We start from the raw sequence: 57,671 nt of genomic DNA, 5'->3' as shown, positions 1-57,671 counted from the left end.
CGCTGGTGGGTCATGGCGAAGGTCCAAGTCGGGTTGACCGCCCGGGCGGATTCTGACGCCAACCCGCCTTCCGCCTGAATCCCGGCAGCCCGCAGGGCTGCAGCACCACCCGCCGCTTCCGGGTTGGGGTCGGCTTGCGCAAACATCACCCGAGCCACGCCAGCATCGATGAGCGCCTGACTACAGGGTCCAGTCCGACCGGTGTGGTTGCAGGGTTCCAGCGTTACCACCGCCGTAGCCCCATGGGCAGCAGCCCCAGCAGCCCGCAAGGCCACGATCTCCGCATGCGGCGCTCCGGGGCCGTCGTGCCAGCCTTCCCCCAACGGTTCGCCAGCAGCCGACAGGATTACGCAACCAACCCGCGGGTTGGGTCGCGGATCGGGCGACTGCCGGGCCAGATCGAGGGCCCGCTGCATGGCTTCAGAAATCTCCACACCGTCATTGTCGCGTCAGGTAGCCCCGAGACACCAATTCCGGCATTAGTTGCGCTCGGGCGGTCTTACCTGCGGCGGCGCGTTGTCGGCGCTGCACAAGTCAATCTGAGTAGGCTTCCGTAGCCATGGCGCGCAGCTTTCGAACAGTTTCATCGGGATCGTCCGTGTCGAACACGGCAGAACCAGCCACGAACACGTCTGCACCAGCTTCGGCACAGATGCCGATCGTGTCTGCGGAGACGCCACCGTCTACTTGCAGCCACACATCCACGTCGCTGCCGGCGATGAGATCCCGCGCCTTGCGGATTTTTGGCACCACCACGTCGAGGAACTTTTGCCCACCAAATCCTGGTTCCACCGTCATGATCAACAACATGTCAATCTCCGGTAACAAGTCAGCGAACGGTTCTACCGGGGTCGCCGGCTTGAGTCCCATCCCGGCTCGAGCGCCTTGGGCGCGCAACTCTCGAGCGAGGCGAATAGGTGCACGCGCCGCCTCGGCATGGAAAGTGACCGACTTGGCGCCAGCCTCGGCATAGGCGGGCGCCCACCGATCGGGGTCTTCGATCATGAGGTGGCAGTCAATCGGTTGGATGACATGTTGCAGCAGTGAATCCACCACCGGCAATCCCAGTGTCAGATTGGGCACGAAGTGGTTGTCCATCACGTCTACGTGCAGCCAGTCCGCCGAGGAGACCCGGCGGCACTCGTCAGCTAGTACGGCGAAGTCACTGGCCAAGATGCTTGGCGATATCTGCATGCCCACGAGGGCAGGCTATAGCGATGAGTTGCAGATCGCAGGTCTTGTCAGTCGTTGGCGCGGTTCTTGTCGCCGCACTTCGCCACTGAGCCACCCAATCCCTTGGCCACTTGGCCGCTGGGAGCCGTGGGCGCATGATCGCCAGAAACTCGGGGTCAACCGCGGCGCTGCAGGACAGCCAGATACATCCCGTCGGTGTCATGCCGATGTGGCCACAACCGCACCGCATACCCAGCTGTTGCATCCGGTACCTCAGGGAGTAACTCGGCTGCCGGGAGTTGCCGCAATTCATCATGCTGGGTCAACGCTGCGGCAATGATGTCATCAGTTTCAGCGAGGTGGGGTGAGCAGGTGATGTAGCCGATTACGCCACCCGGCCGGAGCAGCGCGACCGCGTGATTCAGTAACTCCGTTTGCAATTGCCGCAGCCCAGGCAGGTCCGCCGCAGTTCGCCGCCAACGCAGTTCCGGGCGGCGGCGCACCGCGCCGATCCCGGTGCAAGGGGCATCGAGCAGAATCCGACTGAAACCAGCACCGGCGGTCAGCTCGCGACTATCGGCAACCAGTACTTCCGCTTCGGAGTCTGGTGGCAGCGCCTGCCGAACCAACTCCGCCCGATGCGAATGCTGCTCCACCGCCACTAGCTCTGCCTGCTTTTGGGCCGCCAATCCGGCCAGGATTGCGGTTTTGCCGCCCGGGCCGGCGCACATGTCTAGCCAACGGTCATCTGTGCCGGTCACTTCGGCTCGGGACCACGCCAGCGTCACCAACTGACTGCCTTCATCTTGTACCCCCACGCGACCGTCCCGCACCGTGGCGATCCGACCCGGATCTCCAGAGTTGCGCACCGCCCATGGTGACCATTGCCCTGGCTCCCCCTCAGCCATGGCTAATAAGTCGGCGGTATCCATGCGACCCGGTCGAGCCACCAACGTCACCGGTGCCGCTCGGTTGTTGGCCGCCAACAACTCGGGCAGTTCCGCTCGGGCCTGTTGCGTGGCCAGTGAATCAGCCAAGGCGGTTCCGATCCAGCGCGGGTGAGACTCGGCGGCAAAGGTATGGCCGTCGGGGTCTTGCTGCGGGTCAGGCGGAATCTGCTGCAGCCACTCGGTCAAATCGGTACCTGCGATGCGGCGTAGCACTGCATTGACAAAGCCGGCCGCACCGGAGCGACCCACTCGACGAATCATCGCGGCACTGGAGTTGACAGCAGCGTAGTCCGGAACTCGCATGGCCAGCAGTTGGTGAGCCCCTAATCGCAGCACATCCAGAACTCGCTCATCGATCTGCGCCAGTGGCCGACTGGAGCACAACGCAATGATCGCGTCATAGCGACCTTGCAGTCGTAGCGTGCCGAAGGCCAACTCGGTAGCGAAAGCCGCATCGGTGCCACCAAGCGAACGCTCTTTGAGTAGCTTCGGCATGGCCAGATTTGCGTAGGCCTGCTGGTCAGCAACCTGTCGCAGCAGCGAGTAGGCGACCAGTCGGGGTTGGTCTACTTCAGCAGACGGGGAGCCCCGCCGACGCGACCGGGATGGACGGCGACTCATTGCATCGCATCCCCGGTCGCATCCGCAATGCCACGTAGCCAATCGGCAGCCGCCATCCGTTTCTTGCCAGCAGCTTGCACCTCGCCCAGTTGCAGCGGGTGGGTACCGGTCCCGATCTGCCAGGTGTTGCGGCCGGCTGGCTGTAGTTCACCGGGGGGCAGCGAATCGGCTTCCCGCAGCAACTCCGCGGTAAAGATCTTCACCCGGTCGTCACGAAAAGTGGTCCAGGCAACGGGAGCGGGATCAAGTGCTCGTAACTGTCGCTCGATGGCCATCGCCGGCAAGGTCCAGTCAATGCGCGCATCAGCGACCGTGATCTTGGGCGCCAGACTGACGCCCTCTGCTGGTTGCGACTGCGCGACCAACTGTCCAGTCTCGATGCCGTCTAAGGTGGCGAGCAGTAGATCAGCACCCGATTCCGCCAACCGCTCCAGGACCTCCCCGGCAGTATCACTCGGCTGTAACGGCTCCACCAGCGTGCCGAAGATGGGACCGGTGTCCAGACCTTCTTCCAAGCGGAAGGTGCAGGCTCCGGTGACATCGTCCCCGTGCCAGATTGCGTACTGCACCGGGGCCGCTCCCCGCCAGGCAGGCAACAACGAGAAGTGGAGATTAATCCAGCCGTGGGTCGGGGTTGCCAGCGCCGCCGGTGGAATTAACCCGCCATAGGCAACCACCGGAGCCGCGTCCGGTTGCAGCTCAGCCAACTCTGCGAGGAAGTCTTCGTCGCGGACCGTGGACGGCTGCAGTACCGGGATGTTGGCGTCATCAGCAAGCAGCGCGATCGGCGACCTGGACAACTTTTTCCCACGTCCAGTGCGGGCATCCGGGCGGGTCAATACTGCGGCTACCTCGTGACTGGAGTCAATGATGCGCTGTAGCGACGGAACCGCTGTCTGCGGGGTGCCAGCGAAGACGAGTCTCATTGGGCTACAGCCATTTACCGGAGATGCGATGCGGGCTTTGCTTGATGACCGGTTTGTCTTGACCGAACCAGTCAGCTTCCCGAATCAACTTCATGGCTTCCCGTCGCTGCTCAGGATCGAGTCGATCGATGAACAGAATGCCGTCGAGGTGATCGGTCTCATGCTGGATGGCGCGGGCCAGTAACTCGGTGCCTTCGATGGCGACCGGCTCACCATGCATGTTGAAGCCCTTGGCCACCACGCCGAACGAGCGGCGGGTGTCAGCGTAGATGCCCGGAATCGACAGGCATCCTTCCTCGCCCTCTTGCAGGTCTTCGGACAGGTCCAGCGAGGGATTCACCAAGTGACCCACCTCGTTGTCCACGAACCAGGTGAACACTCGCAGCCCCACCCCCAACTGCGGAGCGGCTAAACCGGCCCCGGAGGCTTCCTGCATGGTGTCGGTGAGATCCTTGACCAGTCGGCGCAACTCTTTGTCGAAGGTCTCCACCGGAACCGCCGGGGTGCGTAGCACCGGATCGCCAAACAACCGGATTTCTTGTACGGGCACGGGACCTCCTTGCGGTGTTCTCCAGCCTACTGGCTACCTGGAGCGTGACTCAGTCCAGTTCCATGGGATCGACCTGAACCCGCACTGGCGGGCCAGACCGAGAGCTGGTTGCGCGGGCTACCACCGCCTGCCGCACCGCCGTAACCAACTGATTGCCCTTGGGTGCGGTCAGCAGCGTCCTGACCCCGGAAGCCATCTCCCGCGGACCCAACACTCGCACCTCGGCAGCAGCGGCTACCACGGCGGCCACGAGATCGGCTACGGCGTCAGCAGCGCCATCCAACTGCACGAGTCGCCGGACCGGTGGCAGCTCCGCCGCTTGCCGTTGCGCCAACTCCTCGCGAGCAAACTCCTGCGGATTCCAGCGAATCAGCGCCTGCACTGCCGAGTCGGTCGGATCCGCATTGATCATCACCGGGGCCCCCGGCCGCACCAGCGCGGCGGCGTTGATCCAACGGCGCACAGCATTCTCGCCAGCCCGAGCATCGGGAAACCACAGATCCTGCTGTGCGTCGGGGAAGTAGGCGGCAGCGAAACCGCCGGGAACAGGTGGCTCCATACCCGGGGTGGCCACCACGATCGCAGCTGACGAATCGCCTTCGCTGCTCCCAGCCATGCGCAGTGCCACCGATTCTTTCGGGAATAGCCGGGCCACCTCCTCGGCGGTACGCCCCGCACCCACCCGCACGGCCCGCAGTTGCTGGCCACCACAGTCGGGGCAACGGTAGTCACCCGCCCAGTTGCAGCGACGGCAACGGGCACCACCGCGGTCCAACTCCACGGCAGCGTCACATTCCGGGCAGGAAGCGGGTAGCCGACAGTTTTGGCAGGCTGTCACCGGCACATATCCAGCTCTCGCCACCTGGATCAGCACCGGACCCACCGCGAGGCCCCGCCGGAGAACGTCCACGGCCGCTTGCGGGAATCTGCGAACGAGATCCAGTGGCGAGTAGACCCGATCCTCGGTAGCTGACACTTGCGGTCGGTCGCGCAGCGATGGCGGGCTGGTCGATAGTTCCGTCGCCCAACCACGCTCGATCAGCCGCTGCGCATCGCAGCTGCGCGAGTGGGAGGCAATCAGCAGACCACAACCGGACAAGTGACTGCGCAGCACCAATACCTCCCGGGCGTGCGGGTAAGGCGCGTGTGGTTCCGCATGACTCGGATCACTGTCATCCCAGATGATCGCCAAGCCGAGATCGGCTACCGGGGCAAAGGCAGCCGTTCGGGTTCCGATAACGATTCGGGCGGTGCCCGCGAGCGCGGCCAGGAAGTTTTGATAGCGGACGGAGGGGCCATCGTCAGCGCGCAGCACCGCTATCGGATGAGTGGTCGTCGCGCGCAGTCGCTGTTCGACTTGGGCGATGTCCGTGGCGTCGGGGAGCACAAGCAACGCTCCCCGACCACTATCAGCAGTTGCCGTCGCTGCCTGGGTGATTGCTTCCACCCAATCGATGCGAGGGGGACAACTCCACACACCCCGACCGCCGCTGGGCAATCCGATCAATGGCGCATGCTGGTGGTGAGTTGGCTGCTGGACGGTATCCGCAGCGGCCGCCAGCGATTGCTGCCACTGGACCTCAACTGCGGCGGCTCGGGGCGGCACCGCCAGCCGCACCACGTCGCTGACACTGCCGGCGTAGTGCTGAGCTACTGCCTGACACAGTTGCAGCACCGCATCGGTGAGCACCGGCACCGGGGAGACCACCGCATCGAGGGGTCGAACCGGACCGTCGTAGTTGGGATCGCCGCCCTGAGCCACGATGAAGCCGGTCAGTTTCTGTCCCGCAACGGTGACTTTGACCCGGGCACCCACTACGGCTCGATCGACGGCGTTGGAAGGTACGGCGAAGTCCAGCAACCGATCCAATTGCGGTAGCGGTGAATCCAGCAATACCTGTACCCGACCAGCAACTGCAGCAGCAGTGGACTTACGACTGGGGCGGGGCAGCAAGCCGCCCCGCGGGCCGATCAGCGGGATCTGATCGGTCACTGCCGCATCAGCCGCGGACGGCGCGGGCCAACGCGTCGGCCCGGTCGGTCCGCTCCCAGGTGAAGTCGGGCTTTTCGCGACCGAAATGCCCGTAGGCAGCCGTCTGCTGGTAGATCGGACGCAGGAGATCCAGATCAGCGATGATCGCTGCTGGCCGAAGATCGAAGGTGTCCTTGACCGCGGTCACGATCTGATCGGTCGGCACCGATTCGGTACCGAAGGTCTCCACGAACAGCCCCACCGGGTGAGCTTTGCCAATGGCGTAGGCAACCTGCATCTCGCAGCGGTCGGCGAGACCTGCGGCGACTACGTTCTTGGCCACCCAACGCATGGCGTAGGCGGCGGATCGGTCCACCTTGGACGGGTCCTTTCCGGAGAAGGCGCCACCGCCGTGGCGGGCCATGCCGCCGTAGGTGTCCACGATGATCTTCCGTCCGGTCAAACCCGCGTCTCCCATGGGACCGCCGATCTCAAACTTGCCGGTCGGGTTGACCAACAGGCGAAAGCCGTCACTGGCCAAGCCGTACTCGGCCAAGACGGTCTCGACAACGTGTTTGCGCAGATCGGGGGTAAGCATTCCCTCCAAGGAGACATCGCGGGCATGCTGCGTGCTGATCACGATGGTGTCCACCCGGGCAGGCTTGTCGCCGTCGTACTCGATGGTGACCTGGGTTTTGCCATCGGGCCTCAGGTACGGCAGCAGGCCATCGTGGCGCACTCGGGACAGTGCGTAGGACATCGAGTGGGCCAATGAGATGGGCAACGGCATCAGTTGGTCAGTATCCCGGCAGGCATAGCCAAACATCAGACCTTGATCGCCCGCGCCCTGGGCGTCCAGCGGATCAGCGCTGTGCTCGACCCGTTCTTCCATAGCGTCGTCGACGCCTTGGGCAATGTCCGGCGACTGCTTGCCAATAGACACCGACACCCCGCAAGAGTCCCCGTCAAATCCTTTGACCGAGGAGTCGTACCCGATGTCCAACACAACCTGGCGCACAATCTCAATGACGTCGGCAAAACCCTGAGTGCGGACCTCGCCAGCCACGTGCACCTGACCAGTGGTCAGCAGTGACTCGACCGCGACCCGGCTACCGGGATCCTGTCGCAGCAGGTCGTCCAAGATGGCATCGCTGATTTGGTCCGCCATCTTGTCGGGGTGCCCCTCGGTGACTGATTCCGAGGTGAACAGTCGCTTGGTCATTGGTGTGCCCCTTTTCCCAGGTCAATCTGATCATCACCCGCCAGTATCAGTTCCCCTGCGACTGGTTGGTGCTGTTCCTGTCGTGATGTTGTTCGGCATTTAGTTGTCTTGCGATGATCACCGACTGGTGCCGGCCGGATTGCGATCGCTAACCGCAGCCCCACTCTGATGAGTCAGTGATCTCACACAGTGTTCTTACGCTACTCGCACATCCCGACTAATCGTTCAGGGGGGCGATGAAGGTCTGACGAGTCGGACAGCGGCACTTGCTACGGCGCCGACCTCCGAAAAGCGATCACGGCATCCCAGACTTGATCGGCTATTCGCGACTTGTCAGCGCGCGGCAGCGACTGCTGTCCGCCAACTCGGTCCAGGATGATCACTTGGTTCTCGGCCCGTTCGAATACTGCGCCCCCGGACACGTCATTAACCACCAGCAGATCGCAGCCCTTGGCTGCTAGTTTCTTCCGACCGTATTCAATAACCGCGGCAGCCTCGTCACCGGTTTCAGCGGCAAAACCGACAATCGTCTGCCCCTCGCTCTTGTTGGCCACCAATGCGCGCAGGATGTCGGGGTTTCGCTCCAGGGCGATCGCGGTGGGTTCGACTGCAGAGTCTTTCTTGAGTTTGACGTCACTGACATCAGCCGGCCGGAAATCAGCAACGGCCGCTGCCATGGTGACAATGTCCGCGCTGGCGGCGTGCTGTTGTACCGCACCTGCCAACTCCGCAGCAGTTTCTACCGAAACTACCGTCACCGCGGTAGGTGCTGGCAGGGCCACGTTGGCACTGACCAAAACCACATTCGCACCCCGGCGAGCCGCTCCCGCGGCTAGCGCGTATCCCTGTCGGCCGGAGGATCGGTTGCCGAGGAATCGCACCGGGTCGAGTGGTTCGCGAGTGCCACCCGCACTCACAACGACCCGCACACCAGCCAGGTCTTGCGGCCCCAGCAGTTTGATAGCGCTGCGGTAGATCTCTTCCGGCTCCGGCAGCCGGCCTGGCCCAGAGTCGCTGCCAGTGAGCCGACCGATAGCAGGTGCCATGACCGTCACCCCCCGCTCGCGCAGGGTTGCAACGTTGGCAGCGGTTGCTGGGTGCTGCCACATTTCGGTGTGCATCGCGGGGGCAAACAGCACTGGGCAGGTGGCTGTCAGCAATGTCGCGCTCAGTAGATCGTCGGCCCGGCCGACGGCAGCACGAGCGATCAGATCAGCGGTGGCCGGGGCTATCACGACTAGGTCTGCTCGCTGCCCTACTGCGACGTGATTAACTTCGTGAACTCGATCCCACACTTCGGTGCTGACCGGATTGCCAGACAGCGCGGCCCAGGTGGCCTCGCCAACAAAGTTCAACGCCGCGGCCGTGGGAACTACCGTGACATCGTGACCAGTTTCAGTGAACTGGCGGACCAGCGATGGCACCTTGTAGGCGGCAATACCTCCGCCTACTCCTACGACGACGGTGGCCATAACCGTCGTTAGTCGTTCTGCTCGATCTCAGCGGTGTCGACCGCCACGAGTTCGGGCTCAGTGCTCTCCTCGACGACCTCAGCCTCAGCGGCCGGTTCGTCACCACCCTCATCAACACTGGCGACGAGGAGTCCGGCGTGGATTTCCCGCATGGCAATGCTCATGGGCTTCTCTTGGGGCTGCGTCTCAACCAGTGGTCCCACGTACTCCAGCAGGTAATCACCCATCTGTGAGTAGTAGCCAGTGATTTGCCGCGCCCGCCGGGCAGCGTAGATGACGAGGGAGTATTTGGACTCGGTGGTCTGCAGCAGTTCGTCGATGGAGGGATGGGTCACTCCCTGCGGACGGTTGGTATTCGTAGTCACAATCGCCTTCCGATGCTTTCGTACCGATCATTGCGGCATTTGCCACAATGGTGCCCGACCGTTGCTGACCTGGCGAGGCACCATACCGACGTCCACGCTGGCGGCGAGAGGATCGATCGTGGTGATGCGAGGGCACCTGAGTGTCGCGCTACCGACGTCAGACGCCGGCCTGTTCGCACCATGCTAGCAACTCATTGACGGTGGCTGTTACCTCCGAGTTGACGAAGACCTGATCAAACTCGCCAATTGCTGCCATTTCCTCACTCGCGCGAGCAAGTCGGCCACGCGCTACCTCGACAGATTCAGTCCCCCGACCGAGCAGTCGCCGCTCCAGTTCCGCCTCATCTGGTGGCGCGATGAAGACCAGCAGCGCCTCCGGAAAGTTGCGCCGCACCTGTCGGGCCCCTTCAAGGTCAATCTCCAGCAGGACCGACGTTTCCTCCGAAATCCGGGCATCTACCGGCTTGCGCTGCGTCCCGTACAGGTTGTCGGCGTACTGCGCCCATTCCAGAAAACCCTGGGAATCCGCCATCCGCCGGAACTCCTCAGCACTGACGAAGAAGTACTCCCGGCCGTCTTGCTCACCGGGCCGGGGTTGCCGAGTAGTAGTCGATATCGATAACCAGATATCTGCCCGCCTGCGCAGCAGCTCAGCGATCACCGTGCCCTTGCCAACCCCTGACGGCCCGCTCACGACCACTAGTCGACCACTCATACCGCCGCCACCAGTCGCTCTCGCTGCCGCTCCCCCAATTGTCCGATGCGCCGTTGTCCGCTGATGTCCTGGCGCACCAGTAACTCCTCAGCGTGGGTTCGCCCGATTCCCGGTAAAGCCAGCAGCACTTCCCCCACACGCAGTCGCATGGCTGCCTGCCCTCGCTCGTCGTCCTCGGCCACGATGCGGAACAAATCGGTCAGATCGATCCGACCGGTACTCAACTGCCTCTTGAGTTCGGCACGAACGCGTCGAGCGGCGGTCGCTTTCTCTCGACCAGCGGCACGCTGGTGCTCGGTCATCGCCGGCGGAGAGTTCCGGGAACTCACTGCGCATCCTGAGCAGCTGCGATCTCGGCAGCAATCTCCGCGGCTGCTGCCGCCGGATCTGCCGCAGTCGTAATCGGACGACCCACCACCAAGACATCAGCACCGTCGGCGATGGCCGCGGCAGGGGTTGCCACCCGCGCCTGATCGTTCGCGGCCGAACCGGCCGGTCGAATGCCGGGGGTGATGAGGATGGGTTGCGGACCCAGCACCGCACGTAAAGACGCCGCCTCTTGCGCCGAAGCCACAACGGCCCGCGCTCCCGCCGCGACCGCAGTACTGGCCCAGCGAGGCACCAAGTCAGCGGCCGCGGGCAGACCCAACTGGTCCAACTCCGCGGCGTCCAACGACGTCAGTACCGTGACCGCAGCAATGGCCGTATCCGGTAGTTCCGCTGCGGCAGCCGTAACCATGGCCGTGCCGCCGGCGGCATGTACGGTCAACACGTCCGGCTGGAGATCGCCAATCGCACGAGCGCCGCCGGCAACTGTCGCGGGAATGTCGTGCAGCTTCAAATCCAAGAACAAACCACAGTCGGGCGCAGTTTGCCGCACTTGCGCCACCCCCGCCGCACCATTCCGTAGGTAGAACTCCAAGCCGAGTTTCACCAACGTCGCGTGCGGACCGACCTGCTGCGCCCACGTCTGGGCTTGATCGACTGAGGTGGTGTCTAGCGCCACTGCCAGACCGCTGATCCGCGTCATACCCGTTCCTCCTGGTGAGCGCATCCTAGGAGAGCCGGGAGACCGCCCTCCCGTCGGGCCGCAATATCGGTCAACTCATCTCGCACGCGGGTCCCGGCGGCGGGATCGTTCAGCAACGCGGTACCCACCGATACTGCCTTCGCGCCCGCCATAATCATTTCTACGGCATCGGCACCAGTGCGAACGCCACCGCTGGCGATGATCGGCACGTCTGGCATGGCGGCGTACACCTCCCACACTGCCCGCAACGCGATCGGTTTGATAGCCGGACCCGACAACCCGCCGATGGTGGCGCCCAGACTCGGCTGTTCGGCAGTTGCGTCGATACCCATAGCTCGCACTGCGTTGATCAGGGATAAACCGTCGGCGCCCGCACCAGCACAAGCCCGAGCCACGCCGACGATATCGGTGGTGTCGCCTGCCAGTTTCGCGAATACCGGCACGCCCACCGCAGTGTTGCGCCGTACGGCATGCACCACGCCACCGGCTGCACCGGCCTCCATGGCAAACGGGAACCGGCCGGGTTCCACTACCGGGTTAGACAGATTGACCTCGATTGCCAAGATTCCGGCTGCCTGCCTTAGTCGCTGGGCCAACCGGGCATAGTCAGCGGCACTATCGGCCGCGATCGACGCGATGACCGGAACACCTCGGTCAACGAGCCACGGCAATTCATCGGTGAGGAACTGTTCAACACCGGGGCCGGGCAATCCCAGTGCGTTGACCAGTCCAGCGGGTGTCTCCGCGATCCGTGGCGACGGCAGGCCAGCACGCGGTTCCGCTGTGATGCTGCGAGTGATGACAGCGCCGAAGCCGGCGAGCTCTGCCTGCGGTGGTAGTTCCCGACCGGTGCCAGCGCAACCGGCGGCAGCGAAGATCGGATGGGCGAACTCAATCCCCGCAATAGCTATGGACATGCTCATGGCTGCTCCGCCGCTGCGCCCAGACAATCTCCCGGCACGGTACCGAGGTCATCCCACCGCACCAGATCAGCGGCGAAGACCGGCCCCTCAGTACAACTACGCACCATCCGGGTAATGCCGTCTCTGCCCCGGATCGGTATGGCACACAGCGTGCAGGTCCGGCTGCCACAGACCAACGGGGTGTCGATAGCGGCTTGATGCGGCAGGTTCACCTGCGCAGCCGCTGCCGCAACTACGCGCACCTGTTCGGCAGACCCGGCGGAATAGACGACATCGACGTTGTCAGCCATGGCTTCGGCTAGGACCGTGGCAGAGATAGCCGCACCGGTGAGATCAGCGATTTCTGAACTGAAGCGTCGAGCGGCCAGCACTCCGAAGGGTGGCGCCTCACCAACCAAGAGCAAGCGCACCCGACTGCCCCGCTCAACCAGTTCCTCCGCCAGTCGAATCAGTGACGCCGATGCACTCCCCATCCCCACCAACAGACAGGAGACCGGATCACGTGGCAACGAAAACGGCCGACCCAGCGGCGCGATGACATCCACCTTGGCCGAGTCCGGCTGGCTCGTTAGCCAGGCACCGCCCGGCTCGTGCACATCCACCGCCACCGACAGCGTGCCGCCGTGACGGCCACCCGCCGTCGCCTCGCTGATCCACAGCGCCCGGCGCAACAGCAGCGCGGAGTCAGGACCAGCGATGCGCAGTGAGGCGAACTGCCCCGGTCGAGCAGTAGCCGCACCCGCGACCGCCGCCAAGGTCACTACCGCGTAGCGATCAGTGACCCGCTTGGCCATGACGGTGGCGGGCCATTGCGCCGCGGAGCTCACCCGAGTTCCTCCCGGCGCAGTTCGTGAATGTCCCGGGCGTGCTCTTGTAGCGACCGCACCCCCACCTCGGAACTGCGCTGAGCTTCGATGCCTTGGACTGCGGCTGCCAGACCAGCGGTGGTAGTGATGCACGGGACCGCCCGCGAAACTGCCGCAGTACGAATCTCGTTGCCGTCCAATCGGGTACCAACACCGAAGGGCGTGTTCACAATCAGGTCCACGTCCCCGGCCATGATCGCCTGCACGGTGGTGGGCTCGCCGTTGGGACCGGGACCCTCGCGCTGTTTGCGCACCACACCGACCTTGAGGCCATTGCGACGCAGAATCTCAGCAGTACCGGCCGTTGCCACAATCTCGAATCCGAGATCAGCCAACCGCTTCAACGGGAAGATCATCGAACGCTTGTCTCGATTGGCAACGCTGATCAGCGCTCGACCCGCATTGGGCAAGCCACCGGCGTAGGCACCGGACTGTGATTTGGCGAACGCGGTACCAAAGGATGAGTCGATGCCCATGACTTCACCGGTGGAGCGCATCTCTGGCCCGAGCACGGTGTCTACCCCGTGGAACCGGCCGAAGGGCAGCACCGCTTCCTTCACCGCGATTGGTGATCCGATCGGCAGCGATCCGCCATCGCCAGACTCCGGCAGAATGCCTTCCTGCCGTAGTTGCGGAATGGTCTCCCCCATCATTACCCGGGCTGCCGCCTTGGCCAGCGGTACCGCAGTGGCTTTGGAGACGAACGGGACGGTGCGGGATGCGCGCGGGTTGGCCTCTAGGACGTAGAGCACATCCCCGGACAGCGCATATTGCACATTCATCAGACCGCGAACACCGATGCCGGCAGCCAGGTCACGTGTGGAGCGACGGATTCGTTCCACTTCGGCTTGGCCGAGAGTGATCGGGGGTAGCGCACAGGCTGAATCCCCGGAGTGAATACCGGCCTCTTCGATGTGCTCCATGACGCCGCCGAGATACAGGTCCTCGCCGTCGAACAGGGCGTCCACGTCAATCTCAATCGCGTCATCGAGGAAGCGATCCACCAGCACCGGATGATCCGGGTTGATCTCGGTGGCTCGTTGCAGGAATCCCGCAAGCATGTCGTCGTCATAGACGATCTCCATGCCTCGGCCGCCCAAGACGTAGGACGGACGAACCAGCACCGGGTAGCCGATCTCATGAGCGATGTCGCGAGCTTCATCGAAGGAGAACGCAGTGCCGTGCTTGGGAGCCGGCAGATCCACATCTGCCAGCACCCGACCGAAGGCACCCCGATCTTCGGCGAGATGAATCGACTCTGGCGAGGTCCCGACGATGGGTAGCCCCAGATCCTTTAGTGACTGCGCCAGACCCAGCGGGGTCTGGCCACCCAACTGCACGATGACCCCGACAACCTCACCGCTTTGGCTCTCAGCGTGGTAAATCTCCAGCACATCCTCCAAGGTGAGTGGCTCGAAGTAGAGCCGATCGGAGGTGTCGTAGTCGGTGGAAACGGTCTCGGGGTTGCAGTTCACCATGATGGTTTCGAAGTCCTGCTCCCGTAGCGTCAATGCGGCATGGACGCAGGAGTAGTCGAACTCGATTCCCTGACCGATTCGGTTGGGACCCGAGCCCAGAATGATCACCTTCGGGCGATCTCCGGACTCCACTTCGGTCTCGGAGTCGTAACTGGAGTAGTGGTAGGGAGTGCGGGCCGCGAACTCAGCGGCACAGGTGTCCACCGTCTTGTAGACCGGCCGAATACCCAGCGCTTGCCGCACGCCCCGCACCACCGACTCTGGGAGTCCGATGATGCCACCGATCTGTAAGTCCGAGAAGCCGTGCCGCTTCGCTACCGCAACCAGATCTTCCTGCAGCACTCCGGCCGTAGCTAGTTCTTCGGCGATGTCGTTGAGCAGGACGATCTGGTCAAGGAACCACGGGTCGATACCAGTGGCCTCATGGGCTTGCGCCACTGTCGCGCCGCCCCACAGTGCCTGCTGCACCAACCGCAGCCGCCCGTCGCGCGGGGTTGCCGCTTGTTCCAGCAGCGCGGCAGGATCAGCAGGTGGCTCACCGTTCCAGTCAAACTGTGCTTCCGGCCGCTCCAGCGAACGCAGCGCCTTCTGCAATGCTTCGGTGAAGTTGCGACCGATCGCCATGGCTTCGCCCACGCTCTTCATCGTGGTAGTGAGCACATCGTCGGCGCCGGGGAACTTCTCAAAGGCGAATCGCGGGACCTTCACCACGATGTAGTCCAAAGCCGGTTCGAAGGAGGCCGGAGTTTCCTGGGTGATGTCGTTGGGAATTTCGTCCAACGTGTAGCCAACGGCTAGCCGAGCTGCGATCTTGGCGATCGGGAATCCGGTGGCCTTACTGGCTAGTGCGCTGGACCGCGATACCCGTGGGTTCATCTCGATCACGATGATGCGACCGTCGGCGGGGTTCACTGCGAACTGAATATTGCAGCCGCCGGTGTCCACCCCAACCGCACGAATGATGTCGATGCCGATGTCCCGGAGCCGCTGATATTCCCGATCCGTCAGGGTGAGCGCAGGCGCTACCGTGATGGAGTCACCGGTGTGCACGCCCATCGGGTCGAGGTTCTCAATGGAGCACACGACGACAACGTTGTCGTTCTTGTCGCGCATCAGCTCAAGTTCGTATTCCTTCCAGCCCATGATCGACTCTTCCAACAGCACCTCGGTGGTAGGGCTGGCTTGCAGCCCCGCACCGGCGATGCGCCGCAGGTCGTCGGGATCGTAGGCAAAACCAGAGCCAGCGCCGCCCATTGTGAACGACGGCCGCACCACCACCGGGTAGTTGAGTTCTTCAGCTGCCGCAAGACACTCATCGAGTGTGTGGCAGATCCGGCTGCGGGCAGACTCGGCACCAATAGCTTCCACAATGCCGCGGAACTCTTCCCGGTTCTCGCCTCGCTCGATCGCGTCAATATCTGCACCAATCAACTCCAAGTTGTACTTGGTGAGAATGCCCGCCCGATCCAACGCAGTGGCGGCGTTCAAAGCGGTTTGACCGCCCAGGGTGGGCAGCAGTGCGTCGGGGCGTTCCTTGGCAATGATCCGCTCCAACACATCTACCGTGATCGGTTCGACGTAGGTGGCGTCAGCGAACTCCGGGTCCGTCATGATCGTGGCCGGATTGCTATTGACCAGCACCACCCGCAGTCCCTCAGATTTCAACACTCGACAGGCCTGAGTTCCGGAGTAGTCAAACTCGCAGGCTTGGCCGATGACGATTGGACCTGAGCCAATCACCATCACCGAAGAGATGTCATCACGCAGTGGCATCGGAACCCCCCTGAATCAGTTCAGTGAATCTGTCGAATAAGTAGGCAGCGTCGTGCGGCCCGGCGGCGGCCTCCGGGTGGTATTGGACGCTGAAGGCGCGGCCGCTAAGCAGCCGCAGCCCTTCCACCACATCGTCATTGAGACACACGTGGCTGACCTCCGCGTCGCCATACGGTGTCTCGAACGAACCTTCCAGCGGCGCTTTCACCGCGAAGCCGTGGTTGTGCGCGGTCACCGCTACCCGACCAGTCGCGTTGTCGCGAACCGGTTGGTTCACCCCGCGATGGCCAAACTTGAGTTTGTAAGTAGAAAGCCCCAGGGCTCGGCCGAAAACCTGGTTGCCAAAGCAAATACCGAACAACGGTCGATCAGCCGCCAGCACCGCCTGCACCAGTCCCACTGCGTGGTCAGCAGTCGCCGGATCTCCCGGGCCATTGGAAAGGAAGAAACCGTCAGCCTCGGTGGCAAGCAAATCAGCGGTGCTGATCGTGGCCGGCAGCACCAGCACCCGTAGACCGCGCTCCGCCATCCGATGAGGCGTCATGGCCTTGATGCCCAGGTCCACGGCCGCCACTGTGGCTAGTGGTTCACCGTCCGGCTCAATCACATACGACTCCGGAGTGGTGACATCCGCGGTGAGATTTGCCCCAGCCATCTGCGGACTGGCCTGCACCTCCGCGACCATGTCGGCGTCAGAACGCACCGCCTCGCCAGCGAAAATACCGACGCGCATCACGCCACGGTCTCGCAAGTGCCGCGTGACCGCCCGAGTGTCGATCCCACTGATACCGACAACGCCGGCATCACGTAGATCGTCGTCCAGCTCGCGGCGGGACCGCCAGTTGCTCGCACGGGGCGCTGGGTCGCGCACGACGTAGCCGGAGACCCAGATGCGGCGAGACTCTGGATCCTCATCGTTCATGCCGGTGTTGCCGATGTGCGGGGCAGTCTGGATCACCACCTGTCGGTGATACGACGGGTCTGTCAGGGTTTCTTGATACCCAGTCATCGCGGTAGTGAAGACCGCCTCGCCGAAGGTCGTCCCGGCCGCGCCGTAACTGTAGCCCCGGTGACAGGTGCCATCCTCTAGTACCAACACCGCCGAATCTCGTTGCGTCATCAGACATCCTCCTCGTTCGCGCTGGCTCCTGGCACCGATGCCAGCATGTCACTCGCCCAACCCCGGACCACTAGATGGTCCTGCGGGTCGGCGAACCAGATCCCTGACACCACTTCGGTGTCGCCCCATTGCCAGGTGATGGTCAAGATTCCGTGCTTGCCGTAGAACTTCTGCAGCATCCCCGGCGTGCTGCCCACCTCGCGGAGGTCGGCGCCCGGGACCAGCAAGGGCGGCTCCCCTTCCCGATCCAGCAGGAGGCCGGCGGCGGTGGGGCTGACCTCGACCCGAGCCATGGCGCCACCGGCCACAATCCGGTCCAGCCAGTCCCCAGCGCGAACGGTGCCGATGTATTTGCCGGTGATGCCCGATTGCAGCGGCTGGGCTCCCGCCGCATCCGGCGGCAGGGCAAAGTCCTGCCGATGACGGCGACTACGCCAGCCACGACGCAGCAGCGCTAACGCCAACAGAATGACAACGAGCGTCGCCCCGGTGAGCAGCAGCCGAAGCGGCCAATTGGTGACCTGCGCCTGCTCGCTCAACTCCATCACCACTGCAATTCTCCGTCCAGCAAGGTGGCGGTGCCACGGAAGAACGTGGCGACGACTCGACCTGGTAGCTCCATCCCCCGGAACGGACTGTTGCGGGCCACGCCAGGGAAGTGAGCTGGATTGACCTGGGACCGAGCTGCCGGGTCGAAGAGCACAATGTTGCCCGGCTCGCCCTCCGCAACCGGCCGGCCCTGATCAGTCACCCGACCGATCGTTGCCGGACTGGCCGACATGCGTTCCGCAACCCCAGCCCAGTCCAGTAGCCCGGTTTCCACCATGCTGGCGGTCACCACCGACAGCGCGGTTGGCAGTCCGATCATGCCGAAAGCCGCTGCCGCCCACTCGCAGTCTTTATCCTCACCAGTGTGCGGAGCGTGATCGGTGGCGACGATATCGATGGTTCCATCCGCCAGTCCCTCACGTAACGCCATCACGTCAGCCTCGGTACGCAGCGGTGGATTGACCTTGAAGACCGGATCGTAGCCCGCAACAAGTTCGTCGGTAAGCAGTAGATGATGTGGCGTCACTTCTGCCGTCACGTCAATACCGCGGGACTTGGCGCGCCGGATGATATCGACACTGCCCGCAGTCGATACATGGCAAACATGCAGCCGCGAACCGACGTGTTCGGTGAGCAGCACATCTCGGGCGATGATCGCTTCCTCCGCGACAGCGGGCCAACCCTGTAGCCCGAGCCGGGCAGACACCACGCCCTCATTCATCTGTGCAGCAACCGTCAACTGGGGGTCTTGCGCATGCTGGGCAATGACGCCGTCGAATGCCTTGACGTATTCCAATGCACGTCGCATCAGCAGCGAGTCGGCCACACAGTGGCCATCGTCGCTGAAGACCCGCACCGCGGCACTGGAGTCAGCCATGGCACCTAGTTCGGCGAGGTGTTCGCCCGCTAAGCCGCGGGTGACGGCACCTACCGGTCGGACCTGGCAGTAGCCAGCGGCCTCACCAAGTCGGTACACCTGTTCAACAACTCCCGCCGTATCGGCGACCGGATCAGTGTTGGCCATGGCATGAACAGCAGTAAAGCCACCGGTGGCCGCTGCCGCGGTACCGGAGGCGACCGTCTCGGCATCTTCCCGGCCCGGTTCACGCAAGTGGGCGTGTAGGTCAACGAGTCCCGGCAGCGCGACAAGCCCGGCACCGTCAATCCGCTCTGCGTCGGCTGCGTCCAGATCACCAGGAGTTCCGATGGCGGCAATGACCCCGTCGCGCAGCAAGATGTCAGCCGGACCTAGACCCAGCGGGCTGACCCCTGCCAGCAGGTAACTGGAACTCATGCCACCACTCCTGATCCCTCGCGGGCACCGCCTACCAGCAGGTAGAGCACCGCCATTCGCACGCTCACGCCATTACTCACTTGCTCGAGGATCACCGCCCGATCGGAGTCAGCAATGTCATCGCCGATCTCCATTCCGCGGACCATCGGTCCGGGGTGCAAGATGATGGACTTTTCCGGTAGCAGTCGGGCACGAGCGGCATCCAGCCCGTACCGCCGGCTGTATTCGCGGGTGCTGGGGAAGAAGTCCGCTTTCATTCGCTCGGCCTGCACCCGCAACATCATCACCGCATCAACGTGCGGCAAAACGTCATCCAGGTCGTAGTTGACTTTCACAGGCCACGCTTCGGCGCCCACCGGGATCAGCGTAGGCGGGGCAACCAGAGTGACCTCGGCTCCCAAGGTGTGCAGCAACCACGCGTTGGAACGCGCTACCCGGCTATGCAGGATGTCACCGACGATGGCAACTCGTAGACCAGACAGATCACCCTGGCCGCCACGTAGGTGACGGCGCATGGTGTAGGCATCCAGCAAGGCCTGGGTGGGATGTTCGTGGGTACCGTCACCAGCGTTGATGACCGCACCGTCAATCCAACCTGCTGAGGCCAATCGCATCGGCGCTCCAGAGGCCCCGTGTCGGATCACGACGGCATCCGCACCCATCGCCTGCAGCGTGAGGGCAGTGTCTTTTAACGACTCACCCTTGGAAACGCTGGAACCTTTCGCGCTGAAGTTGATGACATCGGCCGAGAGCCGTTTGGCTGCCGCTTCGAACGAGATGCGGGTTCGGGTGGAGTCCTCGAAGAAGAGATTGACGACAGTTCGACCACGCAGCGCTGGCAACTTCTTGACTGACCTGTCGGTGAGGTTCCCCATCTCAGCCGCAGTGTCCAAGATCTGGACTGCGTCGTCGCGATTGATGTCGGCAGTGGAGAGCAGATGTTCGATCACAGCACGCCCTCCGCCTCGCGGATGAGCACAATCTCATCCAAGCCGTCGATCTCTGACAACCGCACGCGAACGCTCTCGCCGCGATGCGTGGGCAAGTTCTTGCCGACATGATCCGCGCGGATGGGCAACTCCCGGTGCCCTCGATCTACAAGGACGGCAAGCCGCACGATCCGGGGTCGACCGATGTCATGCAACGCGTCTAGTGCCGCGCGCACGGTTCGACCGGAGAACAGCACATCGTCGACGAGTACGACTGTCTTGCCGTCGATGCCCTGCGGTGGGATGACGGTCTGGCCGAGCGCTCGGGCAGGACGCAAACTCAAGTCATCGCGGTACATGGTGACGTCCACCGATCCGGATGGCACCGGTACGCCTTCGGCAACCGAGATGCGATCGGCTAGCCGCTGCGCCAGAACGGCACCTCGGGTGGGAATCCCGAGGACCACCAAATCTCGCGCGCCGCGAGCGGATTCAATGATTTCGTGGGAAATGCGGGTAAGCGCCCGATTGAGATCATCAGCATCGAGGACTACCGGACCGGCAATCTGTTCCGGTCGAATTTCACTGGGCATCGCAATGCCACCTCCTTCGCCGCCTCACGGGACGACTGGTTAAAGGACAGTTGCCTTACGATAACAGCCAACTTGCCCGTCACCGTGGCGGGCATCAGCGCATGATTCGGCCGGTCTCCGGCCACGATCGACGGATATCCAACAATGTACGGTCACCCTCCGTAAAAATGAAACTCAGCAAAAATTCGCCAAATTAGCCACGATCCGTCGTAAATCCCGCGCTACTGTGACTCAAATCTCACAGATCGTGGTGGCTGGCGATGAGTCGATTACGTAACGTAGATGCTGATACGGGCTCAGCACAGCAAACATCACCTGCTGCTGCGATGTGCGCGACAACCAGGAGGACCGGCGATGGCCACGGAATACGCACGAGCGCTAGGCGGACGACTGCGAGCGATCAGAAAGCAGCAAGGGCTGTCGCTGCAAGGAGTCGAAGAGAAGTCCGACGGGGTCTGGAAAGCCGTCGTAATCGGCTCCTACGAACGTGGCGATCGTGCAGTGACCGTCGCCAAACTGGCCCAACTTGCCGACTTCTACGGCGTGCCAGTAGGCGTACTCCTGCCAGGTGGTGCGGCGAGTGCCTCGCAGGCGCCACCCACACGGGTAGTCATGGACCTCGAGAAACTAGCTAACGTCCCGCCGGACAAGTCGGGACCGCTCAACCGCTACCTGTCCGCGATCCAAGCGCAGCGGGGTGACTACAACGGTCGGGTGCTTACCGTTCGGTCCGATGATTTGCGGACGCTGGCAGTCATCTACGACACCACTCCCGGGGTACTCGCCGAGGAGCTCGTCGCTTGGGGAGTACTCAATGCTGATGCCCCCAAGTCACTCGAGGAGTAGCGGCTCACCCAACGGCGCGTGGTCACTTCAACTGAAGCGACCACGCGCCTCTGCACGTTAACCATGTCCGACGGTGTGAACTCGCATCCCATTGGTAGTCCCAGGAACGCCCGGTGGCACGCCGGCCACAATCACAAGTTTTTCACCGAGCGCTACTCGGCCAATGGCCAGCAGCGACGTGTCCACCTGCTGCACCAGATCATCCGTGTGCCGTACCTGCGGAGCCATAAACGTCTCCACACCCCAGACCAAGGCCAGTCTGCTGCGAACCTCGGGATTGGGGGTGAAAGCCAACAGCGGGATAGTCGATCGATGTCGGGAAATCAGTCGAGCGGTCGAACCCGTCTCGGTGAAGGCAATCATGTACTTGGCCCCCACGTCATGAGCGACGCTGACCGCAGCCCGGGTAATTGCACGAGCAGTTGACCCAGCTGACTCGGGCGGGGCAACATTCAGCCGCTCCAATGCCTCGGTCTCGACGTGTTCAATGATCGTCGACATGGTGTCCACGACGTGGGGTGGGTTCACCCCGACACTGGTCTCCCCCGACAGCATCAGTGCGTCAGTGCCATCTAGCACTGCGTTGGCGACATCGGACACCTCGGCACGAGTGGGGCGGCTTGCGGTCATCATCGAGTCCAACATCTGGGTGGCAACGATCACCGGCTTGCCTGCCCGACGACACAAGTCAATGGCTCGTTTCTGTTCCAGCGGGACCTCCTCAAGTTGGAGTTCCACACCCAGATCGCCGCGCGCCACCATCACGCCATTGAATGCAGCGACAATCTCATCTAACCGATGAATCGCCTGTGGTTTCTCAACCTTGGCTAGTACTGGGAGCCGTCGACCTTCTTCGTCCATGATCCGATGCAGCAGATCAATGTCCTCTGGCGAGCGCACAAACGAGAGCGCCACCATGTCGATACCGAGTCGGATCGCCCAGCGCAGATCGCGTTCATCCTTCTCCGTGAGCGCAGGTGCGGACACCGCCACGCCGGGCAAGTTCAACCCTTTGTGATCCGACAGCGTGCCACCTTCGACTACTCGGGTGTGCACCCGCGGACCATCAACTTTGATCGTCTCTACAGTGACCCGACCGTCATCAATGAGGATCAGATCTCCGACGGTTACGTCGCGGGGCAGGTCGGCATAGGTGGTGGAGCAGCGCTGACTGCCACCCGGAATATCTTCCGTGGTGATGGTGAACTCGTCGCCCTCACCGACATCGACTGGACCGGTAGCAAAAGAGCCCAACCGGATTTTGGGGCCCTGCAGGTCAGCTAGGGTTCCCACGCCGCGCCCTACCTCATCACCGGCTCGACGAACGTCCTCATATGCGCGTTCGTGGTCGGCATGACTGCCGTGGCTGAGGTTGAAGCGAGCAACGTCCATCCCCGCACTCACTAGTTGCCGGGTGGTATCGAAACCCGCGGTAGCCGGCCCTAGGGTGCAGACAATCTTTGCTCGGCGCATATAGCGGACTCTATCGCCGGAAAGGCGGCGTCGCAGACACTAGCGTCCACCCGCTACTCGCCGCTCAGAAGCCCAAGACCTTCTTACGCTGCGCTTCGTACTCTTCCGCCGTGATGACGCCCGCTTCTTTCAGCTCTTCCAGTCGCTTCAACTGGGCGATCTGATCATCGGCACTGCTTGCGGGAGCCGGCGCAGGCGCGGGTGCCGGGGCCGGGGCGGGTGCCGGGGCCGGGGCGGCCTGCTGTTGAACCTCCTGTTGGGTCCACTTTTCATTCTGCCGGCGGGCTACTCGGCCCGACACTGCTGTCGCAGTTCCGGCGACTACCGCGGTACGGGTCGCGGCACGGATCAATCCTGGCATGGGGTCATACCTCCTCGGTTGCTTCTAACTCTTCAATAGCGTCAAGTGTGTCCAAGATGTCCTGCACCGGAACCCGGCCACCAGCGACAGCTTCGCCGCCAGCACGCCGCAGCGCGGTAGCGAACGGTGCGGCCCAAGTGTTCTCGTACACCAATACTGCACCGATTCGGCCTGGTAGTAGGACTGAGGCCGCTTCGGCGAGATCATCATCGTCGAGCAGTCCGGTGGTAGCACCGTCCAGCAGTCCCAGTTCGGCGGCTACCAGCGGAGTGACGTCAGCCAGCTCCATCTGCACGTAGTTACCGTCTTCGCCCTTGACGATAATCGCCATATCCAGCACCCGGATGATGCCGCGACGCACGACGTCGAGTAGGTGAGGTAGCGCCTCACCCGTCGGGCCAGACTCTGGGTATTCCACGACTAGATAGTCGATCGGCCCAATTTCGAGATCTTCCTCGCTCACATGTCCTCCAGTTTCGCTCTGGCTTACACCAGACCAGCACGTCGACGATAAGCGCCTTCCCAGTTGTCCGCCTGTTGAAGCGAGGCCTGGTGAAACGCCTGTCGCGCCTACCTTACAAGCATGACCGAGGAAGCGGTGGCTGGCCCAGTGATTGGCTGCAACTACGCCAGTACCCAGCCAACAGGCCTTGGTTAACTCGTTATCGGCAGGTCGCCCTTGTCGATGGCCGCCAAGAAAGCGCGGTAGTCATTCGTGGCCTTAGCCGCGGCCTGCTCCGAGAAATCGCCAATCGACCCAACCAGAGATTTGCCCCGACCGAGATAGCCGGCGATTTCGTGTCGGTCGCCCGTCCGCGCATGTGCCCGCGCCAACGCCCAACCACACAGTCCGACAAACACCGGTAATCCTCGCTCACCGGTCCGGGCTAGATCGAGCGCGCCCTTCCAATCCCGCAATTGCGACATCACCCACTGCCGCTGCACCCCAGTGTGATCAGCGAACTGCAGTTCGCCTAAGAACGGCTCCGGAGCCGCCTGAATCAGCCTTCGTCCCACGATCAACTGCCCGGCGGCCGAGCCGGCAGCTTCAGTTGCGTCATCTGCCAGGACCGAACTGAATGCCCCCTGCAAAGCCACAATCAACGGTTCTTCGGCACCGGCTGGCCCAAGCAGTAGTCCGGCATACACCGGGACGTTGGTGTCCGACACCGAGCCAATCAACCTGGCGAGATCAACCAGCCGGTAGTGACCAAGCAGTTGCGCCCGACTGGGCCCCAAAGTGTCGAGATGTTGCTGCCAGGCTTTCTTTGCTGCAGTGAGTACGGCAGCGCCGTCCGCTGCCAACGCCGCCACCGGCTCCAGCAACGGTGGCTTACTGCGGAACCGCAACTCACCATCCACTGCTTTCGTCATCTTGCGAGCAGCCCGAGCCCCCGTGCGACTCCGCGCCCGCTTCATGCCACGCAGAATCTCGGCCAACGTCTTTGCGCCCGAGGGCTCAGCCCACCGCGACAGCACCAGATTTGAGGTGAGCCGGGAGTACCACATATCCACAGTCGACTCGTCGGCAAAGCCACGCATCGCGTCCTGATAGCTTTTCGCCGCGACTTCGGCTAGAGCACGGCTACGCGACCTACTCAGTCCAGCTTCCTGGCCGGCGACCACCGCGGTGACTGCTAGTCGCTTGAGGTCCCAGTCAAAGGGTCCCCGGCAGGTGTCTGCGAAGGAGAGCCCATCGAACACGAAGGAGTGCGCGACTGTCGCGTGACCACCGAAGTTATGCACGTGAGCATCACCTAGTAGTTGAACCGAGAGACCGGTGTTGGGCTGGACCGCCAAGTCCGCAGCCATCACCGAACCAGAGCCCAAAAGATAGTTCAGCCTATTCTTGGCAAGCAGGGCATTGCGGATCGGCTGGATATCTTCCGGGCATCGGCTGGATTGCTCCGCAATGATCTGCAGCGCACTGCGATCACTGGCAGCAAAGTCACCAAACTCCTTACGGGGTAGTTTTTTGCGCAGTGCCTTACCACGAGCGGTGCTGTCCGCCGCTACGTTCTTTGCCGTCATGGAAAACTCCGGATTCTGCTGCTAGGCGGCAGCACTCGGCTGTTCAGCGGTCTCGGCTGGCACCGGCGGAAACGGGTGCGCAGGATCTCGACCTGAAAGATATTTCAGCACCGCGTAGACACTGGACGCAATCGGGATGGCGATTAGTGCCCCCACAATACCGAGCGTGATCGCACCCACGGCAATGATCGAGACGATAGCGAGTGGGTGGAGTTGCACTGTCTTACCCATGACCAACGGCTGTAGCACGTCACCATCGAACGAACCCACGATCACGGTCAGCAGCACTACCAAAAGCGCGGTCGTCGGACCCATGGTGGCAAGCGCAACTAGCGCCGCCAGTAGCGTTGCGATCGGGGCGCCAATCACTGGAATAAAGGCCCCAATGAACACCACAGCCGCCAGCACCGGCGCAAGTGGTACCCCCAAAATCAGCAGACCGGCGAACACCAGCAAGGCGTCACAAATGGCTACTAGGACCACGCCGCGGGTATAGCCAGCAAGAGTATGCCAGGCAAGATGCCCACAGACATCGACGCCGGCCCGCGCCCGCTCAGGTGTCCAACTAACCGCCCACTGCCAGATCTTGTCGCCAGAGTTCATGAAGAACAACGTGCCGAACAAGTAGACCGACCCGGCCACGATGATTGTGCCGATAGTTCCCAGTTGCGCCACCAAGTCCGACACCGCGGCGGAACCTAAGCTTTCCAGCAGACTGGCACCTTGCTGCTGCAGCGATCCGATCTGATCGGAGGACAACTGAAGTGGGCCCTTGGCCAGCCACTCCTGAATCTCGTTGAAACCCGCCGATATCGCTTCGGCCAATGCTGGACCTTGGCTAATGATGGAACCAATGACCTGCACCAGCAGATAGGTTCCCACGACAACGATGATCAACAACGACAGCACTACTGCCAACGCCTTGGGCATGACTTTCGTGAAGAGACGGGCAATGGGCCCAGCGAGTGCCGTGGTGAACATGGCCAGGAAGATGGCAATCGCCACCGGGAATATGGCATCAATGACGATCAGCAGGAGATAAAAGGCGAGGCCAATCAGCAGTACTCGCCAGGTGATGCCAGCCAGTGTCACCAGCATCGGTGGTACCCGCAGTGGCGGTTCGGCTGCCGCGGCGACTCCGCTTGCGGATGGCCGCGCTGAGTCCGGCGCAGCCAATGCGGTGGCTGCGGCAGGATCTTCCGCCATGTTCCCAGCCCATCTGTTGACGATGTGCTGTGAGTATGGCAGGACGAGCAGGCTGCTCGCCCGAGTTTTGGTTCAGTCCACTAGCCCGGTTCCCACCAGCGTGCTGCTACACCATTAGCGGTCGAGCCGATGCAGGGATCGGGCGCGGCAAGTTGGTGCTGCCCGTGAGGTAGGAATCCACCGAGGCGGCCGCGGCACGACCCTCGGCAATCGCCCACACGATCAGCGACTGGCCGCGACCAGAATCGCCAGCGACGAAGACGCCGTCAGCTGCGGTGCTGTAGTCGTCGTTACGAGCGATGTTGCCCCGCTCGTCGAGTTCCACCCCGAACTGGGTGATCCAGTTGCCCTGTTCCACACCGGTGAATCCCATAGCGAGGAATACGTAGTCCGCCGGGATTTCCCGCTCGCTACCCGCGACCGGCTGGAAGCGGCCATCCACGGATTCCACTTCTTCGAGGCGCAGTGCCTTGACTCGACCGTCGTCTCCCGCAACGAAGTCCTTGGTGGAAACTGAGTAAACTCGGTCGCCACCTTCTTCGTGAGCGGTGGATACTCGGTAGGTCATGGGATAGGTCGGCCACGGCTGTGAATCCGGTCGATGCTCCGGCGGATGCGGCATGATTTCCAACTGCGTGACGGATGCTGCACCCTGACGATGCGAAGTGCCCAGGCAGTCTGCGCCGGTGTCACCGCCACCGATGATGACCACATGCTTGTCGTGAACGTCGATAGGCGATTCAGCAATATCGCCTTGGACTACCCGGTTGGCCAGCGGCAAATACTCCATCGCTTGATGAACACCGTCGAGGTCTCGGCCAGGCACCGGCAGGTCACGCCACAGCGTGGCGCCGTTGGCCAGCACGACCGCGTCATACCGCTGCCGCAGATCCTCACCAGTGACATCGGTTCCTACGTCGACGCCAGCGCGGAAGCGTACGCCTTCTGCCGTCATCTGCTCAAGCCGTCGATCGAGATGCATCTTCTCCATCTTGAACTCGGGAATTCCGTAGCGAAGTAACCCGCCGATTCGGTCCGCTCGCTCGTACACCGCGACGGTGTGACCGGCGCGAGCAAGTTGCTGCGCGGCCGCTAGTCCTGCGGGACCAGATCCGACGACGGCAACAGTTTTTCCGGACTGCCGATCCGGAATCCGGGGCTCGATCCAGCCTTCATCCCAAGCCCGATCGACGATCGACACCTCAACCTGCTTGATAGTGACGGCAGGTTGGTTAATGCCCAGCACGCAAGCGGTCTCGCAGGGAGCCGGGCAGAGCCGACCGGTGAACTCGGGGAAGTTGTTGGTGGCGTGCAACCGCTCGCTGGCAGCGCGCCAGTCATCCCGCCACACCTGATCGTTCCACTCCGGAATCAGGTTGCCCAGCGGGCAACCGTTGTGACAGAACGGGATACCGCAGTCCATGCAGCGACCCGCTTGCTCTTGTACGGCGCCGGTCTCCATCTCTTCGTAGACCTCGCGCCAGTCTCGGATACGAATGTCTACTGGGCGGCGCTCCGGCAACTGCCGGTCAGCCTTCATAAATCCGCGCGGATCAGCCATGAGAAGCCTCCATCACTGCCGCGATCGGATCGCGGCCCTCGAGTTCAGCACGGGCACGTGCCTGTAGTACCCGCTTGTAATCAATCGGCATGACCTTGCCAAAGCGGGCAAGCGCCGCTTCCGGATCGGCGAGCAACTGCTCAGCGACCTCGGACTCGGTCTCTTCAAAGTGTCGGCGAATGGTCTCGATCAGGAATTCCCGATCTTCCTCATCCAGCGGCTCCAACATCACCATTTCGGTGTTGATCTTCATCGGGTCCGGATCCAGCAGGTACGCGACACCACCGGACATCCCGGCCGCAAAGTTGCGGCCAGTTGCTCCGAGCACAACGGCGCGACCTCCAGTCATGTACTCACAACCGTGGTCGCCAATGCCTTCCACGACAGCAACCACACCGGAGTTACGCACACAGAAACGTTCACCAACTCGGCCCCGCAGGAAGACCTCGCCAGCCGTGGCGCCGTAACACACCACATTGCCCGCGATGATCTGCTCTTCGGCGGCAAAGCCCGCGACCCGGTTGGGTCGTACGACTAGACGGCCACCAGACAATCCCTTGCCGACATAGTCGTTAGCGTCGCCCTCCAACCGCAGCGTGATGCCGCGCGGCACGAAAGCACCGAAGGACTGGCCAGCGGAACCGAGCAGCGTGAGATCGATAGTGCCGTCAGGTAGGCCGTCGCCGCCATAGGCTCGAGTGATTCTGGAACCCAACATGGTTCCCACAGTCCGGTTAACGTTGCGAACTTCAACCTGAGCTCGCACCGGCTCTCCGGATTCGATGGCCGGGCGGCAGATTTCGATGAGCTCATTGTCCAGTGCCCGGTCGAGCCCGTGATCTTGCGTCACCACCTGGTGGCGGGGGTGATCGACCTCAGGTACGTGCAAGATCGGCGTGAGATCCATACCGTGGGCTTTCCAATGCTCCACCGCGGCCTTAGTCTGCAACATCTCAGAGTGGCCGATGGCTTCATCAAGCGACCGGAAGCCCAACTGGGCCAGGTATTCCCGCACCTGCTCGGCAATGAAAAGGAAGAAGTTAACCACGTGATCTGCCTGGCCGGTGAAGCGTTCCCGCAACACCGGGTTTTGGGTCGCTACCCCAACCGGACAGGTGTCGAGGTGACAGACCCGCATCATGATGCAGCCCATTACCACCAGCGGCGCAGACGAGAAACCAAACTCCTCCGCGCCAAGGAGTGCGGCCACGACGACGTCACGACCGGTCTTAAGCTGACCGTCGGTCTGCACAACCACCCGGTCCCGCAAGCCATTCAGCATTAGCGTCTGCTGGGTCTCTGCCAGACCCAGTTCCCAGGGACCACCGGCATGCTTCAGCGAGGTCAACGGCGACGCCCCGGTACCGCCGTCATGTCCGGAGATCAGGATGACGTCGGCGTGCGCCTTGCTGACACCAGCCGCCACGGTACCGACGCCCACCTCGGACACCAACTTCACGTGGATTCGCGCCTCGTCGTTGGCGTTCTTCAGATCGTGGATCAGTTGAGCGAGATCCTCGATCGAGTAGATGTCATGGTGCGGCGGTGGCGAGATCAGTCCAACACCCGGCGTCGAGTGACGGGTCTTCGCCACCCAGGGATACACCTTGTGACCGGGCAGCTGGCCACCCTCGCCGGGCTTGGCACCTTGAGCCATCTTGATCTGAATATCGTCTGCGTTCACCAGAAACTCACTGGTGACGCCGAATCGACCAGAGGCGACCTGTTTGATGGCTGATCGTTTCGAATCACCGTTGGACATCACCTCAAAGCGCTCCGGATCTTCACCACCTTCACCCGTGTTGGACTTCGCACCCAGTCGATTCATCGCAATCGCCAAGGTCTCGTGCGCCTCGGCAGAAATCGACCCGTAGGACATTGCCCCGGTGGAGAAACGTTTAACGATCTCGCTGGCCGGCTCCACCTCATCGACGGGGACTGGCGGCCGAAGACCCTCGGAGAAGTCGAACAGGCCCCGCAGCGTCATCAATCGGGTGGCCTGATCATCAACTGCGTCGGTGTATTCCCGGAAGATGTCGGCGCGATTTTCCTTGGTCGCGTGCTGCAACCGGAACACCGTCTCCGGGTCAAACAAATGCGGCTCACCTTCACGGCGCCACTGGTATTCCCCGCCAACATCCAAGCGGCGATGGGCGGGCGAGATCCCGCTAGGCGGGTAGGACACGCGATGGCGCAAGGCCACCTCTTCGGCGATCACGTCCAAGCCAATGCCGCCGAGCTTGGAGGTAGTTCCGGTGAAGTAACGGTCCACCAGTTCCTGGGACAAGCCAATAGCTTCAAAGATCTGCGCACCGCAGTAGGAGGTGACGGTAGACACGCCCATCTTGGACATGACCTTGAGGACGCCCTTGCCCAGTGACTTGATCAGATTACGGACTGCGGTGTCCGGCGGCGTATCGCCCAGCGATCCTCGCCGTGCCAGGTTCTCCACGGTCTCCATCGCGAGATACGGATTGACTGCTGCAGCTCCGTAGCCAATCAACAGTGCGACGTGGTGGACCTCACGGACGTCACCTGCTTCCACGATGATGCCGGCCATGGTCCGGCTCTTCTCTCGTACGAGGTGGTGGTGGACCGCGGACGTCAGCAGCAGCGACGGGATGGGAGCGTGTTCACCGTCGGATTCACGGTCGGACAAAATGATGAAGCGCTTGCCCTGTCGGATCAGGGCATCGACCTCACGACAGATTTCATCGAGCCGCCGCTCCAGCGCAGCGCCGCCGCCAGCAACTGGATAAAGTCCCGACACCCGAGCGGCAGCCAGACCTGGCTGATCACCGTCCACGTTGAGGTTAAGAATCTTGGCGAGATCGTCGTTCGAGATCACCGGGAACGGCAAGCGCAGTTGCCGACAGTGGGTGGCGTCAACCTCCAACACGTTTCCTTCCGGTCCGATGCTGGTGCTCAACGACGTCACGATTTCCTCGCGGATTGCATCCAGCGGCGGGTTGGTGACCTGGGCGAACAACTGAGAAAAGTAGTCGAACAGCATTCGCGGTCGGTCGCTGATGGCCGCGATCGGAGTGTCGGTGCCCATTGAGCCAATCGGCTCCATCCCATTACGGGCCATCGGGGACAACAACACCCGGAGCTCTTCTTCGGTGTAGCCGAAGGTCTGCTGCCGACGCAGTACCGATGCGCGGGAATGCACGATGTGCTCCCGCTCGGGCAGTTCGTCCAAGTGCAGAATTCCCTGCCGCAGCCAATCCTCGTAGGGCTGTTCGGCCGCCAACTCCGCTTTGATCTCATCGTCTTCGCGTATGCAACCGGCAGCGGTGTCCACCAAGAACATCCGACCGGGTTGCAACCGCCCCTTGCGGACGACCTTCTCTGGCTCGATATCGAGAACGCCGGCCTCCGAGGCCAGCACGACCAGCCCGTCATCGGTCACCCAGAACCGACCCGGACGCAATCCATTGCGGTCCAACACGGCACCGATCACGGTGCCGTCGGTGAAGGACACATTGGCGGGACCGTCCCAGGGCTCCATGAATGAGGAATGGAATTCGTAGAAGGCGCGCCGGGCTGGATCCATACCGGGGTTGTTCTCCCAGGCTTCGGGGATCATCATCAGCACCGCATGATGCAGCGGACGGCCACCGAGGTGGAGCAGTTCCAGCACCTCGTCGAAGGACGCAGAGTCGCTGGCACCGGGAGTGCAGATCGGGAACAACCGGGTCAGGTCACCGGGGATCAGACTGCTAGTCAGCATCGCTTCCCTGGCCCGCATCCAGTTGCGGTTACCCATCACAGTGTTGATTTCACCGTTGTGGGCAATCATTCGGTAGGGATGCGCCAACGGCCACGACGGGAAGGTGTTGGTGGAGAACCTCGAGTGCACCAACCCGATCGCGGAGGTGAATCGCGGGTCCACCAGATCAGGGAAGAACTGCTCCAACTGAGCGGTGGTGAGCATGCCCTTGTACCCGATGGTCCGCATCGACAGTGACGGGAAATATACATCGGTTTCGCGTTCCGCCCGACGCCGCAGGCAAAAGGCCATCCGCTCCAACTGCATATCAACCAATGCCGGGTCGATCGCCGACACAAAAATCTGCCGGAACTGCGGCATCACGCTCTTGGCGGTGAGACCGACCATGCTGTCGTCGACCGGCACGTCGCGCCAGCCCAACACCTGCAAGCCTTCCTCCGCCGCGATCTCGTTGATCCGGGCTACCGTCTCTGCCGCCAGTTCATCATCTTGGGGCAAGAAGCCAGTTCCCACCGCGTAGGCACCTGGTGCCGGCAGTTCGAAATCACAGACGGCCCGGAAGAACTCGTCCGGTATCTGGGTGAGAATACCGGCACCGTCGCCAGAGTCCGGCTCCGAACCAGAGGCACCGCGATGCTCCAGATTCTTCAATGCGGTCAAGGACTTCACCACGATGTCGTGGCTCGGCTCACCAGTCAGCGTGGCAACAAAAGCCACGCCGCAGGCATCCCGCTCAAAGCGGGGATCATAAAGGCCCTGAGTTGTGGGCAGGTCCGTGGTCATAAGGCACCTCCGTCGTCGCCCGCTCGGGCACGGCCGCTGGGCGGGAAAGGCAAGGGGACTCACGGGACGACATTGGCCCGTGGACTTGGATAGTAACTGTCTGAAGGGCCCCAGCACAATCCTGGCACTATCGGCACGGGAAATCGCTGCACACAACCCGCCGCTGATCGCTACCGTCGCATCGTGAGCAGTAGTTCCTCGACCAGTGGCGCTGACAGCGCCGCTGGTGAGCACTCTGGCACCAATCCGGCCTGGTTTTCCGCGATCATGGGAACCGCCGGCACCGCTGCGGTGCTCGCGCTGGATCCGCTGCCATCGGTGGATCTGGCAGCTATCAGCACTTCGCTGGCTTGGATATTGCTGGGGTTGTCCGGAATCGCTTTCCCCATTCTGCTGGCGCAGTTCATGCGTACTTCTCGCACCCCTTGGCAGGACATGGCCTCGCCACAGGTTGGCCCCGCCTATGCGACTATTCCCGGCGCCATGTTGGTGTTGATGGTGGCGTTGTCGATTCTGCTGGATCTCGGCACCCTGCCGGTGTGGGCTTGGTGGCTGGTGCTGGTCTGGACCGCAGTCGGCGCAATTTTGGCCGTGGTAGTGACCGTACGACTCTTCGTAGCCGCCTTCGCCGACGACTCGTTCCCAGTGCAGCATTTGTCCGGCATGTGGTTTGTTCCAGAGACCGCGCTGATGTTGGCCGGAATCGTATTGGGACGCATGGCGGTCTCTGGACTCGATGAACCAATTAACTCGTTGATATTCGCCGCGATCGCCTTAGTTGGTGCTGGCGTGCTGCTCTTCGCGTTGACCGCCGCAGTCTTCTTTACCCGACTAATTCTGCATCCGCATGTGCGGGCCAATGGTGCGCCAGCCATGTGGATCATGCTCAGCCCGCTATCGATCAGCATCTTGGCGATGCAGCAGGTCAGCTTGGAAGCGGAGATTCTCAACTCGGAAGCTGGCAGAGAATCGGCCGCCTTCCTCGACCTGTTGGCGGTCTTGCTGTGGGGTTTTTCGTTGTGGTGGGTGCTAGCGGCTGCGGCTATCACTTGGGGAAGTCGCGCGGGCGCCTTCACTCACTCGCCGGCCGACTGGTCCTACGTCTTTCCGCTGGCCGGCCTATCGCTCGCCACTATCGAACTCAGCCGCCTGTGGGACGCGTTACCACTGCAATGGCTCGGGGCAACCTTCGCAATACTGCTGTTCGCCGTGTGGATAACCGTTACTACGGACACACTGCGACAGCGCGGACGCAGTCGCGCACTGGCTACGGATTAATCAGAGTTGGGCGTGGACTGAGCGTTCGGATCGGATGAGTCCGAATCGAGGCCATCAGTCGTCTCAGCGGCTAGGTTGCCTTCCAATCCGCTGGAATCGGCGTCGGCGGCAGCCTCCGGATCTAACTCCGCCGGATCTTCCCGGCCTGGATGACGCCGCGCGCTGATGACCAAGAAGATCACCGCACCAAACCCCACAATCAGCGAAGTCCAAACGTTGAGCCGCAGACCGAAGATTTCGTTGGCAGCATCGATGCGCAGATTCTCAATCCACAATCGACCCAGACAGTACAGCGCCACATAAAGCGCGAATACCCGACCATGGCCCATGCGGAAGCGACGATCCGCCCACAGCAGCACCGCAAAGACGGCTAAGTTCCACAACAGTTCGTAGAGGAACGTCGGATGGAAAGTCTCGAAGGCCTCATAGCCGGGTGGTCGATTCGCTGGATCGATCTCCAGACCCCACGGCAGGTCCGTGGGGGCACCGAAAAGCTCCTGATTGAAGTAGTTGCCTAACCGGCCAATGGCTTGCGCCAACACGATCCCCGGCGCGATCGCATCGCCGAAGGCAGGTAGCGGCACTCCCGCCCGGCGGCATCCGATCCAGGCACCCAGGGCACCAAAGGCCACAGCACCCCAGATCCCCAGGCCGCCCTGCCAGATCTGCACTGCCCCGGACCATCCGGAACCGCCTTCGCCGAAATACAACTGATTGTCGCTGACAACGTGGTAAATCCGGCCGCCAACAATGCCAAACGGCACTGCCCAGATGGCCACGTCCATGACGGTTCCGGCGCGACCGCCGCGGGCTACCCAGCGCTTTTCACCCAGCCACACCGCCATAACGATGCCGATGATGATGAACAGCGCGTAGGCGCGCAGCGGCAGCGGCCCTAGGTACCAGACACCCTGCTCGGGGCTGGGGATACTTAGCGGAAGCGTCACCACGGTTGAACTGTGCTGCTACTTGTCGGACTTGTCCGCGTCACTTGAACCGCCAGCTGCCTCGATAGTCGCGATGAGTGCGTCAGGCGAGGCGTAGGCTTCCTGCTCCAACTGCTCCCCGTTCAAGACCAGTCCAGGTGTACCACCGATCTGGTTTTCGGCCATCGCGATGGTGCCGTTGGCAGCCCACGGCATGTAGGTCTTATCCGCGATGCATTGGTCAAAGGTCGCCTTGTCCTCACCCTTGATGCCTACCTGCTCACCGAAGGCCTTCAACTGCTCGTCAGTCCAACCGACCCCTTCTTCTTCGGGTTGGTTCGCGTAAACGATGGAGAGGTACTCCTGAGTCTTGCCAGCATCAACCGCACAACCCCAGGCAGCGGCGGCCCGCTGCGAGTTCTGGCCGGGGAAGTTGGCATCCAAGAACGACGTACTACGCACGATAACTTCGGCCAACCCCTGGTCAGCGATGGCTTTCACGGTGGAGCCGAAGGCGGCCTCAAAGGCGCCGCAGGCGGGGCATTGAAAATCTTCCCAAATCGCAAGTACTGGCTTGCCGGCTGCCTTGTTATACGGGATGCCAAACTCGTTGGGATCTCCGGCAGGGATGGCACCAGTGGGTTGCACCGCATCGGGGTTCGGCTTGTCGATGGCCTTGTTGTCTTCCGCAGTTTGCACCGCGAAGAAGATGATGGCGAGGACAGCCAGCGCCACTACCCCACCGATGATGAGATTGATGGTCCGCTGCCGGCGCTTGGCCGCGGACTCTTCCTTGGCGCGAGCTTCCGCAGCCCGCTGCTTCGCTTTGCTCGAACTTGAACTACCCATGTCGGGGAGCCCCTTCCCATCGATTCACCCACTGTGGATTGTACGGTGCCACATCGCCAACTGGTGGAAGACGGCGGCGCACAATGTCACAGATAGCCAACAATCACCATCACCGCCATGATCGCCAAGATCAACACACTGATCAGAATGTCGGCCTTATAGACGCGCAGCGGCGTGGCCGTCACTCGCTGCAGGCCGGCACCAAAGTTGCCTTCAAGCAGATTGATTCGGGTCAGCGACATCCACACCAACAGCGTGGTGGCGGTCACGGTAAGGCACCAGGGACACAGCGCACCGATTTCGTAGTAGGACTGGTGGAACAACCAGAAGGCGAACACTAGTCCGATGGAGTAGACCCCTTGGGCGGCGAGCATGAACCAGCGTGGGAACAGCACCCGGCCGCCCCAACCAAGCAGCGCCACGGCGACCGTGATGACTACTGGCTCCGCCATGAGGCCGAGGAAACTATTGGGAAAGCCCAACAACTCGGCCTGCCAGGAGGTACCCACGGTGCCGCAACTGATCTTGGTGTTGATGTCGCAGGAGAAGATGGCATTCGGGTTCTCCGCCAGGATCAAGGCATCAACCGAGAGCACAAAAGCCGCTACCAAGCCGATTGTGCCAAAGACCAACATTTCTACCGCGGGCCACACGTGTCGCAGCGGCTCCGGAGCAGCCGGGCTGAGATCTTCCTCGATCTCGGCGTCAGTTGCCATGTCTGTCTCCGTCATCTCCAGGTCCGGTGAGGGCCGACCTAACTGTCTTGCAGCAGGTCAAGGTTGCTGCCGCCAACATTACCGCCCATTCTCAATGACGTTGGGAGGCCTCGACAAGTTCCCGCGCCAGGCCCGCTACCTCTCGCTCCGCCTCATCCGTGTCCTGGGCCGCCAAGATTCGCTTGACAAACGCCGAACCCACGATCACCCCGTCGGCAAACTTCGCGACCTCCCGCGCCTGCTCTCCGGTGGAGACTCCCAACCCCACCGAGATGGGGGTATCGGTGACTTCGCGCAGCCGTGCAACGAGTGCCTCGGCACTCCCGCTGACTGCGGTGCGCACCCCAGTAACTCCCATCAGCGAGGCCGCGTAAACAAATCCTGAACTGGCATCGGCGAGGACTTGCAGTCGTTCGGCGTCTGAAGACGGTGCAGCTAAGAACACATGCGCTAGCCCACGTTCATCGCTGTCAGCGATCCAGGCGGTGGCTTCTTCTGGGATCAGATCCGGAGTAATCGTGCCCGCGCCGCCCGCCGCAGCCAAATCCGCCGAAAACTTTTGCGCCCCGTAAGAGTCGATCAGGTTCCAATAGGACATGGTCAGCAACGCAGCCGGGGTATCAGCACAAGCCGCCACCACGGCCAGCGCATCTGCGGTCGTCGTACCAGCGGCCAACGCGATCTCGGCTGCCTGGCAGATCACTGGGCCGTCCATCACCGGATCTGAATAGGGAATCCCCACTTCCACCATGTCCACGCCCTCGGCAATCATGGCCCGAATCAATCGGATAGATGTCGCCTGATCAGGAAAGCCCGCGGGCAAATATGCGATGACCGCAGCGCGATTTTGCTGCTGGGCCCGCTCGAAGGCCTCAGCTACCGAAACGCTCACTCGTTATCCTCATCCGCAACCAAGCCTAGGTACTCGGCAGCCGTATCCACGTCTTTGTCGCCTCGCCCGCTCAGATTGACCAGCAGGATTGCCTCTGGGCCCAGCCGACGCCCCACCCGCATGGCCCCAGCCAGACCGTGCGCGGTCTCCAGCGCCGGAATGATGCCCTCGGTGCGGGAGAGCAACTGGAAAGCGGCCATGGCCTCGTCGTCATCGACCGGCTCGTAGTTGGCTCGCCCCAGGTCGTGGAGTTGGGCGTGCTCCGGACCTACGCCGGGATAGTCCAATCCGGCGCTAATGCTGTATGAGGGCCTGGTCTGTCCGAAATCGTCTTGCAGGATGTAGGTGCGCGCCCCGTGCAACACCCCCGGTCGGCCGCCACTGAATCGCGCGGAATGTTGCCCGGTGGCCACTCCCCGACCGCCCGCCTCGAAGCCGTACAGCGCCACTTCCGGATCGTTGATAAAGGCACTGAACAACCCAATCGCGTTGCTGCCACCGCCAACGCAGGCCAAGACCGCATCAGGCAATCTGCCGTAGCGCTGCAGTACCTGTTCCCGTGCCTCGGTGCCAATGATGGATTGAAAGTGCCGCACCACCTGTGGGAACGGAGCAGGTCCGGTCACGGTTCCCAACACGTAGTGGGTGGAGTCCACGTTGGTAACCCAATCCCGCATCGCCTCGTTGATCGCGTCCTTCAGCGTTCGGGTCCCGGCCGTCACCGGAACCACTTCGGCCCCGAGGATTCGCATTCGGGCTACGTTGAGCGCCTGCCGCTGCGTGTCTTCTTCGCCCATGTAGACGGTGCACTCGACGCCCATCAAGGCCGCGGCAGTCGCGGTGGCGACGCCATGCTGACCGGCTCCAGTTTCGGCGATGACGCGGTTCTTGCCCATCCGTTTGGTCAGCAGTAGTTGACCAATGACGTTGTTGATTTTGTGACTACCGGTGTGGTTCAGGTCCTCACGTTTCAACAGAACTGTCGCGCCGCCGCACTCGGCGGCAAACCGGTCCGCCGAGGTGAGCGGGCTGGGTCGACCTACGTAGTCGGCAAAGAGCCTCTCGAGTTCCCGGGTGAACTCGGGATCGTTACGGGCCCGTTCAAACTCAGCAGTCAATTGATCGAGAGCGTGCATCAGCGCCTCAGGCACAAACCTGCCGCCATAGTCACCAAATTTGTCCGAAAGGCCGGACGGAGCAGATGTAGTCACAACTACAACGCTATCCCCCATGCGACGGGTGCGCACCAGCCGTCACCAGTTCGTGCACCGCCGCCTGCGGATCGCCCTGCGTCACTAGCGACTCTCCGACCAGTACCGCGTCGGCTCCTTCGTGGGCGTAGGTCAGCAGGTCGTGGGGTCCACGGATACCCGATTCGGCTACTTTGATGCAGGAATCCGGAATGAGCGGCGCTACCTGCGCGAAGACCGCTGGGTCAACATTGAGCGTCTTGAGATTGCGAGCATTGACCCCGATCAACTCCGCACCAGCCGCGACAGCTCGATCCACTTCATCCGTCTCGTGGACCTCTACCAGTGGCGTCATCCCCAACGATTGCGTGCGCTCAACCAGACTGACGAGGGCTTCTTGCTCCAACGCGGCAACGATCAGCAAAACCACGTCCGCGCCAAAGGCACGGGCCTCCCACAGTTGGTAACTGGTGACGATGAAGTCTTTCCGCAGAATCGGAATGTCTACGGCGGCCCGTACTGCAGCCAGATCAGCCAGCGAGCCACCGAACCGGCGTTGCTCGGTGAGCACGCTGATCATATGCGCGCCACCTGCCTCATAGCTGCGGGCGAGATCAGCCGGGTCCGGGATATCGGCCAGCGCACCACGACTGGGGCTGGCTCGTTTCACCTCGGCAATGACTTGGACACCACCATCGCGAAACGTGGCGAGACACTCTTTGGGACGTGCCTGCTTCGCGGCCCGATCTTTGAGGTCTTCCAGCGATGCGCCAGTCATCCGAGCAGCAACGTCCTCACGGACACCCACAAGGATGTCGTCAAGAACCGTCATTGCCGCCTCCGGAAATTCGAAGTGTTCGATCACAGTAGCGAGCGGCCCCGGCCAGCTAACCGCTGGGTCCGACTGCCGGGGCACTACTCGATGGTTTTGGTACTGGCGAGCGGCAGCCAGACGCCAAAGGCTGCGCCTCCTTCGGGCGCTGGCCACACCCGGGCAACACCACCCATGCGATCAGCCAGCCGACCAACTAGCGCCAGACCCACTCCGGTTCCGACTTTGCGAACTCCTTGATAGCGACTGAAAAGTTCTGCCGGTTCAAACGCCACCGCCATATCCGCTTCCGTGAGGCCCGGCCCGCCGTCTCGAACCGACATTGCACCGTAGTGGTCATCGCTGGCTACGGCCAACACGATTGGCTGTTCAGCCGGGGTGACGCGCAGAGCATTCTCGATCAAGTTGTCGAGGATCTGGCGCACCCGCTCTGGGTCCGCCTGCACGATGACGGCCTCGTGAGGAACCTCCAGCCGTAGTTCCACCGCCGCCGCGTCGCAACGGTTTCGCCAAGCAGCCGCCGCTCGCCGGACCATATCGGCCAGATCCACGCCGGTAAGTTCAATCGACATGTCCACAGCGCCCAGTCGAGCCAGATCCAACAGATCGGCGACCAACCGCTCCAGTCGACGGGTTTCGTCGACTACGGCGGCCCCCGCCGCTGCAGAATTGTCGGTGAGACCGTCCGATAGCGCCTCGCCGTAGCCCCGAATCGCCGTCAACGGCGTGCGCAACTCGTGCGACACCGACAATAGAAACTCCCGTTGCCGACCCTCGCTGGCGGCTAACGAATCACCAAGCCGATTGAGCGATTCGGCGATATCGGCGATTTCTTTAGGCCCGGCAGCATCGAGTCGCGCTTCCCGCTCGCCAGCCGATAGCCGCTCAGCCGCTTCGGCCGCATTGCGCAGCGGTCGGGTCAGCCGGCGAGCGACCAGCAAACCAATCGCCGCAGCCACTGCCGCACCCACGAGCACCGAGATCAGCAGCCGTCGCAGATCGTCATTGATGAGATCGCTGGCATCCGCGGGCGCGAGCAGGACTAAGCCGAATCCCCCCGACAGCGGCCGACCAGACACCAACACCTCATCGCCGGCGATAACAGCGGACCCGCTGATGCTGGCTCCCTGCAGGATTTGCTGTTGCACGCGAGCGTCCAGCCCGGCAACCGGTGCCAGTCGAGGTCCAATGAGATAGGCGTCCACCCCTGCTGCTTCAAACTGTCGCTGGACGCGGGAAATGTCAGCCGGGTCAACCGGTTGCTGCAGCGCCGCTACCCCCACGTCGGCCAGCCGCGCCAACTCCGTTTCCGCGCGCACTTGTGCCCCCTGGTTGACCAACGGCAACGCGACCAGCAGAGTGACGAGCGCTGCGATCAACGCCACGACCACACTCACACCGATCATTCGAGTGGTCAGGCTGTCGCCGAACCGCCGCTGATTAGCCATCGTCGCTACCCGCGGACTCCGAGTCCGGCGTTTGAGCGGAGTACCCAACGCCACGTACGGTGCGCAACGGGCTTGCCTCACCCAACTTGCTCCGCAACTGCGCCACATGAACGTCAACGGTTCGCGTTCCTACTGACTCCGGATATCCCCAAATTTCTGCCAGCAGTTCAGCTCGCTCGATCACTCGGCCAGGTCTGGCCACTAGGTATGCCAGCAGGTCGAACTCCGTGGCCGTCAGGTCGACTTCTCGATCGTCAGTCCAGACTCGTCGTGCGGCGGCATCGACCCGGACTCGTCCTATCGTGATCGGGCCGGTCGGTCCGGCGGCGCGCCGAACTGCCGCCTTTACTCGGGCCACCAGTTCTCGCGGGCTGAACGGTTTGGTGATGTAGTCGTCGCCACCAAGTTCGAGACCTAGTACCCGGTCGATCTCATCATCGCGGGCGGTACAGAACAACACCGGTGTCCAGTCGCCTTCAGCCCGTAGTTGCCGACAGATCTCGGTGCCATCCAGCGACGGCAGCCCGACATCTAACACGATAGCTACCGGCGAGCCGCGGCGAGCCTCGGCCAAACCGGCGGCACCATCGCTGACGTGGGTTACCTCAAATCCGTCACGCCGCAGGTAGAGCGAGACGACATCGGCGATCGCTGGCTCATCTTCGACGACAAGCACAGTGCCGCGAGGAGCGGATTCGGCCACTCGGCGGTTCAGGTTCTGGCTTTGCCCATGCCCATCATGGACATGACCCAACCCGCGATGATGCCGACGATTCCCAGACCAACGCCACCGATCCAGAACACATACCAGTTCGCCATGACCACGCCGATGGTGCCGATCAGGAAAGCGAGCATGATGATGAGGGATGCGGTCCACGCCGCTGGGGTATTCCCGTGACTAGTACTCATGTGCTCAGGACCCTTCCGTCGTTGACATCTTACTGGCGACTGCGACTGCTTTCAGCACTACCGCAGCCTTATGGCGACATTCCCATTGTTCCTCGCTCGCATCCGAGTCTGCCACCAGCCCCGCCCCGGCCTGGACATGAGCCACACCATCTCGGATCACGGCGGTTCGAATAGTGATCGCGGTGTCCATGCCACCGGCGAAATCCAGGTACCCCACTGCCCCGCCGTACAGACCACGCCGGGATGGTTCCAAGTCATCGATAATTTCCATGGCACGCACCTTTGGCGCTCCCGATAGCGTCCCCGCCGGAAACGTCGCTGCCAGCACGTCGTAGGCGGTTCGATCAGGCGACACTTCGCCGACCACGGTGGACACCAGATGCATGACATGGCTGTATCGCTCCACCTGCATGAACTCCACGACCTCAACCGTGCCGGAGGTACACACCCGTCCCAGATCGTTACGGCCCAAGTCCACCAACATCAGGTGCTCGGCGCGTTCCTTCTCATCCGCCAACAGTTCGTCGGCTCGGGCGGCGTCCACCTCGGGGTCTTCGCTGCGCGGCCGGGTTCCGGCGATTGGGTGCATCATGGCTCGACCGTCACGAACTGTCACCAACGCTTCCGGTGAACAGCCGACCACGTCGACACCCACCCCAACCCCGGATTCCAGGTCGGCGGCATCGGAGTCCGGCAACCGCAGCAGGTACATGTAGGGGCTGGGATTGCTGGTTCGCAACACCCGGTAGACGTCAAGCGCACTGGCTGGACAGTCGATATCGAACCGTTGCGAGACCACGATCTGAAATGCGTCACCCGCCTTGATGTGTTCGCGAGCTGCCTCAACAGCGGCCATGTAGTCGGCCGGCTCAGTGCGAGCCCGAAACTGTGGCTCCACGTTCGGATCGAGAGCGGTTACCACCGCCGCCCGAGGCGCGGCCAGATCCGCGGTCATACGATCCAACCGATCCACCGCGTCCTGATACGCCTGATCGGCTCGTTCTGGTGAACCATCGAAGTTGATGGCGTTCGCGATCAGCCAGACCGTTCCCGTCATGTGATCGAGGACAGCGACGTCGGTCGCCAACAACATGGCGACCTCGGGCCCGGGCACTTCTGCCGGATTGGCGTCCGGTAACTTCTCCCAGCGCCGCACCACGTCGTAGGCAAGACAGCCGACCATGCCCGACGTGAACGGCGGGAGTCCTTCGGTAGCCGGGGTGGCTAGCGCCGCCACGGTGTCGCGAAGAACTTCTACTGCTACGCCTTCCGTGGGGATGCCAGCAGGTGGTCGTCCGATCCACACCGCTTGGCCAGCCTGAGCGGTCAACATGGCCGCGCTGCGCACGCCCACGAACGAGTACCGCGACCAGGATCTGCCTGGTTCAGCTGACTCCAGCAGAAACGTACCGGGACGCTCCTGGGCCAAGGCTCGATACAACGAAATCGGAGTGTGATCGTCAGCCAGCACCGTTTTGATGACCGGAACCACCCGACGCTCTTGCGCTAATTCTCGAAACGTCGCAGCGTCGGGAGCTACGACACCGTGACGATCCGGCACCGCTGCATTCATCGTTCCTCCTCCAACACCAACCGCGGCCCCGCATCAAAACAAGTTGCCGCCCCGGTGTGGCAAGCCGGCCCGGTCTGATCCACCGCCAACAGCACGGTATCGCCATCACAGTCGATCCGGATCTCGTGCACCCGCTGGGTGTGTCCGGAGGTTTCTCCCTTGATCCACTGTTGTTGGCGACTACGGCTGAAGTAGGTGGCCCGGCCGGTACGGATGGTGTGCTGCAACGCAGTGCGATCCATCCAGGCCATCATCAGCACAGCTCCGCTGGTGCGGTCTTGTGCAATAGCTGGCACCAGCCCGTCGTCGTTGAATTGAATCTGAGCTAGCGCATCGGCGTTGGTATCGGCCATACCGCCATTGTGCCGTTGAATCATGGGGTGGTGTAGGACCACGAGACGATCACTCATAGAGTGGGGCCGTGTCAGCAATAGATCTGGCCCGAAAAGAGCGGGCAGCACTCTGCGATCTTCTCGATGCCGAGGGGCCCGACTCGCGAACACTGTGCGAGGACTGGACAACCCGGGAGCTCGCCGCTCACCTCGTTGTGCGCGAGGGACGACCTGACACTGCATTTGGTCGACTGGGCGGTCCCCTGGCCGCATGGACTGAGAAGGTCCAATCCGATGCAGCGTCGCAGGATTACAGCAAGCTCGTCGATCTCGTCCGCAGTGGCCCCCCGATCTGGTCGGCCTTCCGGGTGGCCTGGGTTGACGGTCAACTGAACACCCTGGAGTACTACGTCCACCACGAGGACGTTCGTCGCGGTAAGCCCGACTGGCAGGCCAGGGAACTGCCAGAGGAACTCAACGACTTCATCTGGGATCGGTTCCGACTCGCGGGCCGCGGTTGGTTCTCCGGAGTGCCGGGCGGCGTCACGCTTGAGCGCACCGACACTGGAGCCACGCACAAGGTCAAAGGTGGTGAACCGATGGTGACGCTCTCCGGCGCGCCTAGTGAACTGATCATGATCGCCTTCGGTCGTCGCGAGGCAGATGTGAGCATCACTGGCGATGACGAGGCAGTCGCCGCGTTCCGGGAAGCGAAGCTGGGCAACGACGAAGATCTGTTGCACCCCGAAACCGACTGATCCACCGTAGCAACGACGGCAGCTGCGGTCACACCGCATGACTGCAGCTGATCAATCCCTACCCACTTCTCGCCGGCGGGGACTACCCAAAACTCACCCGCGGCGTCATCCGTCGTACCGGGTAGCCAGCGGCAGCCAACTCCCGTTTGGCATCATCAATCTTGATCTCGCCAAAGTGAAAAACACTTGCGGCCAACACTGCATCGGCACCGGCGGCGACTGCCGGGGGGAAATCGGCAGCGGAACCGGCGCCGCCGCTAGCAATCAGCGGCACGGTGACCAACGGTCGCGCGGCAGCAATCATGTCGGTGTCGAATCCAGCAGTGGTGCCGTCGGCATCCATCGAGTTCAGCAAGACCTCGCCAGCTCCCAACTCTGCGGCACGCACCATCCACGCCAGCGCATCAATCTGGGTACCGCGCCGGCCGCCGTGGGTCGTGACTTCAAATCCGCTCGGCGTCTCCGCGCAGCGACGCGCGTCCACCGACACCACAACGCACTGGGAGCCGAAACGCTTAGCAGCCTGCGCGATGAGTTCAGGTCGGGACACCGCCGCGGTGTTCACACCGACCTTGTCAGCCCCCGCTCGAAGTAACCGGTCGAAATCTGCCACGGTACGCACACCACCGCCCACCGTCAGTGGGATGAACACTTCTGCTGCGGTGCGCTGGACGACATCCACCATGGTGCTCCGTTGCGAGGAACTAGCCGTAATGTCCAAGAAAATGAGTTCATCGGCGCCCGCTTCGCTATAGCGAGCCGCGAGTTCCACCGGATCGCCCGCATCCCGCAGATTGCGGAAGTTGACGCCCTTTACTACCCGACCGGCGTCCACGTCCAGGCATGGGATCACTCTGACGGCAAGAGACACGCGTTAAGGCTACGGGGCGTAGAGTGAAAGGCAATGACGAACCCAGACTTAGACCGCCTCGCTGCCGCCCGACATGTGGCATTGACGTCTTTTGCCGCGGACGGCACCAGGGTGAGCACTTGCATGTGGCTTGGCCGGGAAGGTGATGCATTGTATTTGCTGACCCATGCCGGTGCCGGCAAAGTGGAGCGCATCAACGGCAATCCCAGTGTCGAGATCGGACCCAGCGACGGCCGTGGTCGACTTCAAGGTGGGACCTCTACCGCGACCGCGGTAGTGGTGACTGATGCCGAAACTGTTCGTCGCGCTAGTGCGATCATTCGCCGTAGGTACGGCGTGCAGTACCCGCTACTGCGTGGCCTGATGATGCTGCGGGGCCGCAGCGCCGGGAAGCCAGTGGCAATCCGGATCACCAATCCGACTCCCGCGGCCTCCCGCCGGCAACGCCGCGCTGGCTAGCCCTCGCCGGTGTAGTCTTCCGGGCGCACGTAACTGTGCCGCGGCTCCGCGGCGACCAATGCCTCTGGCAACGTGAACTCCCCCGCATAGAGCGCCTTGCCCATGATCGCGCCCTCCAATCCATGCGGCAGGAGTTCGGCCAGCGAGTGAATGTCGCCCAAGCTGCCGATTCCGCCAGAGGCGATGACTGGTCGGTCCGTCGCGCGGCATACCGACTCGAGTAGTTCCAGATTCGGGCCCTCGAGCGTCCCGTCGCGAGAGACGTCGGTAACCACGTAGCGGGGGCAACCCTCCTTGTTGAGCCGGTCCAGCGTCTCGAACAGATCGCCACCTTCTTCGGTCCACCCGCGTGCCGCCAGCGTGGTGCCCCGCACGTCAAGGCCGACGGCGATGCGATCGCCATGCTCGCCGATAATCCGAGCGCACCACTCCGGCTGCTCCAAGGCGGCCGTGCCGATATTGACCCGACGGCACCCGGTGGCAAGAGCGGCAGCCAGCGACTCGTCGTCTCGAATGCCACCGCTGAGTTCCACATTGATATCCATGCGGCCCACCACGTTGGCGAGCAAATCCCGATTCGAACCGCGACCAAATGCCGCATCCAAATCCACCAGGTGGATCCATTCAGCACCCAATTCTTGCCACTGTTCAGCGGCTTCGATGGGGTCGCCGTAGTCGGTCTCAGTGCCCGCAGCACCCTGGACAAGTCGAATAGCACGGCCGTCAGCAACATCGACTGCCGGCAGCAGCGTAAGAATTTCGTTCACGACACCAGCCTAGTGGGCGCTCATTCGCTACTGCGGGGGACTCACAGTTTCAGTTGGTGCTGTCGGAACCGAAGTAGGCACCGGCACTGGCTGGGTGGGCGGTGACACCGGTTCACTAGTGCCGCCGCTGTCCCGCAGCAGGAAGAACCAAGCGAAGAAGAACAGCAGCGCGGCCAAAATGGCCACCAGCGCAATCACTACCCACGGATTGGATTGTTTCTTATCCTCAGGGATTTCACCCATCGGTGGTCCACCGAGCGCGTTCGGGTCAGCGCCCACAACCGGATACGCGCGTGCGTCGGTCCACTTGTTACCGTCCCAAAACCGCTGCCGCTCCGGGGCCTCCGGGTCTGGATACCAGCCTGGCATCGGATTCGCCATTGCCATTTACCTCCGGATCCATGTCCCCCAAGGCGACACTAGCGAACCAATAGACCCGTTGGGGGCCAGATTTCGCAATCTCGTTCAGGACTGGCGATATATGGGAACGGTGCTGGACGACAGCTCAGCCATCCGGGAGCGTAGCTAGCCAGTTCCGCAACAGCCGGGCACCAGCTGGCCCGGACTTCTCCGGGTGGAACTGCGTAGCCCATAGCGGACCGTCTTCGACCGCGGCCACAAACGTCTCGCCGTACTCGGCCTTGGTCACTAGCGGCGCAGCCGGGCCCGACTCCCCCACCCAGGATCGGGCTGCGTAGGAGTGCACGAAGTAGAAGCGTTCCTCCGCCACACCCGCAAACAGTTGACTGGTGGTCGGCGCAACGACCGTGTTCCAGCCCATGTGGGGCAGTACCGGTGCTGCCAGTCGATCGACATCGCCCGGCCACTGCCCGAGTCCCGCCGTGTCCACCCCGTGTTCCCGACCCCGGGCAAAGAGGACCTGCATCCCCACACACACGCCCAGGACTGGCCGCTGCTGCTCGATTCGCTGGCTGACGATGTCAGCGCCACCGGCGGCAGCCAGACCGGCCATACACGCGGCAAAGGCACCCACGCCTGGCACAACAAGACCATCACAGCTCAACGCGAGTTCCGGATCATTACTGATGATCGCGTCTGCTCCGGCCCTAATGAGTGAGTTCTCACACGACCGGACATTTCCGAAGCCATAGTCGAAGACCACGACGCGTGGATTACCCACCGCCGAGAGTTCCCTTGGTACTGGGCACACCCACGACTCGATCATCCAACGCCACTGCCGTCCGCAGTGAACGGGCCACAGACTTGAACTGTGCCTCCACAATGTGGTGCGCATTGCGCCCCGCGAGCACTCGAACGTGAAGCGTAATCTGGGCGGTCGCCACAATCGACTCCCAGATGTGGCGGGTCAACGTGGTGTCGTAGCTGCCGATCAACTCCACAAGGTCTGGTTCCTCATGCACCAGATACGGGCGCCCCGATAGGTCGACGGCAGATTGCACCAATGCCTCGTCCAAGGGCACTAACGAGTCTCCGTACCGGCGGACACCCTGCTTGTCACCCAGGGCTTCTCGTAGCGCCTGACCCACCGCGAGCGAGGTGTCCTCGACAGTGTGATGAGCGTCCACTTCCAGGTCACCGTCGGTGTTCACCACGAGGTCGAAGCCACCGTGCTTGCCCAGTTGCGACAGCATGTGATCGAAGAATGGCACCCCAGTGCTGACTTCGGCGCGACCAGTCCCATCGAGGTCGAGGGACACCGAAACGCTGGATTCCTTAGTGACTCGTTCCACTAGTGCGGCTCTACTCATAGTTTGGCTCCTGTCAGATCTACCGTCGCTGCGAAGGCTTCCCGGAAAGCCTGATTTTCCGTCGGCGTACCGATACTTACGCGTAAGCATCCCGGAATCGGAGTCTCTCGCACTAGTACGCCACGCTCCCGCAAACCGGCAAAAACTGCCGATGCATCCGGCAGCGGGCCAATCAGCAGAAAGTTGGCCTGCGACTCAGCCACCGGAATCTCATGTCCAGTGAGCCACTGCGCCAGCTCGGTGCGTTGCGACACTACCTCCGCGACCGGGGCCAATAGCGCATCGCTGAACTCCAGCGCGGCGACGGCCGCGGCCTGAGTAGTCGCTGAGAGGTGATAGGGCAGTCGCACGATTCGAAGCGCATCCACGATTGCGGGCTGCGCAACGGCGTATCCCAGCCGCAGCCCGGCTAGGCCGAAGGCCTTGCTCAGGGTCCGCACCACGACGAGGCGATCTAGCTCAGGCAGCAGATCCAACGCAGCCGGTGTGTCAGCAAACTCCGCGTAGGCTTCATCAATCACCAAGACGCCCGTGGGCGCTACCAACTCATGCAGTTGCCGGATGTCGTCATGAGTGAGCGGCGTTCCGGTGGGATTGTTGGGAGAGGCCGCTACCACGACTGCGGGCGGATCTGTAGCGATAACCGCCGCAGCCAGCTCCATATCGATGCTGAAATCTGCCGCCCGAGGTTCACTGCGGAACTCGGTCATGGTGTCGCGGGCGTACACCGGATACATCGAGTAGCTGGGCGAGAAGGTGAGCAAGCCGCGACCTGGTCCAGCGAATGCTCCCAACAACTGGTGCATGATTTCGTTGCTGCCATTAGCGGGCCAGATCTGTGCTGGGGTAATACCTCGGCCGACGTAGTCGGCCAGCGCGCTGCGCAACTCGAGTGCCTCCCGGTCGGGATAGCGATTCAAGTCTGCGGCGGCTATGGCAAGGCGATCGGCAATCGCCGCAACGGCTGCCGGCGGCGGTGGATAGGGGTTCTCATTGACGTTGAGTCGCACCGGCACTGGATCGGTGGGAGCGCCATAGGGTTCTTCGCCGACGAGATCGGCACGCAGGGGCAAGTCGGCCATCAGTCGCTACCACCTGAGTCTGGGAATCGAGCGGCGATCGCAGCGCCGTGGGCCGGGAGGTCCTCAGCCTCGGCAAGTATCTGCACCGCACCAGCGATCTGAGCCAATGCCTCCCGGTCGTAGTTGATTGTTTGTACCGAACGCAGAAAGGTGTGCACACCCAGACCCGACGAGTGCGCGGACATTCCCGATGTCGGCAGTACGTGGTTAGAACCAGCTGCGTAATCGCCTAGCGAAACCGGACTATAGGCCCCGATGAAGATCGCGCCGGCGTTGCTGATCTGGGCGGCGACATTAGCCGCGGCTCTTGTCTGAATCTCAAGATGCTCCGCGCCATAGCCGTTGGCGATGGCTACCGCCTGATCGATGTTGTTCACTAGCACCACCGCACTTTGTTCGCCGGAAAGTGCTGCGGCAATTCGTTCCGCATGTTTCGTAGCCCCGACCTGGGCCACCAAGGCTGCCCCCACCTCTCGGGCCAACTGCTCGGAATCGGTCACCAAGACGGCAGCCGCCAGCGGGTCGTGTTCGGCTTGACTCACCAAATCCGATGCCACCATGGCCGGGTCGGCAGAGTCGTCTGCCACTACCATCACTTCGGTCGGGCCCGCTTCGGAATCGATACCCACCTGGCCCCTGACCGCCCGTTTGGCGGCAGTGACCCACACATTGCCCGGACCAGTAATCAGATTGACTGGCCGGCAGGACTCCGGCTCCAGTGATGCGCCATAGGCCAGCATGGCTACTGCCTGAGCACCGCCAACCGAATACACCTCGGTGACACCCAACAACTGGCAAGTTGCCAGGATCACCGGATGCGGCCAGCCGCCGTGGTCTGGCTGCGGCGGGGAGACCACCGCAAGCGACGGCACGCCAGCGACTTGAGCTGGCACGACGTTCATGATCACGCTGGACGGATACACCGCGCGACCACCGGGAACATATAGCCCCACGCGCCGCACTGGGATCCAACGTTGTGCCACTGTGCCACCAGGGATGACATCAATGTGGTGTTCTTCGGGTCGTTGCTGCTCATGGACCCGTCGCACCCGCGCAATCGCGGTCTCTAATGCAGTTCGTACCGCCGGGTCCAACTGGTCGAGGGCGACTGCCAATACCTCCGCGGGGACCCGCAAACTGTCGGGGATGACTCCATCAAGTTGCTCAGTCCACTCGTTGACAGCGGCAGCACCGCGGCCAGCGACGTCGGCAACTATGTGCTGCACCTGCTCAAAAACATCATCTGGCGTTTGACCAGCACGCGGCACGACATGGGCCGCGTCCCAGTTGGCGCCTCGTAAGTCGATAACCCGGATCACTCCCCTAGTCTACGAATGAGCGAGGAATATACGAAGTGAGCCGCACATGATGGACCTAGAATCCGCCGCAGAGGCCGATCCAGCCGGTGAATCGGGGGCTGACTCTCCCCCTCCTACTGCCAAATCCAAGAAGACTTCCGGTCAGAACAAGAAATCTGTCAAGTCAGGTAAAAGTGGGAGCAAGAAGAAGGTCGGCAAAGGTGCCACTCCGGCCACGCAACTGTTGGAAGAGCGCGGGTATAGCTACGCTCTTCACGTTTTTCAGCACGATCCGGCCAATAGCAACTACGGTAAAGAAGCGGTGGACCGGCTCAACGCGGACCCCCGCCGCGTCTTCAAGACGCTCATCGTTGATGTGGGGAATCACCTCACCGCGGCACTGATCCCGGTGTCGGCTTCCCTGGACCTGCGGGCATTGGCCGCTGCTTTGGGGGTGAAACGCGCTGAGATGGCTGAGCCGGCCACCGTCGAGCGCGCCACCGGCTACCGGCTGGGTGCTATTAGCCCGTTAGGAATGAAGCAACAGATCCCGGTCGTCATCGACGACTCCAGCGCAGATGCCGATTTCATGCTGATTTCCGGCGGTCGTCGAGGTCTGGAGTTGGAACTTCGGGTGCGAGCGGTTGTCGATTTGGTCGACGCTAGGCTTGCTCCGATCGCGAGATAACCGGGACCGGCGGCGGCGGCGAGAGCCATCGGTAAGAATAGAGTCATGCGGGAATCAAAAAAGCCGTTCATCATCGGGACAATCGTCTGCGTCGCCCTCTTCGGTATCGGCGCGACACTGCTGGCCATGACTGGCGGTGGTACGGCACCGCCGGTGACTCCATCAGCCATGCCGACCCCCTCGGCGACTGCTGGCACTCCCACGACTGCCCCCGACAAAGATGCGGTGAACGCCAGCGAAGGCAACACCGTCGTGGAACTGCGTTTCGCAGGAGACTGTGAGGGCTGTCTGGTCACGGCGGTACAGACCGCCGACGCCGCCGGCGAACAGCAGCAAACCGCCACCATTACTGATTCGGTCGCACAAGTCGAGTTGCCGACGCCGCAGACCTACGGCCTGTATTTCGAGGTCCGCGGAACTACCGGTGGCGTCGATAATGGCAGTCGGCAGTTGATCCTGCTGCAACCGGACGGCACCAAGCCAGGTGCAGAAGTAACCGCTACTGACATCGACAAAGTCGATCAAGCCGGAGCGTGCTGGGCCGGCACAACTTTGGATACGGCAGTTCTGCGAACCAGAGTGACCGCTGAGAACGGTGAAGTCAGCGCCGCTTGGGCAGATCCAGCACTGCCATCAGTGGGCAAGTCCGTCAAGGCCAACAAGGCCGCTACCGCGACCCCCGATTGCGGTTAGCCCAGCACGCCCGAGCCCAATAGCGCCTTTAAATCACCATAGAGGGCAGGACCGGGCGATACCCGGAGCCGATCGTCGAGCCGCAACACTGTGGTGCGACCGTCATTTTGCAGATGGAGTTGCACCTCCACCGTGCCCGGGTGACTGGCCAAGACCTCTTTCAGCCGATCCACCACCGGCGGGACGCATTTGGCTACCGGCAACGTCAGCCGTACTGGCCCATGCTCTTGTTCTGCTAAGTCGGGAAACGAGACTTCCCGAGCGACAACCTTGAGCGCATCTTCATCGCGGCGTTCCAAGCGAGCGGAGAAGAGCACGATCCGGTCCTCGGTGATCTGGCCGGCAACCGGGCCGTAGGTACGCGGATAGACCGCGACCTCAATCGAGCCATCGAGATCTTCCAGTTGCACGAGCGCCCAAGGCTCACCTTTTTGCCGGGTAACCTTGCGCTGCACCGAGGCGATCAGACCACCGATTGTCACCATCTGCCCGGACGGGCGTTCATCCTGCGTCAGCGAGGCGATGGGACAGTCCACCATCTTGCGCAGCAGATGCTCAACACCGTTCAGCGGATGATCACTGACGTAAAGTCCCAGCATTTGTCGTTCACCGGTGAGCAGCGTGGCCTTGTCCCATTCCGCCATGGGGATCTCCGGCAAGACCTGCAGGGCCGCTGCGGCCGAGTCATCCGAGCCGCCGGCGAATAAATCAAACTGACCGGCGGCAGCCGCCCGCTTGGAGTCAACCATCGCGTCCACGATCTGCTCATGCACCAGCGTCAGACCCTTGCGGGCATGCCCTAGCGAGTCGAAAGCACCAGCTTTGATCAGCGATTCAATGGTGCGCTTATTGCAGACCCCGATGTCGACGCTGTCCAAGAAGTCAATGAAGTCTGCGAACCGACCGTGGCTGCGGCGGGTCGCAATGATTGAGGCCACCACGTTCTCGCCGACGTTACGGACCGCCGACAACCCAAACCTAATGTCGGTGCCACGTGGTGTGAACTCGGAGTCAGACTCGTTGATGTCCGGGGGCAAGACCTTGATGCCCATGCGACGACACTCGCTCAAGTAGATCGCCGATTTGTCCTTGTCATCTTTGACCGAGGTCAGCAGCGCGGCCATGTACTCGGCCGGGTAGTTGGCTTTCAGATAGCCAGTCCAGTAAGCCACCAAACCGTAGCCGGCGGTATGCGCTTTGTTGAAGGCGTAGTCAGAGAACGGGACCAAAATCTCCCACAGGGTGGAGATGGCATCGTTGGAGTAGCCGTTGTCGCGCATGCCATCCGCGAACGGGACGTACTCCTTGTCCAGAATCTCTTTCTTCTTCTTGCCCATGGCGCGGCGCAGCAGGTCTGCTTTCCCGAGCGAGTAACCAGCAAGTTGTTGGGCGATCGCCATGACTTGTTCCTGGTAGACGATCAGACCGTAGGTATCACCCAGGATGTCCGCCAGCGGCTCCGCCAACTCCGGATGAATGGGGGTCACTGGCTTACGACCGTTTTTGCGGTCGGCGTAGTCATTGTGAGCATTCGCTCCCATCGGACCGGGTCGATACAACGCCAGCACCGCGGAGATGTCCTCGAAGTTGTCCGGCGCCATAGAGCGCAGCAGCGCGCGCATCGGACCGCCATCCAGCTGGAAGACACCGAGGGTTTCGCCACGGGTAAGGAGGTCATAGGTGGGCCGGTCGTCAAGTGGCAGCTCTTCCAGCACGATGTGATTACCGGTGTTCGCCTCGATCGCCCGCAGACAGTCGTCCATGACGGTGAGGTTGCGCAGCCCCAAGAAGTCCATCTTCAGCAAGCCGAGGGTTTCGCAGGCCCCCATGTCGAACTGGGTGATGATGGCGCCGTCGGCATCACGTCGCCACACCGGGATGACATCGGTCAGTGGTTCGCTGGACAGAATGACACCCGCAGCGTGCACGCCCACCTGCCGCTTCAGCCCCTCAAGGCCACGGGCGGTGTCAACGACCTCACGCACGACGCCGTCAGACTCATAAAGATCGCGGAATTCCCCCGCTTCACCGTAGCGAGCGTGTTGGGGATCGAAAATGCCCGAGAGCGGGACGTCTTTGCCCATCACCGACGGCGGCATCGCTTTGGTGATCTGATCGCTCAGCGCAAATGGCTGGCCCAACACCCGCGCGGAGTCCTTGATAGCGGCCTTGGCCTTGATGGTGCCGTAAGTGACGATCTGAGCCACATGGTCGTCACCATATTTTTCGGTGGCGTAGCGGATCATCTCACCACGGCGACGCTCATCGAAGTCGATATCGATATCTGGCATCGATACCCGCTCTGGGTTGAGGAAGCGCTCAAACAATAGGCCATGCTCCAGCGGATCCAACTCGGTAATGCCTAGTGCCCAAGCGATCAGGGCGCCGGCTGCCGAGCCGCGCCCGGGACCCACTCGGATGGCATTGTCCTTGGCGTACTGAATCAAGTCCGCCACCACCAGGAAGTACCCGGGGTAGCCCATCTGGGAGATGACGCCCAGCTCGTACTCCATCTGCTGCCGATGTTCGTCCGGCACCGGATCGGGTGCGAAACGTGCCGCTAGTCCTCGCTGCACTTCTTTAGCCAGCCAGGAGTCCTCGGTTTCTCCCGCGGGGATCGGGAACTTCGGCATGAGATCGGCACCGTCGTTGAAGGACACGTCACAGCGCTCGGCTATCAGCAGCGTGTTGTCACAGGCTTCCGGGAAGTCCCGCCACTGCTGCCGCATTTCTGCGGCCGACTTGATGTAGAAGTCGTGGCTATCGAACCGGAACCGGTTGGTGTCGCTGATCAAACTCTTAGTGCCGACGCACAGGAACGCATCGTGAATCTGCCAGTCGTCTGGGTGCACGTAGTGGGTGTCGTTGGTCACCAGCAGCGGCAGGTCCAGAGTTTTGGCGATGCGCAGCAAATCGTCGCGGAACTTCCGCTCAATGTCGATGCCGTGATCCATCAACTCACAGAAGTAGTTTTCTGGGCCCAAGATGTCGCGCATATCGGCCGCAACTTCCAGCGCCTTGTCGTAGTTGCCCGACTGCAACCAGCGGTTGACCTCACCCGATGGACAACCGGTGGTACCGATCAGGCCCTTGCCGTACTGGTCCAGCAAGTCCCGATCAAACCGTGGCGCGCGGTAGAAACCTTCGATACTGGCGCGGCTAGACAGCCGAAAGAGGTTATGCAGCCCGACGTTGTTCTCCGCCCACACCGTCATGTGGGTGTAGGCGAATTTGCCACGACCCTCGCTAATCTCGCCGACACCGTCGTCGTAGCCACCACCGAAATCCATGGGGCTTCGTTCGCCGCGACCGTGCGGTGCGTAGTAGCCCTCAAGTCCGATGATCGGCTTGACGCCGGCCGCGCGGGCTTTGGTGTAGAACTCGTAGGCACCGTAGAGATTGCCGTGATCGGTCATGGCGATGGCTTGCTGACCGACCTCATTCACCCGGGTGAATAGATCATCCAGTCTGGCCGCGCCGTCGAGCATGGAGTACTCGGTGTGAACGTGCAGATGGACGAAGTCGTCGTCCTGCTGCACCCGATTCGTCACGGTGATACTCCTGGGTCAGTCTTGCCGGACCCGGCTGGTCCGAGGCCGGCCATCGGCACGGGCGGTGGCCAGCGGTGACGCGCTTGCCCGGTCACGGATGACAGGCGAGGGAAGAACGCGACGGGTAACTCTAACCCGAGGGCCCTACAACTCGATCGGTGCGGCACGCCGGAGTTGGCTGCGGATCCGATCCACTGGTCGCTGCCGCAGCGAACTCGGCCGGCAACGCTTGTCCGGCGACCGCTGCCCTGCAGTCAGTCCGCCAACCGTTGCAGCGCTTCTGCTAGGTCCGGCGGATAGCTGGATTCCAAGACCACCGGCTCCCCGGTAGTCGGCTGCTGAACTTCCAAGCGAATGGCGTGGAGCCACTGCCGGTGCAACCCGAGCCGCTCCGCCAAGGCCGGGTCGGCGCCGTAGGTCAGATCGCCGGCACACGGATGCCGCATCGCGGACATATGCACCCTGATCTGGTGAGTCCGCCCGGTCTCCAGCCGCACTTCCAACAATGTTGCGTACCGGAACGCCTCCAGCGTCCGGTAGTGGGTAATGCTCGGCTTGCCGTTCGACACCACCGCAAACCGGTAGTCATGGGAGGGGTGACGACCGATGGGCGCCGAGATAGTGCCTTCGGTGGGGTCGGGGTGCCCTTGGATCAAGGCGTGGTAGGTCTTGGTGACCGTACGTTCCTTGAACTGCCGCTTGAGGTCTGAGTACCCAACCGCACTTTTGGCTACCACCATGACGCCACTCGTGCCGACGTCCAATCGGTGAACTATGCCCTGCCGTTCCGCCGCGCCCACATCAGCAACGGCGACCCCAGCGGCTCGCAAGCCACCGATGACCGTGGGACCTTCCCAACCTGGACTGGGATGAGCCGCAACTCCCACTGGCTTATCTACCGCAATCATGTCTTGGTCCTCGTACAGCGTCACCAGACCCGGGACCGGTTCCGGAGGTGTGGCCGCTGGTGGGTCGGGCAGTTCCACCTGCAACCATTCACCGGCCGAAAGCCGATGGGACTTCGCCGCCTGCTGACCATCGACTTCGACGAGCCCTGCCGAGACCAAATCAGCGGCACGGGTACGAGAAACCCCCAGCAATCGGGCGAGGGCAACGTCGATGCGTTCACCAACCAGACCGTCCGGCGTTGGTAGTGAACGCCGGTCAGTCATCGCTGTTGCCGGTCACCGGCGATACTTCAGCGGACGGTTCTTCCGCATCCTCATCGGCTTGCTGCTCCGTCGCCGGGATGCCGAGCAGGGACAGCACAACAATGAGCAAGGCGCTGCCCACCACAGCCATATCCGCCACGTTGAAGACCGGCCAGTTCGGCACCTGGATGAAGTCGCGTACCTCACCGACACCGAAGCCAGGCGGTTGCGTGACTCGATCGACGAGGTTTCCCACTGCACCCCCGAGCAGTAGCCCTAGCGCTACTAGCCACCAGCCGGACACCACTCGACGCGCGAACCAGATAGCCACGACACTGACGATGACGGCGGCGATAGTGAACAGCCCAGTGAAGTCGCTGCCCAGGCTGAAGGCGGCGCCGGGGTTGCGGGTGAAGGTGAACTGCAGCCATTCGCCCAAGACCTGCATGGGTGGTTGGTTTTGGAGTTGGTTCTCCGCCCACACCTTGGTCGCGACGTCGATTACAACGACCACGGCAGCGAGGCCGAGGACTGCCAGGAGGCTACGCCGCGATTGACTGGTCACAAGGTTCAGCCTACGTCAGCGGCGTTCCTGCCTCTGTTTGCACGACAGGCATAGCGTGGCTCGCGGGAAAGCCTGCAACCGGACTTTGCCGATGGGGTTCTCGCAGGACTCGCAGCGACCGTACTCACCAGAGTCCACCATGGTCAGCGCGTGCTGCACCTGTTCCCGCATGTCGGTAACGCTGGCCATCAACGACATCTCGTGTTCCCGTTCATACGTCTTGCTGCCGGTGTCCGCCTGGTCGTCCCCCGCCGCGTCAGCTACTTCCGACATCAGCTCGTCCAACTCTCGGCGCATCGCGGCCAACTCTAGGCTGAGATTGTCTAATTCCTCGCTCAGTTGTTCGCGAATCTCGGTGAGTTCCGCTTCGGTCCATGGGTCTTCGTCCTCTCGAACTGCCAGTTGCACCGACGCCGATGCCGTCCCAGCCACCTTTACCGCAGCCTTCGGGCGAGTAACGTCTGCTGATACTCGTGGCGTGGAAGCTACCGAGGTCTGCGCTGGTGTCGTGACGCTCGAGGTTTTCTTGGCGGGGGCCTTCTTCGCGGGGGCCTTCTTCGCGGGGGCCTTCTTCGCGGGGGCCTTCTTCGCGGGGGCC

55 protein-coding genes (1 of these 55 running past the window's edge) are annotated in these 57,671 nt (G+C 62.3%); 6 read left to right on the top strand and 49 right to left on the bottom strand.

The window, feature by feature from the left end; translation table 11 throughout:
* The 20 genes from ribD to pyrR form a co-directional block, all read right to left on the bottom strand.
* Positions 1–416, bottom strand: the beginning of a protein-coding gene (gene ribD, locus K0U62_03480) for a bifunctional diaminohydroxyphosphoribosylaminopyrimidine deaminase/5-amino-6-(5-phosphoribosylamino)uracil reductase RibD (protein MCH9800581.1). Its footprint begins 592 nt before the window's first position; 416 of the gene's 1,008 nt are visible here — the first part of the coding sequence; the start codon lies at positions 414–416; its stop codon lies off the left edge, out of view.
* Positions 417–534: 118 nt separating this feature from the next.
* The gene (gene rpe / locus K0U62_03475; GenBank protein MCH9800580.1) at positions 535–1,200 is read right to left on the bottom strand and encodes a ribulose-phosphate 3-epimerase; all 666 of its coding nucleotides are present in this window, start codon (positions 1,198–1,200) and stop codon (positions 535–537) included.
* Positions 1,201–1,349: 149 nt separating this feature from the next.
* A complete protein-coding gene (locus K0U62_03470) occupies positions 1,350–2,744 on the bottom strand; it encodes an rRNA cytosine-C5-methyltransferase (protein ID MCH9800579.1) in 1,395 nt (464 codons plus the stop codon).
* Positions 2,741–3,670, bottom strand: a complete 930-nt coding sequence (fmt, locus tag K0U62_03465; protein ID MCH9800578.1) for a methionyl-tRNA formyltransferase — start codon at positions 3,668–3,670, stop codon at positions 2,741–2,743. The genes K0U62_03470 and fmt overlap by 4 nt, the downstream gene beginning before the upstream one ends.
* A 4-nt stretch (positions 3,671–3,674) precedes the next feature.
* Positions 3,675–4,220, bottom strand: coding sequence for a peptide deformylase (def, locus tag K0U62_03460; GenBank protein ID MCH9800577.1), 546 nt, complete (start codon positions 4,218–4,220; stop codon positions 3,675–3,677).
* 49 nt (positions 4,221–4,269) lie between these two features.
* Positions 4,270–6,213 (bottom strand): hypothetical protein, encoded by a 1,944-nt coding sequence (locus K0U62_03455; GenBank protein ID MCH9800576.1) that lies wholly within the window; start codon positions 6,211–6,213, stop codon positions 4,270–4,272.
* A 7-nt stretch (positions 6,214–6,220) separates the two neighbouring features.
* Positions 6,221–7,414, bottom strand: a complete 1,194-nt coding sequence (gene metK / locus K0U62_03450; protein ID MCH9800575.1) for a methionine adenosyltransferase — start codon at positions 7,412–7,414, stop codon at positions 6,221–6,223.
* 269 nt (positions 7,415–7,683) lie between these two features.
* Positions 7,684–8,886, bottom strand: coding sequence for a bifunctional phosphopantothenoylcysteine decarboxylase/phosphopantothenate--cysteine ligase CoaBC (gene coaBC / locus K0U62_03445; protein MCH9800574.1), 1,203 nt, complete (start codon positions 8,884–8,886; stop codon positions 7,684–7,686).
* A gap of 8 nt (positions 8,887–8,894) precedes the next feature.
* Positions 8,895–9,251 (bottom strand): DNA-directed RNA polymerase subunit omega, encoded by a 357-nt coding sequence (rpoZ, locus tag K0U62_03440; protein ID MCH9800573.1) that lies wholly within the window; start codon positions 9,249–9,251, stop codon positions 8,895–8,897.
* Between the two features lie 157 nt (positions 9,252–9,408).
* On the bottom strand, positions 9,409–9,966 hold the full coding sequence (gmk, locus tag K0U62_03435) for a guanylate kinase (GenBank protein ID MCH9800572.1): 558 nt from the start codon (positions 9,964–9,966) through the stop codon (positions 9,409–9,411).
* Entirely contained in the window at positions 9,963–10,295 is a 333-nt protein-coding gene (locus K0U62_03430; GenBank protein MCH9800571.1) for a hypothetical protein, read from the bottom strand. Before K0U62_03430 ends, gmk begins: the two co-directional genes overlap by 4 nt.
* Positions 10,292–10,996 carry an orotidine-5'-phosphate decarboxylase gene (gene pyrF / locus K0U62_03425; protein ID MCH9800570.1) on the bottom strand — a complete coding sequence of 235 codons (705 nt, stop codon included), beginning with the start codon at positions 10,994–10,996 and terminating at the stop codon, positions 10,292–10,294. Before pyrF ends, K0U62_03430 begins: the two co-directional genes overlap by 4 nt.
* Positions 10,993–11,919: a dihydroorotate dehydrogenase gene (locus K0U62_03420; GenBank protein ID MCH9800569.1), complete on the bottom strand. Its 927-nt coding sequence runs from the start codon at positions 11,917–11,919 to the stop codon at positions 10,993–10,995. The genes pyrF and K0U62_03420 overlap by 4 nt, the downstream gene beginning before the upstream one ends.
* Positions 11,916–12,746, bottom strand: a complete 831-nt coding sequence (locus tag K0U62_03415) for a dihydroorotate dehydrogenase electron transfer subunit (GenBank protein MCH9800568.1) — start codon at positions 12,744–12,746, stop codon at positions 11,916–11,918. Before K0U62_03415 ends, K0U62_03420 begins: the two co-directional genes overlap by 4 nt.
* The gene (gene carB / locus K0U62_03410) at positions 12,743–16,036 is read right to left on the bottom strand and encodes a carbamoyl-phosphate synthase large subunit (protein ID MCH9800567.1); all 3,294 of its coding nucleotides are present in this window, start codon (positions 16,034–16,036) and stop codon (positions 12,743–12,745) included. Before carB ends, K0U62_03415 begins: the two co-directional genes overlap by 4 nt.
* A complete protein-coding gene (carA, locus tag K0U62_03405) occupies positions 16,023–17,156 on the bottom strand; it encodes a glutamine-hydrolyzing carbamoyl-phosphate synthase small subunit (GenBank protein MCH9800566.1) in 1,134 nt (377 codons plus the stop codon). The genes carB and carA overlap by 14 nt, the downstream gene beginning before the upstream one ends.
* A complete protein-coding gene (locus K0U62_03400; protein MCH9800565.1) occupies positions 17,156–17,704 on the bottom strand; it encodes a hypothetical protein in 549 nt (182 codons plus the stop codon). The genes carA and K0U62_03400 overlap by 1 nt, the downstream gene beginning before the upstream one ends.
* A complete protein-coding gene (locus tag K0U62_03395; protein ID MCH9800564.1) occupies positions 17,701–18,999 on the bottom strand; it encodes a dihydroorotase in 1,299 nt (432 codons plus the stop codon). Before K0U62_03395 ends, K0U62_03400 begins: the two co-directional genes overlap by 4 nt.
* Positions 18,996–19,949, bottom strand: a complete 954-nt coding sequence (locus tag K0U62_03390) for an aspartate carbamoyltransferase catalytic subunit (protein MCH9800563.1) — start codon at positions 19,947–19,949, stop codon at positions 18,996–18,998. Before K0U62_03390 ends, K0U62_03395 begins: the two co-directional genes overlap by 4 nt.
* Positions 19,946–20,521 carry a bifunctional pyr operon transcriptional regulator/uracil phosphoribosyltransferase PyrR gene (gene pyrR / locus K0U62_03385; protein ID MCH9800562.1) on the bottom strand — a complete coding sequence of 192 codons (576 nt, stop codon included), beginning with the start codon at positions 20,519–20,521 and terminating at the stop codon, positions 19,946–19,948. Before pyrR ends, K0U62_03390 begins: the two co-directional genes overlap by 4 nt.
* A gap of 354 nt (positions 20,522–20,875) precedes the next feature.
* On the opposite strand from pyrR, the gene K0U62_03380 reads away from it, so the two are divergent.
* Complete coding sequence (locus tag K0U62_03380; GenBank protein ID MCH9800561.1) at positions 20,876–21,367, top strand: transcriptional regulator; 492 nt, start codon at positions 20,876–20,878, stop codon at positions 21,365–21,367.
* A 57-nt stretch (positions 21,368–21,424) separates the two neighbouring features.
* Here K0U62_03380 and pyk read toward each other — a convergent pair whose 3' ends face one another.
* From pyk to gltB, 7 genes are all read right to left on the bottom strand, one after another.
* On the bottom strand, positions 21,425–22,840 hold the full coding sequence (gene pyk, locus K0U62_03375; protein ID MCH9800560.1) for a pyruvate kinase: 1,416 nt from the start codon (positions 22,838–22,840) through the stop codon (positions 21,425–21,427).
* Positions 22,841–22,904: 64 nt separating this feature from the next.
* Positions 22,905–23,201, bottom strand: a complete 297-nt coding sequence (locus tag K0U62_03370; GenBank protein MCH9800559.1) for an SHOCT domain-containing protein — start codon at positions 23,199–23,201, stop codon at positions 22,905–22,907.
* Between the two features lie 4 nt (positions 23,202–23,205).
* Positions 23,206–23,664, bottom strand: a complete 459-nt coding sequence (locus K0U62_03365) for a DUF1269 domain-containing protein (GenBank protein ID MCH9800558.1) — start codon at positions 23,662–23,664, stop codon at positions 23,206–23,208.
* 191 nt (positions 23,665–23,855) lie between these two features.
* A complete protein-coding gene (locus tag K0U62_03360) occupies positions 23,856–25,232 on the bottom strand; it encodes a DUF2252 domain-containing protein (GenBank protein ID MCH9800557.1) in 1,377 nt (458 codons plus the stop codon).
* 21 nt (positions 25,233–25,253) lie between these two features.
* Positions 25,254–26,438 carry an AI-2E family transporter gene (locus tag K0U62_03355; protein MCH9800556.1) on the bottom strand — a complete coding sequence of 395 codons (1,185 nt, stop codon included), beginning with the start codon at positions 26,436–26,438 and terminating at the stop codon, positions 25,254–25,256.
* 106 nt (positions 26,439–26,544) lie between these two features.
* Positions 26,545–27,999, bottom strand: a complete 1,455-nt coding sequence (locus tag K0U62_03350) for a glutamate synthase subunit beta (GenBank protein MCH9800555.1) — start codon at positions 27,997–27,999, stop codon at positions 26,545–26,547.
* Complete coding sequence (gene gltB, locus K0U62_03345) at positions 27,992–32,515, bottom strand: glutamate synthase large subunit (protein ID MCH9800554.1); 4,524 nt, start codon at positions 32,513–32,515, stop codon at positions 27,992–27,994. The genes K0U62_03350 and gltB overlap by 8 nt, the downstream gene beginning before the upstream one ends.
* Positions 32,516–32,698: 183 nt before the next feature.
* Here gltB and K0U62_03340 point away from each other — a divergent pair, with 183 nt between their 5' ends.
* Positions 32,699–33,793 carry a hypothetical protein gene (locus tag K0U62_03340; GenBank protein MCH9800553.1) on the top strand — a complete coding sequence of 365 codons (1,095 nt, stop codon included), beginning with the start codon at positions 32,699–32,701 and terminating at the stop codon, positions 33,791–33,793.
* Here the strand turns inward: K0U62_03340 and lgt are convergent.
* From lgt to hisI, 11 genes are all read right to left on the bottom strand, one after another.
* Complete coding sequence (gene lgt, locus K0U62_03335) at positions 33,790–34,743, bottom strand: prolipoprotein diacylglyceryl transferase (GenBank protein ID MCH9800552.1); 954 nt, start codon at positions 34,741–34,743, stop codon at positions 33,790–33,792. The two genes, K0U62_03340 and lgt, sit on opposite strands and share 4 nt — an antisense overlap.
* 15 nt (positions 34,744–34,758) lie before the next feature.
* Entirely contained in the window at positions 34,759–35,568 is an 810-nt protein-coding gene (locus tag K0U62_03330; protein ID MCH9800551.1) for a DsbA family protein, read from the bottom strand.
* Between the two features lie 86 nt (positions 35,569–35,654).
* Positions 35,655–36,284: a vitamin K epoxide reductase family protein gene (locus K0U62_03325; GenBank protein MCH9800550.1), complete on the bottom strand. Its 630-nt coding sequence runs from the start codon at positions 36,282–36,284 to the stop codon at positions 35,655–35,657.
* A 91-nt stretch (positions 36,285–36,375) separates the two neighbouring features.
* Entirely contained in the window at positions 36,376–37,176 is an 801-nt protein-coding gene (gene trpA, locus K0U62_03320; GenBank protein MCH9800549.1) for a tryptophan synthase subunit alpha, read from the bottom strand.
* Positions 37,173–38,408 carry a tryptophan synthase subunit beta gene (gene trpB, locus K0U62_03315; GenBank protein ID MCH9800548.1) on the bottom strand — a complete coding sequence of 412 codons (1,236 nt, stop codon included), beginning with the start codon at positions 38,406–38,408 and terminating at the stop codon, positions 37,173–37,175. The genes trpA and trpB overlap by 4 nt, the downstream gene beginning before the upstream one ends.
* A complete protein-coding gene (gene trpC / locus K0U62_03310; GenBank protein MCH9800547.1) occupies positions 38,398–39,198 on the bottom strand; it encodes an indole-3-glycerol phosphate synthase TrpC in 801 nt (266 codons plus the stop codon). The genes trpB and trpC overlap by 11 nt, the downstream gene beginning before the upstream one ends.
* Positions 39,199–39,281: 83 nt before the next feature.
* Positions 39,282–40,646, bottom strand: a complete 1,365-nt coding sequence (locus K0U62_03305) for a HAMP domain-containing protein (protein MCH9800546.1) — start codon at positions 40,644–40,646, stop codon at positions 39,282–39,284.
* Entirely contained in the window at positions 40,639–41,349 is a 711-nt protein-coding gene (locus tag K0U62_03300) for a response regulator transcription factor (GenBank protein MCH9800545.1), read from the bottom strand. Before K0U62_03300 ends, K0U62_03305 begins: the two co-directional genes overlap by 8 nt.
* Positions 41,350–41,357: 8 nt before the next feature.
* Positions 41,358–41,555 (bottom strand): hypothetical protein, encoded by a 198-nt coding sequence (locus K0U62_03295; GenBank protein ID MCH9800544.1) that lies wholly within the window; start codon positions 41,553–41,555, stop codon positions 41,358–41,360.
* 4 nt (positions 41,556–41,559) lie between these two features.
* Positions 41,560–43,128 carry an anthranilate synthase component I gene (locus tag K0U62_03290; GenBank protein ID MCH9800543.1) on the bottom strand — a complete coding sequence of 523 codons (1,569 nt, stop codon included), beginning with the start codon at positions 43,126–43,128 and terminating at the stop codon, positions 41,560–41,562.
* Complete coding sequence (gene hisI / locus K0U62_03285; GenBank protein ID MCH9800542.1) at positions 43,125–43,481, bottom strand: phosphoribosyl-AMP cyclohydrolase; 357 nt, start codon at positions 43,479–43,481, stop codon at positions 43,125–43,127. The genes K0U62_03290 and hisI overlap by 4 nt, the downstream gene beginning before the upstream one ends.
* Positions 43,482–43,558: 77 nt before the next feature.
* On the opposite strand from hisI, the gene K0U62_03280 reads away from it, so the two are divergent.
* Positions 43,559–44,218 carry a TIGR03085 family protein gene (locus tag K0U62_03280; protein ID MCH9800541.1) on the top strand — a complete coding sequence of 220 codons (660 nt, stop codon included), beginning with the start codon at positions 43,559–43,561 and terminating at the stop codon, positions 44,216–44,218.
* Positions 44,219–44,300: 82 nt separating this feature from the next.
* On the opposite strand, the gene hisF is transcribed toward K0U62_03280, so the two are convergent.
* Complete coding sequence (gene hisF, locus K0U62_03275; GenBank protein MCH9800540.1) at positions 44,301–45,089, bottom strand: imidazole glycerol phosphate synthase subunit HisF; 789 nt, start codon at positions 45,087–45,089, stop codon at positions 44,301–44,303.
* A gap of 33 nt (positions 45,090–45,122) precedes the next feature.
* Between hisF and K0U62_03270 the strand changes: the two genes are divergently transcribed.
* Positions 45,123–45,548, top strand: coding sequence for a PPOX class F420-dependent oxidoreductase (locus tag K0U62_03270; GenBank protein MCH9800539.1), 426 nt, complete (start codon positions 45,123–45,125; stop codon positions 45,546–45,548).
* On the opposite strand, the gene priA is transcribed toward K0U62_03270, so the two are convergent.
* The 6 genes from priA to hisD form a co-directional block, all read right to left on the bottom strand.
* Positions 45,545–46,315, bottom strand: coding sequence for a bifunctional 1-(5-phosphoribosyl)-5-((5-phosphoribosylamino)methylideneamino)imidazole-4-carboxamide isomerase/phosphoribosylanthranilate isomerase PriA (gene priA / locus K0U62_03265; GenBank protein MCH9800538.1), 771 nt, complete (start codon positions 46,313–46,315; stop codon positions 45,545–45,547). The genes K0U62_03270 and priA overlap by 4 nt on opposite strands.
* 27 nt (positions 46,316–46,342) lie before the next feature.
* Entirely contained in the window at positions 46,343–46,702 is a 360-nt protein-coding gene (locus K0U62_03260) for a DUF2510 domain-containing protein (protein MCH9800537.1), read from the bottom strand.
* Positions 46,703–46,820: 118 nt separating this feature from the next.
* Entirely contained in the window at positions 46,821–47,501 is a 681-nt protein-coding gene (gene hisH / locus K0U62_03255; protein MCH9800536.1) for an imidazole glycerol phosphate synthase subunit HisH, read from the bottom strand.
* Entirely contained in the window at positions 47,449–48,045 is a 597-nt protein-coding gene (hisB, locus tag K0U62_03250) for an imidazoleglycerol-phosphate dehydratase HisB (protein ID MCH9800535.1), read from the bottom strand. The genes hisH and hisB overlap by 53 nt, the downstream gene beginning before the upstream one ends.
* Positions 48,042–49,127, bottom strand: coding sequence for a histidinol-phosphate transaminase (locus K0U62_03245; protein ID MCH9800534.1), 1,086 nt, complete (start codon positions 49,125–49,127; stop codon positions 48,042–48,044). The genes hisB and K0U62_03245 overlap by 4 nt, the downstream gene beginning before the upstream one ends.
* Entirely contained in the window at positions 49,127–50,446 is a 1,320-nt protein-coding gene (gene hisD, locus K0U62_03240; protein MCH9800533.1) for a histidinol dehydrogenase, read from the bottom strand. The genes K0U62_03245 and hisD overlap by 1 nt, the downstream gene beginning before the upstream one ends.
* 49 nt (positions 50,447–50,495) lie before the next feature.
* Here hisD and K0U62_03235 point away from each other — a divergent pair, with 49 nt between their 5' ends.
* Entirely contained in the window at positions 50,496–51,113 is a 618-nt protein-coding gene (locus K0U62_03235) for a Cys-tRNA(Pro) deacylase (protein ID MCH9800532.1), read from the top strand.
* 45 nt (positions 51,114–51,158) lie between these two features.
* A complete protein-coding gene (locus tag K0U62_03230) occupies positions 51,159–51,806 on the top strand; it encodes a hypothetical protein (protein MCH9800531.1) in 648 nt (215 codons plus the stop codon).
* Here the strand turns inward: K0U62_03230 and dnaE are convergent.
* The 4 genes from dnaE to K0U62_03210 all read right to left on the bottom strand — a co-directional run.
* Positions 51,803–55,345, bottom strand: a complete 3,543-nt coding sequence (gene dnaE, locus K0U62_03225) for a DNA polymerase III subunit alpha (protein ID MCH9800530.1) — start codon at positions 55,343–55,345, stop codon at positions 51,803–51,805. The two genes, K0U62_03230 and dnaE, sit on opposite strands and share 4 nt — an antisense overlap.
* Positions 55,346–55,611: 266 nt before the next feature.
* Positions 55,612–56,529 (bottom strand): RluA family pseudouridine synthase, encoded by a 918-nt coding sequence (locus tag K0U62_03220; protein MCH9800529.1) that lies wholly within the window; start codon positions 56,527–56,529, stop codon positions 55,612–55,614.
* A complete protein-coding gene (gene lspA, locus K0U62_03215; protein MCH9800528.1) occupies positions 56,522–57,073 on the bottom strand; it encodes a signal peptidase II in 552 nt (183 codons plus the stop codon). Before lspA ends, K0U62_03220 begins: the two co-directional genes overlap by 8 nt.
* 15 nt (positions 57,074–57,088) lie before the next feature.
* A partial coding sequence (locus K0U62_03210) for a TraR/DksA C4-type zinc finger protein (GenBank protein MCH9800527.1) occupies positions 57,089–57,671 on the bottom strand: 583 nt, incomplete at its 5' end.

It is taken from the genome of Actinomycetes bacterium, from assembly GCA_022599915.1.
In the GTDB taxonomy this organism is placed as follows: domain Bacteria; phylum Actinomycetota; class Actinomycetes; order S36-B12.
This window is presented reverse-complemented; position numbering and strand designations above follow the sequence as displayed.

Bases quoted from the DNA above. Each gene is read 5' to 3' on its own strand.
- hisI (MCH9800542.1), bottom strand. From the start codon at position 43,481: ATGGCCGATACCAACGCCGATGCGCTAGCTCAGATTCAATTCAACGAC.
- K0U62_03420 (MCH9800569.1), bottom strand. From the start codon at position 11,919: ATGAGCATGTCCATAGCTATTGCGGGGATTGAGTTCGCCCATCCGATC.
- K0U62_03270 (MCH9800539.1), top strand. From the start codon at position 45,123: ATGACGAACCCAGACTTAGACCGCCTCGCTGCCGCCCGACATGTGGCA.
- K0U62_03395 (MCH9800564.1), bottom strand. From the start codon at position 18,999: ATGAGTTCCAGTTACCTGCTGGCAGGGGTCAGCCCGCTGGGTCTAGGT.
- K0U62_03230 (MCH9800531.1), top strand. From the start codon at position 51,159: ATGCGGGAATCAAAAAAGCCGTTCATCATCGGGACAATCGTCTGCGTC.
- trpB (MCH9800548.1), bottom strand. From the start codon at position 38,408: ATGGGGGATAGCGTTGTAGTTGTGACTACATCTGCTCCGTCCGGCCTT.
- K0U62_03370 (MCH9800559.1), bottom strand. From the start codon at position 23,201: ATGCCAGGATTGATCCGTGCCGCGACCCGTACCGCGGTAGTCGCCGGA.
- coaBC (MCH9800574.1), bottom strand. From the start codon at position 8,886: ATGGCCACCGTCGTCGTAGGAGTAGGCGGAGGTATTGCCGCCTACAAG.
- K0U62_03305 (MCH9800546.1), bottom strand. From the start codon at position 40,646: ATGGCTAATCAGCGGCGGTTCGGCGACAGCCTGACCACTCGAATGATC.
- K0U62_03245 (MCH9800534.1), bottom strand. From the start codon at position 49,127: ATGGCCGACTTGCCCCTGCGTGCCGATCTCGTCGGCGAAGAACCCTAT.
- K0U62_03295 (MCH9800544.1), bottom strand. From the start codon at position 41,555: ATGAGTACTAGTCACGGGAATACCCCAGCGGCGTGGACCGCATCCCTC.
- K0U62_03235 (MCH9800532.1), top strand. From the start codon at position 50,496: ATGGACCTAGAATCCGCCGCAGAGGCCGATCCAGCCGGTGAATCGGGG.
- pyrF (MCH9800570.1), bottom strand. From the start codon at position 10,996: ATGACGCGGATCAGCGGTCTGGCAGTGGCGCTAGACACCACCTCAGTC.
- hisH (MCH9800536.1), bottom strand. From the start codon at position 47,501: ATGATCGAGTCGTGGGTGTGCCCAGTACCAAGGGAACTCTCGGCGGTG.
- metK (MCH9800575.1), bottom strand. From the start codon at position 7,414: ATGACCAAGCGACTGTTCACCTCGGAATCAGTCACCGAGGGGCACCCC.
- gltB (MCH9800554.1), bottom strand. From the start codon at position 32,515: ATGACCACGGACCTGCCCACAACTCAGGGCCTTTATGATCCCCGCTTT.
- K0U62_03350 (MCH9800555.1), bottom strand. From the start codon at position 27,999: ATGGCTGATCCGCGCGGATTTATGAAGGCTGACCGGCAGTTGCCGGAG.
- K0U62_03325 (MCH9800550.1), bottom strand. From the start codon at position 36,284: ATGGCAACTGACGCCGAGATCGAGGAAGATCTCAGCCCGGCTGCTCCG.
- pyrR (MCH9800562.1), bottom strand. From the start codon at position 20,521: ATGCCCAGTGAAATTCGACCGGAACAGATTGCCGGTCCGGTAGTCCTC.
- K0U62_03260 (MCH9800537.1), bottom strand. From the start codon at position 46,702: ATGGCAATGGCGAATCCGATGCCAGGCTGGTATCCAGACCCGGAGGCC.
- K0U62_03470 (MCH9800579.1), bottom strand. From the start codon at position 2,744: ATGAGTCGCCGTCCATCCCGGTCGCGTCGGCGGGGCTCCCCGTCTGCT.
- hisB (MCH9800535.1), bottom strand. From the start codon at position 48,045: ATGAGTAGAGCCGCACTAGTGGAACGAGTCACTAAGGAATCCAGCGTT.
- K0U62_03360 (MCH9800557.1), bottom strand. From the start codon at position 25,232: ATGACGGCAAAGAACGTAGCGGCGGACAGCACCGCTCGTGGTAAGGCA.
- carA (MCH9800566.1), bottom strand. From the start codon at position 17,156: ATGACGCAACGAGATTCGGCGGTGTTGGTACTAGAGGATGGCACCTGT.
- K0U62_03290 (MCH9800543.1), bottom strand. From the start codon at position 43,128: ATGAATGCAGCGGTGCCGGATCGTCACGGTGTCGTAGCTCCCGACGCT.
- gmk (MCH9800572.1), bottom strand. From the start codon at position 9,966: ATGAGTGGTCGACTAGTGGTCGTGAGCGGGCCGTCAGGGGTTGGCAAG.
- K0U62_03330 (MCH9800551.1), bottom strand. From the start codon at position 35,568: ATGGGTAGTTCAAGTTCGAGCAAAGCGAAGCAGCGGGCTGCGGAAGCT.
- K0U62_03220 (MCH9800529.1), bottom strand. From the start codon at position 56,529: ATGACTGACCGGCGTTCACTACCAACGCCGGACGGTCTGGTTGGTGAA.
- fmt (MCH9800578.1), bottom strand. From the start codon at position 3,670: ATGAGACTCGTCTTCGCTGGCACCCCGCAGACAGCGGTTCCGTCGCTA.
- K0U62_03355 (MCH9800556.1), bottom strand. From the start codon at position 26,438: ATGGCGGAAGATCCTGCCGCAGCCACCGCATTGGCTGCGCCGGACTCA.
- pyk (MCH9800560.1), bottom strand. From the start codon at position 22,840: ATGCGCCGAGCAAAGATTGTCTGCACCCTAGGGCCGGCTACCGCGGGT.
- trpC (MCH9800547.1), bottom strand. From the start codon at position 39,198: ATGACGGTTCTTGACGACATCCTTGTGGGTGTCCGTGAGGACGTTGCT.
- K0U62_03380 (MCH9800561.1), top strand. From the start codon at position 20,876: ATGGCCACGGAATACGCACGAGCGCTAGGCGGACGACTGCGAGCGATC.
- carB (MCH9800567.1), bottom strand. From the start codon at position 16,036: ATGCCACTGCGTGATGACATCTCTTCGGTGATGGTGATTGGCTCAGGT.